The sequence below is a fragment of the Micromonospora sp. BRA006-A genome (assembly GCF_033433935.1).
Lineage (GTDB): Bacteria > Actinomycetota > Actinomycetes > Mycobacteriales > Micromonosporaceae > Micromonospora > Micromonospora aurantiaca.
Window position 1 is genome coordinate 5079322 of record NZ_JANCLW010000001.1, and the last position, 55184, is coordinate 5134505.

Annotated in this window: 58 protein-coding genes and 1 riboswitch (2 of these 59 only partly in view); of the genes, 35 read left to right on the forward strand and 23 right to left on the reverse strand. The window is 73.5% G+C overall.

The genetic code is table 11. From position 1 onward, the window contains the following. A protein-coding gene (locus tag NMK34_RS22940) for an alkaline phosphatase D family protein (protein WP_318335149.1) crosses the window boundary here: on the forward strand, positions 1–841 show its 3' portion. Its footprint begins 803 nt before the window's first position; 841 of the gene's 1644 nt are visible here — the last part of the coding sequence; its start codon lies off the left edge, out of view; it ends in the stop codon at positions 839–841. Positions 842–882: 41 nt separating this feature from the next. On the opposite strand, the gene NMK34_RS22945 is transcribed toward NMK34_RS22940, so the two are convergent. Beyond that, on the reverse strand, positions 883–1287 hold the full coding sequence (locus NMK34_RS22945) for a secondary thiamine-phosphate synthase enzyme YjbQ (RefSeq protein WP_269697422.1): 405 nt from the start codon (positions 1285–1287) through the stop codon (positions 883–885). Positions 1288–1476: 189 nt separating this feature from the next. Here NMK34_RS22945 and aceE point away from each other — a divergent pair, with 189 nt between their 5' ends. Continuing rightward, positions 1477–4221, forward strand: coding sequence for a pyruvate dehydrogenase (acetyl-transferring), homodimeric type (gene aceE / locus NMK34_RS22950; RefSeq protein WP_318335150.1), 2745 nt, complete (start codon positions 1477–1479; stop codon positions 4219–4221). A 140-nt stretch (positions 4222–4361) separates the two neighbouring features. Here the strand turns inward: aceE and NMK34_RS22955 are convergent, their stop codons facing one another. Continuing rightward, positions 4362–4808 carry an SRPBCC family protein gene (locus NMK34_RS22955; protein ID WP_013287829.1) on the reverse strand — a complete coding sequence of 149 codons (447 nt, stop codon included), beginning with the start codon at positions 4806–4808 and terminating at the stop codon, positions 4362–4364. A gap of 201 nt (positions 4809–5009) precedes the next feature. Between NMK34_RS22955 and NMK34_RS22960 the strand changes: the two genes are divergently transcribed. From NMK34_RS22960 to gltX, 3 genes are read left to right on the forward strand one after another with little or no spacing between them, the layout of a single operon-like run. Next, the gene (locus NMK34_RS22960) at positions 5010–6323 is read left to right on the forward strand and encodes a GH1 family beta-glucosidase (protein ID WP_318336406.1); all 1314 of its coding nucleotides are present in this window, start codon (positions 5010–5012) and stop codon (positions 6321–6323) included. Next, on the forward strand, positions 6320–7597 hold the full coding sequence (locus NMK34_RS22965) for an MFS transporter (RefSeq protein ID WP_318335151.1): 1278 nt from the start codon (positions 6320–6322) through the stop codon (positions 7595–7597). The genes NMK34_RS22960 and NMK34_RS22965 overlap by 4 nt, the downstream gene beginning before the upstream one ends. Before the next feature lie 49 nt (positions 7598–7646). After that, on the forward strand, positions 7647–9056 hold the full coding sequence (gene gltX, locus NMK34_RS22970; protein ID WP_318335152.1) for a glutamate--tRNA ligase: 1410 nt from the start codon (positions 7647–7649) through the stop codon (positions 9054–9056). Between the two features lie 171 nt (positions 9057–9227). Here the strand turns inward: gltX and NMK34_RS22975 are convergent, their stop codons facing one another. After that, positions 9228–9809 carry a copper resistance protein CopC gene (locus NMK34_RS22975; RefSeq protein ID WP_318335153.1) on the reverse strand — a complete coding sequence of 194 codons (582 nt, stop codon included), beginning with the start codon at positions 9807–9809 and terminating at the stop codon, positions 9228–9230. Between the two features lie 213 nt (positions 9810–10022). Between NMK34_RS22975 and NMK34_RS22980 the strand changes: the two genes are divergently transcribed. Further along, positions 10023–10685, forward strand: a complete 663-nt coding sequence (locus tag NMK34_RS22980; RefSeq protein ID WP_318335154.1) for a hypothetical protein — start codon at positions 10023–10025, stop codon at positions 10683–10685. A 43-nt stretch (positions 10686–10728) separates the two neighbouring features. On the opposite strand, the gene NMK34_RS22985 is transcribed toward NMK34_RS22980, so the two are convergent. Next, positions 10729–11058 (reverse strand): hypothetical protein, encoded by a 330-nt coding sequence (locus tag NMK34_RS22985; RefSeq protein WP_318335155.1) that lies wholly within the window; start codon positions 11056–11058, stop codon positions 10729–10731. 104 nt (positions 11059–11162) lie between these two features. Here NMK34_RS22985 and NMK34_RS22990 point away from each other — a divergent pair, with 104 nt between their 5' ends. From NMK34_RS22990 to fabF, 5 genes are all read left to right on the forward strand, one after another. Continuing rightward, entirely contained in the window at positions 11163–12437 is a 1275-nt protein-coding gene (locus tag NMK34_RS22990) for a PucR family transcriptional regulator (RefSeq protein WP_318335156.1), read from the forward strand. Positions 12438–12534: 97 nt separating this feature from the next. Beyond that, positions 12535–13704 (forward strand): acyltransferase domain-containing protein, encoded by a 1170-nt coding sequence (locus tag NMK34_RS22995; protein WP_318335157.1) that lies wholly within the window; start codon positions 12535–12537, stop codon positions 13702–13704. Continuing rightward, positions 13705–14649 carry a beta-ketoacyl-ACP synthase III gene (locus NMK34_RS23000; protein ID WP_318335158.1) on the forward strand — a complete coding sequence of 315 codons (945 nt, stop codon included), beginning with the start codon at positions 13705–13707 and terminating at the stop codon, positions 14647–14649. It begins immediately after the preceding gene. A gap of 82 nt (positions 14650–14731) precedes the next feature. After that, the gene (locus tag NMK34_RS23005) at positions 14732–14971 is read left to right on the forward strand and encodes an acyl carrier protein (protein ID WP_007072348.1); all 240 of its coding nucleotides are present in this window, start codon (positions 14732–14734) and stop codon (positions 14969–14971) included. A 2-nt stretch (positions 14972–14973) separates the two neighbouring features. Further along, a complete protein-coding gene (gene fabF, locus NMK34_RS23010) occupies positions 14974–16200 on the forward strand; it encodes a beta-ketoacyl-ACP synthase II (RefSeq protein WP_318335159.1) in 1227 nt (408 codons plus the stop codon). A gap of 93 nt (positions 16201–16293) precedes the next feature. Here fabF and NMK34_RS23015 read toward each other — a convergent pair whose 3' ends face one another. Genes NMK34_RS23015 through NMK34_RS23025 form a run of 3 tightly spaced genes read right to left on the reverse strand, consistent with a single transcriptional unit; the run spans position 16294 to position 18819 of the window. Next, the gene (locus NMK34_RS23015; RefSeq protein ID WP_318335160.1) at positions 16294–16515 is read right to left on the reverse strand and encodes a hypothetical protein; all 222 of its coding nucleotides are present in this window, start codon (positions 16513–16515) and stop codon (positions 16294–16296) included. 54 nt (positions 16516–16569) lie between these two features. Beyond that, positions 16570–18294 (reverse strand): glycoside hydrolase family 3 protein, encoded by a 1725-nt coding sequence (locus tag NMK34_RS23020; protein WP_318335161.1) that lies wholly within the window; start codon positions 18292–18294, stop codon positions 16570–16572. 33 nt (positions 18295–18327) lie between these two features. Beyond that, positions 18328–18819, reverse strand: a complete 492-nt coding sequence (locus NMK34_RS23025) for a DUF3145 domain-containing protein (RefSeq protein ID WP_318335162.1) — start codon at positions 18817–18819, stop codon at positions 18328–18330. A 328-nt stretch (positions 18820–19147) separates the two neighbouring features. Here NMK34_RS23025 and NMK34_RS23030 point away from each other — a divergent pair, with 328 nt between their 5' ends. Next, complete coding sequence (locus NMK34_RS23030) at positions 19148–19477, forward strand: hypothetical protein (RefSeq protein WP_013287842.1); 330 nt, start codon at positions 19148–19150, stop codon at positions 19475–19477. A 37-nt stretch (positions 19478–19514) separates the two neighbouring features. On the opposite strand, the gene NMK34_RS23035 is transcribed toward NMK34_RS23030, so the two are convergent. Further along, positions 19515–20138, reverse strand: coding sequence for a carbonic anhydrase (locus tag NMK34_RS23035; RefSeq protein ID WP_318335163.1), 624 nt, complete (start codon positions 20136–20138; stop codon positions 19515–19517). Positions 20139–20286: 148 nt separating this feature from the next. Between NMK34_RS23035 and NMK34_RS23040 the strand changes: the two genes are divergently transcribed. The 4 genes from NMK34_RS23040 to NMK34_RS23055 all read left to right on the forward strand — a co-directional run bounded on the left by NMK34_RS23040 (position 20287) and on the right by NMK34_RS23055 (position 25815). Beyond that, entirely contained in the window at positions 20287–21201 is a 915-nt protein-coding gene (locus tag NMK34_RS23040; protein ID WP_318335164.1) for an alpha/beta hydrolase, read from the forward strand. A 124-nt stretch (positions 21202–21325) separates the two neighbouring features. Next, positions 21326–23440, forward strand: a complete 2115-nt coding sequence (locus NMK34_RS23045; RefSeq protein ID WP_318335165.1) for a HelD family protein — start codon at positions 21326–21328, stop codon at positions 23438–23440. 104 nt (positions 23441–23544) lie between these two features. Continuing rightward, positions 23545–24459, forward strand: a complete 915-nt coding sequence (locus NMK34_RS23050; protein WP_318335166.1) for a cation diffusion facilitator family transporter — start codon at positions 23545–23547, stop codon at positions 24457–24459. 144 nt (positions 24460–24603) lie between these two features. Further along, positions 24604–24734, forward strand: a riboswitch (cyclic di-AMP (ydaO/yuaA leader). 4 nt (positions 24735–24738) lie between these two features. Then, positions 24739–25815, forward strand: a complete 1077-nt coding sequence (locus NMK34_RS23055) for a hypothetical protein (RefSeq protein ID WP_318335167.1) — start codon at positions 24739–24741, stop codon at positions 25813–25815. A 25-nt stretch (positions 25816–25840) separates the two neighbouring features. On the opposite strand, the gene NMK34_RS23060 is transcribed toward NMK34_RS23055, so the two are convergent. Together NMK34_RS23060 and NMK34_RS23065 are read right to left on the reverse strand one after the other, a co-directional pair. Then, on the reverse strand, positions 25841–26293 hold the full coding sequence (locus NMK34_RS23060) for an SRPBCC family protein (protein WP_318335168.1): 453 nt from the start codon (positions 26291–26293) through the stop codon (positions 25841–25843). Positions 26294–26394: 101 nt separating this feature from the next. Beyond that, positions 26395–26754, reverse strand: a complete 360-nt coding sequence (locus tag NMK34_RS23065) for an STAS domain-containing protein (RefSeq protein ID WP_013287849.1) — start codon at positions 26752–26754, stop codon at positions 26395–26397. A 418-nt stretch (positions 26755–27172) separates the two neighbouring features. On the opposite strand from NMK34_RS23065, the gene NMK34_RS23070 reads away from it, so the two are divergent. The 4 genes from NMK34_RS23070 to NMK34_RS23085 all read left to right on the forward strand — a co-directional run bounded on the left by NMK34_RS23070 (position 27173) and on the right by NMK34_RS23085 (position 29521). Further along, on the forward strand, positions 27173–27577 hold the full coding sequence (locus NMK34_RS23070) for a hypothetical protein (protein ID WP_194802242.1): 405 nt from the start codon (positions 27173–27175) through the stop codon (positions 27575–27577). 160 nt (positions 27578–27737) lie between these two features. Further along, complete coding sequence (locus NMK34_RS23075) at positions 27738–28412, forward strand: BON domain-containing protein (RefSeq protein ID WP_135241477.1); 675 nt, start codon at positions 27738–27740, stop codon at positions 28410–28412. A 60-nt stretch (positions 28413–28472) separates the two neighbouring features. After that, on the forward strand, positions 28473–28970 hold the full coding sequence (locus NMK34_RS23080; protein WP_318335169.1) for a redoxin domain-containing protein: 498 nt from the start codon (positions 28473–28475) through the stop codon (positions 28968–28970). Next, positions 28967–29521 carry a DsbA family protein gene (locus tag NMK34_RS23085; RefSeq protein ID WP_318335170.1) on the forward strand — a complete coding sequence of 185 codons (555 nt, stop codon included), beginning with the start codon at positions 28967–28969 and terminating at the stop codon, positions 29519–29521. Before NMK34_RS23080 ends, NMK34_RS23085 begins: the two co-directional genes overlap by 4 nt. 3 nt (positions 29522–29524) lie before the next feature. On the opposite strand, the gene NMK34_RS23090 is transcribed toward NMK34_RS23085, so the two are convergent. Next, complete coding sequence (locus NMK34_RS23090) at positions 29525–32299, reverse strand: LuxR C-terminal-related transcriptional regulator (protein ID WP_318335171.1); 2775 nt, start codon at positions 32297–32299, stop codon at positions 29525–29527. A 151-nt stretch (positions 32300–32450) separates the two neighbouring features. On the opposite strand from NMK34_RS23090, the gene NMK34_RS23095 reads away from it, so the two are divergent. The 5 genes from NMK34_RS23095 to serS all read left to right on the forward strand — a co-directional run bounded on the left by NMK34_RS23095 (position 32451) and on the right by serS (position 38072). Further along, complete coding sequence (locus NMK34_RS23095; protein ID WP_318335172.1) at positions 32451–32894, forward strand: hypothetical protein; 444 nt, start codon at positions 32451–32453, stop codon at positions 32892–32894. Further along, positions 32891–34027 carry an alcohol dehydrogenase catalytic domain-containing protein gene (locus NMK34_RS23100; protein WP_318335173.1) on the forward strand — a complete coding sequence of 379 codons (1137 nt, stop codon included), beginning with the start codon at positions 32891–32893 and terminating at the stop codon, positions 34025–34027. The genes NMK34_RS23095 and NMK34_RS23100 overlap by 4 nt, the downstream gene beginning before the upstream one ends. Positions 34028–34058: 31 nt before the next feature. Next, positions 34059–35234 (forward strand): saccharopine dehydrogenase family protein, encoded by a 1176-nt coding sequence (locus NMK34_RS23105; RefSeq protein ID WP_318335174.1) that lies wholly within the window; start codon positions 34059–34061, stop codon positions 35232–35234. Positions 35235–35265: 31 nt separating this feature from the next. Beyond that, entirely contained in the window at positions 35266–36360 is a 1095-nt protein-coding gene (locus NMK34_RS23110; protein ID WP_318335175.1) for a MerR family transcriptional regulator, read from the forward strand. A 428-nt stretch (positions 36361–36788) separates the two neighbouring features. Further along, complete coding sequence (gene serS, locus NMK34_RS23115; RefSeq protein WP_318335176.1) at positions 36789–38072, forward strand: serine--tRNA ligase; 1284 nt, start codon at positions 36789–36791, stop codon at positions 38070–38072. On the opposite strand, the gene NMK34_RS23120 is transcribed toward serS, so the two are convergent. From NMK34_RS23120 to NMK34_RS23135, 4 genes are read right to left on the reverse strand one after another with little or no spacing between them, the layout of a single operon-like run. Then, positions 38059–39027 carry a cytochrome c biogenesis CcdA family protein gene (locus tag NMK34_RS23120; protein WP_318335177.1) on the reverse strand — a complete coding sequence of 323 codons (969 nt, stop codon included), beginning with the start codon at positions 39025–39027 and terminating at the stop codon, positions 38059–38061. The genes serS and NMK34_RS23120 overlap by 14 nt on opposite strands. After that, entirely contained in the window at positions 39024–39611 is a 588-nt protein-coding gene (locus NMK34_RS23125) for a redoxin family protein (protein WP_318335178.1), read from the reverse strand. Before NMK34_RS23125 ends, NMK34_RS23120 begins: the two co-directional genes overlap by 4 nt. A gap of 15 nt (positions 39612–39626) precedes the next feature. Further along, positions 39627–41093, reverse strand: coding sequence for an NADH-ubiquinone oxidoreductase-F iron-sulfur binding region domain-containing protein (locus NMK34_RS23130; protein WP_318335179.1), 1467 nt, complete (start codon positions 41091–41093; stop codon positions 39627–39629). After that, on the reverse strand, positions 41090–42844 hold the full coding sequence (locus NMK34_RS23135; RefSeq protein ID WP_318335180.1) for a hypothetical protein: 1755 nt from the start codon (positions 42842–42844) through the stop codon (positions 41090–41092). The genes NMK34_RS23130 and NMK34_RS23135 overlap by 4 nt, the downstream gene beginning before the upstream one ends. A gap of 235 nt (positions 42845–43079) precedes the next feature. On the opposite strand from NMK34_RS23135, the gene NMK34_RS23140 reads away from it, so the two are divergent. Continuing rightward, entirely contained in the window at positions 43080–44525 is a 1446-nt protein-coding gene (locus tag NMK34_RS23140) for an alpha-amylase (RefSeq protein ID WP_318335181.1), read from the forward strand. A 73-nt stretch (positions 44526–44598) separates the two neighbouring features. Continuing rightward, positions 44599–45489, forward strand: coding sequence for a L,D-transpeptidase (locus NMK34_RS23145; RefSeq protein WP_318335182.1), 891 nt, complete (start codon positions 44599–44601; stop codon positions 45487–45489). Between the two features lie 40 nt (positions 45490–45529). Here NMK34_RS23145 and NMK34_RS23150 read toward each other — a convergent pair whose 3' ends face one another. Further along, positions 45530–46273, reverse strand: coding sequence for a 3-oxoacyl-ACP reductase family protein (locus NMK34_RS23150; protein ID WP_318335183.1), 744 nt, complete (start codon positions 46271–46273; stop codon positions 45530–45532). A gap of 139 nt (positions 46274–46412) precedes the next feature. On the opposite strand from NMK34_RS23150, the gene NMK34_RS23155 reads away from it, so the two are divergent. The 3 genes from NMK34_RS23155 (at position 46413) to NMK34_RS23165 (ending at position 47978) form a co-directional block, all read left to right on the forward strand. After that, entirely contained in the window at positions 46413–47264 is an 852-nt protein-coding gene (locus NMK34_RS23155) for an alpha/beta hydrolase (RefSeq protein ID WP_318335184.1), read from the forward strand. A gap of 88 nt (positions 47265–47352) precedes the next feature. Continuing rightward, positions 47353–47562, forward strand: a complete 210-nt coding sequence (locus NMK34_RS23160; protein ID WP_013475596.1) for a type II toxin-antitoxin system VapB family antitoxin — start codon at positions 47353–47355, stop codon at positions 47560–47562. Further along, on the forward strand, positions 47559–47978 hold the full coding sequence (locus NMK34_RS23165) for a PIN domain nuclease (protein ID WP_318335185.1): 420 nt from the start codon (positions 47559–47561) through the stop codon (positions 47976–47978). The genes NMK34_RS23160 and NMK34_RS23165 overlap by 4 nt, the downstream gene beginning before the upstream one ends. Positions 47979–47991: 13 nt before the next feature. Here NMK34_RS23165 and NMK34_RS23170 read toward each other — a convergent pair whose 3' ends face one another. From NMK34_RS23170 to NMK34_RS23180, 3 genes are all read right to left on the reverse strand, one after another. Beyond that, positions 47992–48117, reverse strand: coding sequence for a hypothetical protein (locus NMK34_RS23170; protein WP_318335186.1), 126 nt, complete (start codon positions 48115–48117; stop codon positions 47992–47994). A 62-nt stretch (positions 48118–48179) separates the two neighbouring features. After that, on the reverse strand, positions 48180–48434 hold the full coding sequence (locus tag NMK34_RS23175; RefSeq protein WP_013287870.1) for a hypothetical protein: 255 nt from the start codon (positions 48432–48434) through the stop codon (positions 48180–48182). Then, entirely contained in the window at positions 48431–48745 is a 315-nt protein-coding gene (locus NMK34_RS23180) for a DivIVA domain-containing protein (protein WP_318335187.1), read from the reverse strand. Before NMK34_RS23180 ends, NMK34_RS23175 begins: the two co-directional genes overlap by 4 nt. A 271-nt stretch (positions 48746–49016) precedes the next feature. On the opposite strand from NMK34_RS23180, the gene NMK34_RS23185 reads away from it, so the two are divergent. Next, positions 49017–49853 (forward strand): helix-turn-helix transcriptional regulator, encoded by an 837-nt coding sequence (locus NMK34_RS23185; RefSeq protein WP_318335188.1) that lies wholly within the window; start codon positions 49017–49019, stop codon positions 49851–49853. A gap of 13 nt (positions 49854–49866) precedes the next feature. Further along, complete coding sequence (locus tag NMK34_RS23190) at positions 49867–50073, forward strand: DUF397 domain-containing protein (protein WP_318335189.1); 207 nt, start codon at positions 49867–49869, stop codon at positions 50071–50073. Between the two features lie 31 nt (positions 50074–50104). On the opposite strand, the gene NMK34_RS23195 is transcribed toward NMK34_RS23190, so the two are convergent. Then, positions 50105–50719 carry a DUF6082 family protein gene (locus NMK34_RS23195; protein ID WP_318335190.1) on the reverse strand — a complete coding sequence of 205 codons (615 nt, stop codon included), beginning with the start codon at positions 50717–50719 and terminating at the stop codon, positions 50105–50107. Positions 50720–50751: 32 nt separating this feature from the next. Next, positions 50752–50895: a hypothetical protein gene (locus tag NMK34_RS23200; protein WP_318335191.1), complete on the reverse strand. Its 144-nt coding sequence runs from the start codon at positions 50893–50895 to the stop codon at positions 50752–50754. Between NMK34_RS23200 and NMK34_RS23205 the strand changes: the two genes are divergently transcribed. Beyond that, complete coding sequence (locus NMK34_RS23205) at positions 50894–52033, forward strand: site-2 protease family protein (RefSeq protein ID WP_318335192.1); 1140 nt, start codon at positions 50894–50896, stop codon at positions 52031–52033. The genes NMK34_RS23200 and NMK34_RS23205 overlap by 2 nt on opposite strands. A 22-nt stretch (positions 52034–52055) precedes the next feature. On the opposite strand, the gene NMK34_RS23210 is transcribed toward NMK34_RS23205, so the two are convergent. Continuing rightward, on the reverse strand, positions 52056–53282 hold the full coding sequence (locus NMK34_RS23210) for an FAD-binding protein (protein WP_318335193.1): 1227 nt from the start codon (positions 53280–53282) through the stop codon (positions 52056–52058). 67 nt (positions 53283–53349) lie between these two features. Between NMK34_RS23210 and NMK34_RS23215 the strand changes: the two genes are divergently transcribed. Further along, the gene (locus NMK34_RS23215) at positions 53350–53772 is read left to right on the forward strand and encodes a hypothetical protein (protein ID WP_318335194.1); all 423 of its coding nucleotides are present in this window, start codon (positions 53350–53352) and stop codon (positions 53770–53772) included. A gap of 108 nt (positions 53773–53880) precedes the next feature. Here NMK34_RS23215 and NMK34_RS23220 read toward each other — a convergent pair whose 3' ends face one another. Next, positions 53881–54810, reverse strand: coding sequence for an LLM class F420-dependent oxidoreductase (locus tag NMK34_RS23220; protein ID WP_318335195.1), 930 nt, complete (start codon positions 54808–54810; stop codon positions 53881–53883). Positions 54811–54897: 87 nt separating this feature from the next. On the opposite strand from NMK34_RS23220, the gene NMK34_RS23225 reads away from it, so the two are divergent. After that, positions 54898–55184: the 5' portion of a metalloregulator ArsR/SmtB family transcription factor gene (locus NMK34_RS23225; protein WP_318335196.1), read on the forward strand. The gene runs 22 nt beyond the window's last position; 287 of the gene's 309 nt are visible here — the first part of the coding sequence; its start codon is at positions 54898–54900; its stop codon lies off the right edge, out of view.

Here is a 55184-nt window from a genome sequence, read left to right on the forward strand (position 1 = left end):
CGCGGCGTTCCAGGCGTACTACGAGAACATGCCGCTGCGCCGCACCTCGATCCCGCGCGGCATCGACATGCGGCTCTACCGGCGGGTGCGCTGGGGCCGGCTGGCCACCTTCCACATGCTCGACACCCGGCAGTACCGGGACGACCAGGCGTGCGGCGACGGCTACAAGAGCTGCGCCGAGGCGTCCGATCCGGCCCGTTCGATCACCGGCGCCGCCCAGGAGGCGTGGCTGCTGGACGGCTTCCGCCGCTCCGAGGCCCGCTGGGACCTGCTCGGCCAGCAGGTCTTCTTCGCCCAGCGGGACAACGACTCCGGGCCGCTCACGGTGACGAGCATGGACGCCTGGGACGGGTACGCGGCCTCCCGGGACCGGATCACCCGGGGCTGGACGGCCGCCGGGGTGCGCAACCCGGTGGTGCTCACCGGCGACGTGCACGCGCACTGGGCCAGCGACCTGAAGCTGGACTACGCCGACCCGACCTCGCGCACCGTCGGCAGCGAGCTGGTCTGCTCGTCGATCACCTCGACCGGCGACGGCGCCGACTCGCCGACCGGCTCGCACCCGTGGCTGGCGTTCAACCCGCACCTGCGCTTCCAGAACAACCTTCGGGGGTACGTCCGCACCACGATCACCCCGACCGAGCTGACCGCCGACTTCGACGTGCTGCCGTACGTGAGCCGGCCGGACGCGCCCGCGTACACCCGGGCCCGGTTCGTGATCGAGGACCGCGTACCCGGGTTGAACCTGACGTACGACCGGCCGCCGGCCGCGGCGCGCACCGCCGCCCCCGGCGCCGACCAGGGCCGGCAGACGGTGGAGGCGGAGACGGTCCGCCCGTGACGGCGCGGCCGGGCCGGGCGCGCGGCGCCCGGTCCGGCCGGTCAGCCGGCCAGGAACGAGAAGCGCACCTGGCGGTCGGGGTTGTCGCCGTTGGTGTCGACGAGGCAGATCGACTGCCAGGTGCCGAGCTGGAGCCGCCCGCCGAGCACCGGCAGCGTCGCGTACGGCGGCACGAACGCCGGCAGCACGTGGTCGCGGCCGTGCCCGGCTGAGCCGTGCCGGTGCCGCCACCTGTCGTCGGTGGGGAGCAGGTCGTCGAGCGCCCGCAGCAGGTCGTCGTCGGACCCGGCGCCGGTCTCGATGATCGCCAGTCCGGCCGTGGCGTGCGGGACGAAGACGTGCAGCAGCCCGTCCCCGGCGCCGGACACGAACCGTTCGGCCTCGCTCGTGATGTCCCGGACGGTCGGACGGGAGCCGGTCCGGACGGTGATCACCTCACTGCGCATACGGCGCATTCTGCCGCAGTGCCCGGTTCATCGCCCCGCCCGCCGATAGCGCACCCGGTGATCGCGCAAAGTTACTGATGGGTACCTGTGTTCAGCGTCGCGTCTGGGGGTGGGAGAGGTGACGACACGCGCCACCAGGGGGCAGGATGGCGCTAGAGACCTATCCCACACGAAACCGAGGGAACGCCTGTGGCTACGGAACGCAAGCGCCCGGTGATCACCGCTGGTCTGCCGAGCCAGCTTCCGGACATCGACCCTGAAGAGACCAGCGAATGGGTCGAGTCACTCGACGGTGTCATCGACGAGCGCGGGACAAAGCGAGCCCGGTACGTCATGCTGCGCCTGCTGGAGCGGGCCCGCGAGCGGCAGGTCGGGGTGCCGTCCCTGACCACCACCGACTACATCAACACGATCCCGCCGGAGCGCGAACCGTGGTTCCCGGGTGACGAGCACGTCGAGCGGCGGCTGCGGGCGTACATCAGGTGGAACGCCGCGATGCTGGTGCACCGGGCGCAGCGCCCGGAGATCGGCGTCGGCGGCCACATCTCGACGTTCGCCAGCTCGGCGTCCCTCTACGAGGTGGGCTTCAACCACTTCTTCCGGGGCAAGAACCACCCCGGCGGCGGCGACCAGATCTTCTACCAGGGTCACGCCTCCCCCGGCATGTACGCGCGGGCGTTCCTGGAGGGCCGGCTCAGCGAGAACCAGCTCGACGGGTTCCGGCAGGAGCTGTCGCACCCCGGTGGCGGGCTGCCGTCGTACCCGCACCCGCGGCTGATGCCGGACTTCTGGGAGTTCCCCACCGTCTCGATGGGCCTCGGCCCGCTGAACGCCATCTACCAGGCGCGGTTCAACCGCTACCTGCAGCACCGTGGCATCAAGGACACCTCCCAGCAGCACGTCTGGGCGTTCCTGGGCGACGGTGAGATGGACGAGGTCGAGTCGCTCGGCGCGATCGGCGTGGCCGCCCGCGAGGAGCTGGACAACCTCACCTTCGTGATCAACTGCAACCTCCAGCGCCTGGACGGACCGGTCCGCGGCAACGGCAAGGTCATGCAGGAGCTGGAGGCGTTCTTCCGGGGCGCCGGCTGGAACGTCATCAAGGTCGTCTGGGGCCGCGAGTGGGATCCGCTGCTCGCCGCGGACACCGACGGCGCGCTGGTCAACCTCATGAACACCACGCCCGACGGTGACTACCAGACCTACAAGGCGGAGTCCGGGTCGTACGTGCGGGAGCACTTCTTCGGCCGCGACCCGCGGACCCGCAAGATGGTCGAGCACCTGTCCGACGACGAGATCTGGAACCTCAAGCGGGGTGGCCACGACTACCGCAAGCTCTACGCGGCCTACAAGGCGGCGATGGAGCACACCGGCCAGCCGACGGTGATCCTCGCCAAGACGATCAAGGGCTGGACGCTCGGCTCGCACTTCGAGGGCCGTAACGCCACGCACCAGATGAAGAAGCTGACGCTGGAGGACCTGAAGCTCTTCCGCGACCGCCTCTACCTGGACATCCCGGACAAGTCTCTGGAGGAGAACCCGTACCTCCCGCCGTACTACACCCCGGGCGAGAAGTCGGACGAGATCGCGTACCTGAAGGACCGGCGTCAGCAGCTCGGCGGCTACCTGCCCACCCGCAGCACCGCGCGCAAGACGCTGGCCATCCCGGGCACCGAGCGGTTCTCCGACGTCAAGCGCGGGTCGGGCAAGCAGAAGGTCGCCACCACGATGGCGTTCGTCCGCCTGCTCAAGGACATCATGAAGGACAAGGAGTTCGGCAAGCGCTGGGTGCCGATCATCCCGGACGAGGCCCGTACCTTCGGTATGGACTCGCTGTTCCCGACCCAGAAGATCTACTCGCCGCACGGCCAGCGCTACACCTCGGTGGACCGGGAGCTGTTCCTGTCCTACAAGGAGTCGACGACCGGCCAGATCCTGCACGAGGGGATCAACGAGGCCGGGTCGGTGGCCTCCTTCACCGCCGCGGGCACGGCGTACGCCACCCACGGCGAGCCGATGATCCCGCTGTACATCTTCTACTCGATGTTCGGCTTCCAGCGCACCGGCGACGGGTTCTGGGCGGCGGCGGACCAGATGGCGCGGGGCTTCGTGCTCGGCGCGACCGCCGGCCGGACCACGCTCAACGGTGAGGGCCTCCAGCACGAGGACGGTCACTCGCTGCTGCTCGCCGCCACCAACCCGGCGGTGGTCTCCTACGACGCGGCGTTCGCCTTCGAGCTGGCGCACATCGTGGAGAACGGCCTGCACCGGATGTACGGCGAGGCGCAGGAGAACATCTTCTACTACCTCACCGTCTACAACGAGCCGATCTTCCAGCCGGCCGAGCCGGAGGGTGTGGACGTCGAGGGCATCGTCAAGGGCATCCACCGCTACTCCCCCGCGCCGCAGGTCGGCGACGACGCGCCGAAGGCGAACATCCTCGCCTCCGGCACCGGCATGCAGTGGGCGCTCAAGGCCCAGCAGCTGCTCGCCGAGGACTGGGGCGTGTCCGCCGACGTGTGGTCGGTGACGTCCTGGACCGAGCTGCGCCGCGACGCGGTCCAGTGCGAGGAGCACAACCTGCTCAACCCGGGCGAGGAGCCGCGGGTGCCGTACATCGCGCGGAAGCTGGCCGACGCCGACGGGCCGAAGGTCGCGGTGAGCGACTGGATGCGCGCGGTACCGGACCTGATCGCCCGCTGGGTACCCGGGGACTACACCTCGCTCGGCACCGACGGGTTCGGCATGTCGGACACGCGGCACGCGCTGCGCCGTCACTTCCACGTGGACGCCGAGTCGGTGGCGGTGGCCACGCTGCGCCAGCTCGCGCTGCGCGGCGTGGTGCCGGCGCACGTGCCGGCCGACGCGGCCCGCAAGTACGCGCTGGACGACGTCAACGCCGCCCCGGTCGGCGAGACCGGCGGCGACAGCTGAAAGGAAGGGCCCCTTCTTAACGCGCCTCCGGTAGAGGAGGGGCCCCTTCTTAACACCTCGGGCACAGACGACGACGGCCCGGCGTCCCTGGCGGGAACGCCGGGCCGTCACCATCGCGGGCGACGCCGGGACGGGCTCGGTCAGCCGACGGCGGCCAGGTCGGTCAGCCGGGCCAGCGAGTCCTCCAGGTCGGCGCCGACCCGGCGCAGGCCGAGCCGGAGCAGGGCCGCCTTGACGGGTCCGGCGGGCCACCGCACGACGATCAGGCGTACGACGGTGCCGCCGCCCTCCTCGTCCGGGGTCAGCTGGACGTAGATCTCGGTGCGCGCCTCGGCCCGGGCGCCGGCACCCTTCGCGCGTTCGCGCCAGCCGATCAGGGTCGGCTCCTGGAAGGCGATCACCTCGGCCTCGTGCGCGGCGCCGCGTCCGGCCTGGACGAGTTGCCGCCGCCCGAATCCCTCCCCGGACAGGACCTCGGCCGCGCGGACTCCCGCCAGCCAGGCCGGCAGCTGCTCGGCGCGCTGCACGACGTCCCAGACCACATCCACCGGCGCCGCCACGTGCGCGCTTCGTTCCACGAGGATCATGAGTATCTTTCCCCCACTTAAATCACATCCGCGATATTTGGCACTCTATGTGTAAATCGGACTTAAGCGGACGGGTTCGGAAAAGACACGCCGAACTCCCTTGCGCCACCCAGTCATCTCGGCCTATGGCGCGTCGGTCCGCGGAGCCCTAGAGTCGCGAGCACGCTTCACGTTCTGGAGGGTGACTTGACGACCGCGCAGATGCCCGAGTTCCCCGCCGGCTTCCGCTGGGGGGTCTCCACCTCCGCGTACCAGATCGAGGGCGCGACCTCGGTCGACGGACGCGGTCCGTCCATCTGGGACACGTTCGCCCACGACCCGGGCCGAATCGCCGACGGCAGCACCGGCGACCAGGCGTGCGACCACTACCACAGGTACGCCGAGGACACCGCGCTGCTGGCCGGGCTGGGGGTCTCCGCGTACCGCTTCTCGATCGCCTGGCCCCGGATCCAGCCGGCGGGCACCGGCCCGGCGAACGCCGCCGGGCTGGACTTCTACGACCGGCTGGTGGACGGACTGCTCGCCGCCGGTGTGGACCCGGTCGCCACGCTGTTCCACTGGGACCTGCCGCAGGCACTGGAGGACGCCGGCGGCTGGCTCAACCGGGACACCGCAGCCCGCTTCGCCGAGTACGCCGACCTCACCGCGGCCCGCCTCGGCGACCGGGTGAAGCTCTGGATCACGCTCAACGAGCCGTTCATCCACATGAGCCTCGGCCACGGCATGGGCGAACACGCGCCCGGCCGGACGCTGCTGTTCGACGCCTTCCCGGTGGCCCACCACCAGCTCCTCGGACACGGCCTCGCGGTCGCCGCGCTGCGCGCCCGCAGCACGTCCCCGGTGGCGATCGCCAACAACTACTCCCCGGTCCGCCTGGCCGGCGACACCGACGCGGACCGGGCCGCCGCCGCGGCGTACGACGCGCTGCACAACCGGCTGTTCACCGATCCGCTGCTCGGACTCGGCTACCCGGACGCGCTCGGCCCCGACCCGGGCGTGGTGCGCGACGGCGACCTGGACGTCATCGCCGCCCCGATCGACGTGCTCGGCGTCAACTACTACAACCCGACCGGCATCCGGGCGCCGGAGGCGGACTCGCCGCTGCCGTTCGAGATCGTGCCGCTGGAGGGCTACCCGCGTACCGCGTTCGACTGGCCGGTGGCCCCGGACGGCCTGCGCGAGCTGCTGCTCCTGCTGCACGAGCGGTACGGCGACGCACTGCCGCCGATCCAGGTCACCGAGAGCGGCTGCGCGTACGACGACGCGCCGGACGCCGAGGGCCGGGTGCACGACCCGGAGCGGATCGCGTACCTGGACGGGCACATCCGCGCGGTGCGCGAGGCGATGGCCGGGGGCGTGCCGGTGACCGGGTACTTCGTCTGGTCCCTGCTGGACAACTGGGAGTGGGCCGAGGGCTTCACCAAGCGGTTCGGTCTGGTGCACGTCGACTTCGACACGCAGCGGCGGACGCCGAAGTCGTCGTACACCTGGTTCCGGGATCTGGTCCGGCGGTGACCACCGTCAACCCGACGCCGGCCTCGCTGCCGGCGGCGCTCGCGGAGCCGACCGTCCCGGTACGGCGGGGCTGGATCGCGCTGATCTTCGCGGCCAACCTGGGCGTCTGGATGGCGTTCTTCACCCCGATCCAGGTGCTGCTGCCGCAGCAGGTGGAACGGATCGCCCCGGCCGACAAGGAGGCCATGCTGGCGGTGGTCACCGGCATCGGCGCGCTCGCCGCGGTGCTGGCGAACCCGCTCGCCGGGGCGCTGTCCGACCGCACCTCGCTGCGGCTGGCCAACCGCCACTTCGGCCGCCGGCACGTCTGGACCGCGCTCGGCGCGGTGATCGGCGCGCTCGCCCTGGTGCTGCTGGCCCGGCAGAACACGATCGCCGGGGTGGCGGTGGCCTGGGTGGCAGCGCAGGTCTGCTTCAACGCGATGCTGGCGAGCCTCACCGCCGCGATCCCGGACCGGGTGCCGGTGGCGCAGCGCGGCGGCGTGTCCGGCTGGGTGGGCATCCCGCAGGCACTGGGCCTGGTCCTCGGCGCGGTGCTGGTCACCGCCGTGGTCACCGGCAACGCCGCCGGGTACGCGGCGATCGCGCTCGCCGTACTGCTGCTGTCGCTGCCGTTCGCGCTGCTGACCCAGGACGACCACCTGCCCAGGGAGCACCGCCCGCCGCTGCGGCTGCGGTCGCTGTTCGCCTCGATGTGGATCAGCCCGCGCCGCCATCCCGACTTCGCCTGGGCCTGGTTCACCCGGTTCCTGGTGCAGACCGGAAACGCGCTGGGCACGCTCTACCTGCTCTACTTCCTCACCGACGGGGTACGGGTGGCCGACCCCGAGGGTTCGCTGCTGGTGCTGATCCTGCTCTACACGCTGGGCATGATGCTCACCGCGGTGGTCGCCGGGCGCATGTCCGACCGCTCCGGCCGGCGCAAGGTCTTCGTGATCGCCTCCGGGCTGATCATGGCGGTGGCGGCGACGCTGCTGGCGGCGGCGCCCACCTGGCCGATGGCGATCGTCGCGGCGCTGCTGCTCGGCGCCGGGTACGGCGTCTACCTGTCGGTGGACGCCGCGCTGATCACGCAGGTGCTGCCCGCCGCGACCGACCGGGCCAAGGACCTCGGCGTGATCAACATCGCCAACTCGGCGCCGCAGGTGCTCGGTCCGGCGCTGTCCGCGCCGATCGTCGTGCACCTCGGCGGCTACCCGACGCTGTACGCGGTCACCGCGGCGATCACCGTGCTGGGCAGCGCCCTGGTCGTGAAGATCAAGTCGGTACCCTGACCCGGCCCCCTGCCGGAAACCCGTCGCGGCCCGCCGTAGGCTGGGGGGCGTGACGGTACGTGTACGCTTCGCCCCCTCCCCGACCGGTATGTTCCACGTCGGCGGCGCCCGTTCGGCGCTGCAGAACTGGATCTTCGCCAAGCAGCAGGGCGGGGTGTTCGTGCTGCGCATCGAGGACACCGACGCGGCCCGCAACAAGCCCGAGTGGACCGAGGGCATCCTCTCCGCGCTCGACTGGATCGGCATCGCCCGGGGCAGCTACGAGGGCCCGTACTTCCAGTCCTCGTACGCGGGCGAGCACCGGGCCGCCGCGCAGCGGCTGTACGAGGGCGGCCGGGCCTACTACTGCGACTGCACCCGCGAGGACGTGCAGGCGCGTACCGGCCCGCAGCAGCGCGGCTACGACGGCTTCTGCCGCGACCGCGGCCTGGAGCCGGGCGAGGGCCGGGCACTGCGCTTCCGTACGCCCGACGAGGGCGAGACGGTGGTCGTCGACCTGGTCCGCGGCGAGCCCACGTTCGAGAACAAGCTGATCGAGGACTTCGTCATCGCCCGCGGCGACGGCTCCCCGGTGTTCCTGCTGGCGAACGTGGTCGACGACATGTCGATGGGCATCACCCACGTGATCCGGGCCGAGGAGCACCTGCCGAACACCCCGAAGCAGCAGCTCCTGTGGGACGCGCTCGGCGTCAAGCCGCCGATCTGGGCGCACGTGCCGGTGGTGGTGAACGAGAAGCGGCAGAAGCTGTCCAAGCGGCGGGACAAGGTCGCGCTGGAGGCGTACCGGGACGAGGGCTACCTCGCCGACGCGATGCGCAACTACCTGATGCTGCTGGGCTGGGCGCCCTCGGGCGACCGGGAGATCGTGCCCTGGTCGGTGATCGAGGAGGAGTTCCGGCTGGACGAGGTCAACCCGTCCCCGGCGTTCTTCGACGAGAAGAAGCTGCGCGCGTTCAACGGCGACTACATCCGGGCGCTGCCGGTGGAGGAGTTCGTCGCCGCCTGCCGGCCGTGGCTCACCGGCACCGAAACCATCGCCCCGCCGCCGTGGCAGCCGGACGAGTTCGACCCGGCCGCGTTCGCGGCGGTGGCCCCGCTGGCGCAGACCCGGATCGCGGTGCTCAGCGAGATCGTGCCGAACGTCGACTTCCTGTTCCTGGCCGACCCGCTGATCGACGAGGCCGCGTGGGCGAAGGCGATGAAGGAGGGCGCGGCCGACCTGCTGGACGCGGCGATCGTCGCGTTCGAGGCGCTGGAGTCCTGGGACGCCGAGTCGCTCAAGGCCACGCTGGAGGCGGTCGGCGCGGAGCGCGGGCTGAAGCTCGGCAAGGCGCAGGCGCCGGTACGGGTCGCGGTCACCGGCCGCACCGTCGGGCTGCCGCTGTTCGAGTCGCTGGAGGTGCTCGGCCGCGACCGCACGCTGACCCGGCTGCGCGCCGCCCGCGTACGCCTGGTCTGAGCCGCGGGCACGGCGCCCGTTCCCGACGGTCGGGCGTGTCGTGGCCGGAAAGCGGTACGTCGATTGAGCGGTATGCCTCTGAGTCATGATTATGACTCAGAGGCATATGCGTTTTCGGCGATCATTGCGCGGGCAGTGTCACGCAGAGTGGTCAAAGCGCGCTGGCCACGATCACCGGCGGTTGGCCCGGCGGCGCAGCAGCAGCCCGCCGCCCAGCGCCGCGAGCACCACCACCGCGCCGGCCACCCACAGCCAGCCCGTACCGCCGTCGTCGTCCGCTCCGGCGGCGGCCGGGGTCGGGCTCGCCGGGGACGGCACGGCGCTGGTGGGCGCGGCGGTCGGCGCGGCGCTGGTGGGCGACTCGCTCGCCGACGGCGACTCGGCCGGGGTGCCGGTGGTCAGGGTGAACCGGACCTCCCCCTTGATCGGGTGCCCGTCGTCGGAGGCCAGCCGGTAGGTCACGATGTAGAGGCCGGCCGCGCCCGGCCGGAACGGCACGATCACGCGCTTGCCGGAGAAGGTCGGCGCGCCGCCGGTAGCGGCCACGTTGTCCGGGCCGGTGACGGTGACCTCGGTGGTCGCCTCCTTCGGCGTGGCGAGGAACCGCAGCTCGATCCGCTCCGGCGCGGCGGCCAGCCGGGCCCCGTCGCGCGGATCGCTGCCGGTCAGCGAGTTGTGCGCGGCGGCCGGCGCGGCCGGCAGCAGCGCGAACGCCGCCACCACCCCGAGCACGACCATCCAGGTACGTGTCACACGGGCGACCCTGCCCCCCATGGTTCCCTCCGTCCGGGTAGGATCCGGCCGATGATCATCGACCGCTCATCGGTCGGTCTCAGCTCGCAGATAGTTCCAAATACTCTTCCACCAGCTGCAACCGAGCGCCGTTCTGCGGAGTCTTTGTGGTGGACACCGGTCCAGTGTGACCTGCAGCGGAAGCCAGCCATCGAACGGGGCGAGGAGGCGGCGATGGTCCGAAGGGTGAGACGGTTGCTCGTCACCGTGACCGGGAGTGTGGCGGCCCTGGCGTGCACGCTGGCCCTGGCCGGCACGGCAGCGGTTCAGGCCGCGCCGAAGCCCAAGCCGGCCCCGACCGGCGTCGACATCACCGGCGAGCGGCTCGACGCGCCGTTGCAGCTGCGCGCCGACGTCAGCCCGAACGAGGTCAACCTGGTGGTCGACCAGGTCAAGTGGCTCGGCACGACCGGTCAGCTGCGCGGCCCGGCCGCCAAGGATCTCGGTCCGAAGTACACGGTGGTGGTGCTCGCCGCCGCCGGCCCGCAGCGCACCTACGACCTGTTCCCGCTGGCCAAGGGCGGCCCTCGGATCTACCGGCCGGGCAAGCAGCCGGACCTGAGCAGCACCCGCGCCGGCTGGTTCTTCGGCCGGCTCAACATGCCCGAGACGCTGCGCTCGGTGGGCGTACCGATGCCGGCGCAGTTCGACACGCTCGCCGGCGGCATCGGCGGCGGCGAGCGGGTGCTTCCGGAGGAGGCGCTCGACCCGGTGCAGAACATCGACACCGCGCTCGGCGAACTCCAGCGGCTGCTGCTGCTCAACGTGGGCATCGTGCTCGTCATCACCGCCGGGCTGGCCGGCATCGCGCTGCTGGTCCGCCGCCGCACGCGCTGAGCCCGGCCCGGCGGTCAGGTCCGTCAGCCCGGCAGGCGGCGCGTCAGCACCAGCGGCGCGGCGGGCGCTCCCGGCGGGTGGTGCGGTTGCGCGGGCGTACCGCGCCGTGCCGATGGGCGCCCGCCCAGCCCGCGAGATCGCTGCGGCAGTTCCGGTCGGACGGTTCGTCGTCGGCCGGGTGCGCCGGCTCCGCCGCCCGCTGCCGGGGCACGCCCGGCTCGTCCTCGGCGCGCTCCGGCACCCGGCCGGCCGGCTGCTCGCCCTGATGGTTCAGGCACGGCCGGCGCGGGTGCGTGGCAGTCACCGGCTGGTCGTGGCCCCGCCGGCAGGCCTCACCCTGGGCGCAACCGTGCTCGGCCTCCCCCTGCGCCATCCCGGCCCCCCTCACACGTCGCCCTCGCCCGCCCGGCCGGAGTCTGGCCCGGCGTGCCCTGACACCGTACTGGCCCGGCCGGACGAGATCGTCAGCGCGTACCGGTGGAGATCGTCACGCCACCGCGGGCCCGCCGCCTCGAAGTGGATCCGCTGGTCACGCCGTGTCAGGCTGGTGCGGTGAGCGAACCGGGCGGAACGGAGACGTCGGCGACGCTGCGGCGCATCGAACGGGCCGCGGGCGGCCTGGCGACCGCCAGCGTGGCCCGGATGGACGAGACGCTGCCGTGGTTCCGCGAACTGCCCGCCGACCAGCGCTCCTGGGTCATGCTCGTCGCCCAGGCCGGCGTGCGCTCCCTGGTGCAGTGGCTGCGTCAGGGCGGCGGCGCCACCGACCGCACCCAGGAGGTGTCGGACGAGGTCTTCGCCGCCGCGCCGCAGGCACTGGCCCGCTCGATCAGCCTCCAGCAGACCGTGGCGCTGATCAAGGTGACCATCGACGTGGTCGAGGAGCAGGTGTCGGACCTGGCCGTACCGGGCGAGGAGCAGTCGCTGCGGGAGGCGGTGCTGCGCTTCTCCCGGGAGATCGCGTTCGCCGCCGCGCGGGTGTACGCCCGGGCCGCCGAGAGCCGCGGCTCCTGGGACGCCCGGTTGCAGGCGCTGCTTGTCGACGCGCTGCTGCGCGGCGACTCCCCGGACGTGCTGGCCAGCCGCGCCGCCGCGCTGGGCTGGACCGACGCGCCGCCGGTGGCGGTGGCGGTGGGCCGCTCCCCCGGCGGCGAGGTGGCGGCCGTGCTGCACACCGTCTACCGGCAGGCCCGCCGGATCGGCGTCGAGGTGATCGGCGGCGTGCACGGCGACCGCCTGGTCATCGTGCTGGGCGGGGCCGCCGACCCGGTGGCGGCCACGGAGAAGCTACGTACCGCCTTCGGCGAGGGGCCGGTGGTGGTCGGCCCGGCGGTGCCCAGCCTGGACGAGGCCACCGAGTCGGCGCGGGCCGCGCTGGCCGGGTTCCGGGCCGCGCCGGCCTGGCCGACCGCGCCGTGCCCGGTCGCCGCCGACGAACTGCTCCCGGAACGCGCGCTGGCCGGGGACACCGAGGCCCGCCGCCGGCTGCGCCACGACGTGTACGCGGCACTGGCCCGCTCCGGCGGTGAGCTGCTGGAGACGCTCGACGCGTTCTTCGCCGCCGGCGGCACGCTGGAGAGCGCCGCCCGGGCGCTGTTCGTGCACCCGAACACCGTGCGCTACCGGCTGAAGCGGATCGCCGAGGTGACCGGTTTCTCCCCACTGGCTCCGCGCGACGCGTTCGCGCTGCAGGTCGCGCTCACAGTGGGACGCCTCGACCCGGTGGTGCCGGCGGTCTCCGACAGGCGATGACCTCCGACGATCTTTGTAGGTTTCCTCTAAAGGTTCTAGTGTGGTTTGGTGCCGTACGTTACAGCGCGGCACGCCGGGATCCGTCAGAGTCGTACACGTGCTCGCCGTACTCTCTCCCGGCCAGGGTTCGCAGAAGCCCGGCTTCCTCGCGCCGTGGCTCGACCTCCCCGGCACCGAGGCGCGTCTGCGCTGGTGGTCGGCGCTCGCCGGGGTGGATCTGATCCACCTGGGCACCCGGGCGGACGCGGACGAGATCAAGGACACCGCCCGTACCCAGCCGCTGCTGGTCGCCGCCGCGCTGCTCGCCGCCGAGCACCTGCCGATGCACGACGTCGGCCTGGTCACCGGGCACAGCGTCGGTGAGCTGGGCGCCGCCGCGCTGGCCGGGGTGCTGCCGGCCGAGGCCGCCGTGACGCTCGCCGGCGTACGCGGACGGGAGATGGCCGCCGCCTGCGCGCTGGAGCCGACCGGGATGGCCGCCGTGCTCGGCGGCGACCCGGACGAGGTGCTCGCCGCGCTCCGGTCACACGGGCTGCACCCGGCCAACCGCAACGGCGCCGGTCAGATCGTCGCCGCCGGCGCGGTCGACGCGCTGGACAAGCTGGCCGCCGAGCCGCCGGCCCGCACCCGGGTCATCCGGCTCCAGGTAGCGGGCGCGTTCCACACGCCGTACATGGCGCCGGCCGAGACCGCGCTCGCCGCGGTCGCCGCCGGTGTCCCGGCCTCCGCCCCGGCCCGGATCCTGCTGTCCAACCTCGACGGCGCGCCGGTCGGGCACGGCCCCGAGACGGTACGCCGGCTGGTCCGGCAGGTGACCGCCCCGGTCCGCTGGGACCTGTGCATGCGTACGCTGGCCGACCTCGGCGTCACCGGCGTGATCGAGCTGCCGCCCGCCGGCACGCTGGCCGGACTGGTCAAGCGGGAGCTCAAGGGCGAGGGCGCACCCGAGATCGTCACCCTGAACACCCCGGCCGACCTGCCCGCCGCGCGCCGCCTGATCGCCCGGCACGCCGGCCCCGCCGCGGGCCCGACCGCGCCGTCGTTCCGGGTGGTCGTCTCCCCCGCCGCCGGCCGCCTCGACCTGTCGGCCGGACCGGCCGAGGGCGCCGAGGTACGCGCCGGTGAGGTCCTCGGCCACGTCACCACCGGCCGGGGCCCGGTCGAGGTGACCGCACACGACAACGGGCCGCTCGTCGAGTGGCTCGCACACCACGACGACCCGGTCGCACCGGGCCAGCCCCTCGTCCGTATCGGAGGAACGCACTAAATGGCCGGCAGCCGGATCGTCGCGATGGGGCACTACCAGCCCTCCCGCGTCGTCACGAACGACGAGATCGCCCAGATGGTCGACACCAACGACGAGTGGATCCGGGACCGGGTCGGCATCGTCACCCGGCGGATCGCGGGCGACGAGACGGTGGCCGACATGGCAACCGCCGCCGCCGGCAAGGCACTCGCCAACGCCGGGCTGACCGCCGCCGACATCGACCTGGTCGTGGTGGCGACCTGCACGTCCGTGGACCGCAGCCCCAACGTGGCCTGCCGGGTCGCGGCCAAGCTGGGCATCGACGCGCCCGGGGCGTACGACCTCAACACCGCCTGCTCCGGTTTCGCGTACGCGCTGGGCACGGTCGATCACGCGATCCGGGCCGGTGCGGCGCGCAACGCGATCGTCATCGGCGCGGAGAAGCTCTCCGAGTTCACCGACTGGACCGACCGCTCGACCTGCATCATCTTCGGTGACGGCGCCGGGGCGGCGGTGGTCAGCGCGACTGCCGACGACGAGCCGGCCGGGATCGGGCCGGTGGTCTGGGGTTCCGCGCCGGAGAAGAGCGACGCGGTCCGGATCGAGGGCTGGCAGCCGTACATCACCCAGGAGGGTCAGTCGGTGTTCCGCTGGGCCACCACTGCGCTGGCCCCGCTCGCGCTGCAGGCGTGCGAGCGCGCCGGGGTGGACCCGTCGGAGCTGGCCGCGTTCGTGCCGCACCAGGCCAACGCCCGGATCATCGACGGCATCGCCAAGCGGCTGAACATCCCGGACGCGATCATCGCCAAGGACATCGTCGAGTCCGGCAACACGTCGGCGGCGAGCATCCCGCTGGCCCTGTCGAAGCTGGTGGAGCGCCGCGAGGTGCCCTCTGGCGCCCCGGTGCTGCTGTTCGGCTTCGGCGGCGGCCTGACCTACGCCGGTCAGGTCGTGCGCTGCCCCTGAGACCCCCTCGGGCGCGAACGCGCCGAGGTGCGTGACCGGCGACGCCGGTCACCGGAACCCCCGATGAGAGGAACCAACCGCAATGACCCGTGACGAGATCACCGCCGGCCTCGCCGAGATCCTCGAAGAGGTTGCCGGGGTGAACCCGGACGACGTGGCCGAGGGGAAGTCCTTCACCGACGACCTCGACGTCGACTCGCTCTCCATGGTCGAGGTCGTGGTGGCGGCCGAGGAAAAGTTCGGCGTCAAGATCCCGGACAACGAGGTGCAGAACCTCAAGACCGTCGGGGACGCGGTCAGCTACATCGAGGCGCAGTCCTGATCATGAGTCGTCCCGACGTCGTCGTCACCGGGCTCGGCGCGACGACCCCGCTCGGCGGGGACGTCGCGTCGACCTGGGACGCCATGCTCGCCGGCCGCTCCGGGGTGAGTGCGCTCACCCAGGAGTGGGCCGCGCAACTGCCCGTCCGGATCGCCGCCGAACTGGCGGTCGACCCGTCCGAGGTGCTGGACCGGGTGAAGCTGCGCCGGCTCGACCGCTCGGAGGCGATCGCCATCATCGCCGCCAAGCAGGCGTGGGTCGACGCCGGTCTGGACGAGGCCGCGCCGGACCCGGAGCGCCTGGCGGTCAGCGTGGGCTCGGGCATCGGCGGCGCCACCACCCTGCTCGCCCAGGACGACATCCTGGAGGCGTCCGGACCGCGGCGGGTCTCCCCGCACACCATCCCGATGCTGATGCCGAACGGCCCGGCCGCCTGGGTCGGTCTGGAGCTGGGCGCCAAGGCCGGCGTCCACACCGTGGCCAGCGCCTGCGCGACCGGCGCGGAGGCGATCGCGTTGGGCCTGGACATCATCCGCGCCGGCCGGGCCGACGTGGTGGTGGCCGGCGGCACCGAGGCGGTCATCCACCCGCTGCCGATCGCCGGCTTCAGCTCGATGCGGGCCATGTCGACCCGCAACGACGAGCCGGAGCGGGCCTCCCGGCCGTGGGACTCCGGTCGCGACGGCTTCGTCCTCGGTGAGGGCGCGGGCGTGGTGATCCTGGAGCGCGCCGACCACGCCGCCGCCCGGGGCGCCCGGGTGTACGCGCGCCTGGCCGGCGCGGGGATCACCTCGGACGCGTACGACATCGTGCAGCCGCACGCCGAGGGTGAGGGCGCCATCCGCGCCATCGCCCGGGCGGTCGCCGACGCGGACGTGGCCCGTACCGACATCGTGCACGTCAACGCGCACGCCACCTCCACCCCGGTCGGGGACATGCTGGAGATCGGCGCGCTGCGTCAGGCGGTCGGCGACCACCCGGTGCTCACCGCCACGAAGTCGATGACCGGGCACCTGCTCGGCGCGGCCGGCGCGCTGGAGTCGATCGCCACCATCCTGGCCATCCGGGACGGCGTGATCCCGCCGACGATCAACCTGGACGACCCGGACGAGGGCCTGACCCTGGACGTCGCCGCGCACAAGGCGCGTCACATGGAGATCCCGGCGGCGCTGAACAACGCGTTCGGCTTCGGCGGGCACAACGTGGCGCTGGTCTTCACCCGCCCCTGATCGGATGTAAGGGAGGGCCCCTTCTTAACAGTGACTGTTAAGAAGGGGCCCTTCCTCTACCGCAGGCGTTAAAAGGGGGCCCTTCCTTACACCTCAGCTGCGGTTGCGGGGGTGCTGCCGGGCGGTGCGCTCGTTACCGCGCCGGTAGTTGCCGGTCCACCGGGCCATGACCAGCTGCGGGTCGTCGCCGACCTCGGCCAGGAACTGCGCCGCCCGGCCACCGCGCAACGTGCCGGCGACCCGGCCGTGATGCGTGATGATGACCGTGCCGTCGCCGCGTTCGACGTACCGGAATCCCTGTGCCGCCTCTCCCATGGGCGCCACCCTGCCAGCCGGCCGCCCCGGGCCGCACCCGAGTTACGGCGGTGGTCAGGTACGGCAGGTGGTGGCGGGCAGGCCGGAGACCGGCACCGGGGAGCGGCCGGCCGGGCGGGCCTTGCCGGCGAGCACCGCGGCCAGCCCGGTCATCGAGGCCCGGGTGGACGAGTAGGTCGCCATCAGCGTCGGGGACTTCGCCCCGGACAGCACGTACGGCGTGTCCATCGCCACCGTCACGGCGGCGCCGGCGCTCAGGTCCTTCGCGCCGTCGCCGTACCCGACCAGGTGCACCACGGTGCCGCCGGAGGGCACGACCTTGACCCCGGCCGCGGTGAGCGCCTCGGTCAGCAGCTTGCGGGTGCGCTCCCGGCCGCCGGAGGAGGTCACGCTCACCGGGCCCGTCACCGCGCCGCCGCACTTGCCGCGCAGCACCGTCACCGCGGCGGTGGCCAGGTCGTCGGCGGCCTTGCGGTGGGCGGCGCCGTCGAGCGTGGACAGCGCGGGGGTGTCCCGCCCGGCCAGCCGGAACTTCATGGTCAGCACCCGGGTGACCGCCTCGACCAGGCGGGCGCGGGGCAGCGAGCCGTCCTTGAGCGCGGCGCGCAGCCCGTCGTACGCCTGGGTGACGTTCGGGGTCATCAGGATGAGGTCGTTGCCGGCGTTGAGCGCGCGTACGGCGGCCTCGCCCGGCGACCACTTCTTCGCCGGGGCCATGTTCATCCCGTCGGTGATCACCACGCCCTGGAAGCCGAGCTGGCCGCGCAGCACGTCGGTGAGCAGCTTGCGGGAGAACGTCGCGGGGGTGCCCGGGTCGACCGCCTTGACGTCCAGGTGGGCCGACATCACCGCCATGGCCCCGGCGCCGATGCCGGACCGGAACGGCGGGAACGCGAGGCGGTCCAGCTCGGCACGGGACTGCTTGATCACCGGTAGTTCGGTGTGCGAGTCCTCGGCGCTCAGGCCGTGCCCGGGGAAGTGCTTGACGGCGGCGCCGACGCCCTCGGCCTGCAGGCCGCGTACCGCGCCCGCCACCTGCGGGGACGCGGTCGCCGGATCGGCGCCGAAGGAGCGGGAGCCGATCACCGCGCTGCGGGTCGCCAGCACGTCGGCGACCGGCGCGAAGTCGAGGTTGATGCCCATCGCGGCCAGCTCGGCCCCGGCGGCCCGCCAGGCGGCCTCGGTGAGTGCCGGGTTCCCGGCGGCGCCGGCGGCGAGCGGACTGGGCAGCAGCGTCACCCCGTCGGTGATCCGGGTGACCACGCCGTACTCCTGGTCGGTGCCGATCAGGAACGGCGCGGCGCCGGCGGGCAGCTTGCCGGCGGCGGCGCGCAGCCCGTCGGTGAGCGCCCGGACCTGCTTGGGGTTGTCCACGTTCGTGGTGGCCTGGTTGCCCGAGGTGGGGTCGTCGGCGCTGAAGCCGACCAGGATCACGCCGCCGAGGCGGTACTTCGCCACCATCTCGGCGGGGGTGTCGACGCCGGCGAGCGCCCGGTTCCCGGCCGCCGAGCCGGCCGACACCTGGGTGGCGGAGCTGCCGTAGGCGTACGGCATCAGCACCTGCCCGACCAGGTCCTCGTCGCTGAGCGTGCCGACGAGCGCGGCCGCGCGGGCGGCCGGATCGGCGGCCGGCGGGTCACTCGGCGCGGGCGCTGCGGACGACGGCGCCGGGCTCGTCGGGGCGGGCCGGGGACGATCCGGCCCGTCCGAGCATCCGGAGACGAGCAGCGCGGTCAGTGCGGCGAGCGCGACGGCGGAGCGCCGCGGGGAAATCGACACGCGGCCCACCGTATCGGGGCAACTCGGCCGCCGTCACCCGACCCGGGTGAGCAGCGTCACCGGCGCGCCGTCGCCGGCGTACCGGTAGGGCTCCAGCTCGGCGTCCCAGGCGGTGCCGAGTGCCTTGTCCAGGGCGTGGGCCAGCGCCTCCGGGCCGCGCGCGGCGGCCATCAGGCTGCGGAGGCGGTCCTCGCCGAGCTGGATGTCGCCGGCCGCGCCGACAGCGGCCCGGAACAGGCCCCGGCCCGGTACGTACATGAAGCGCTCGCCGTCGACGCCGGGACTGGGTTCCTCGGTGACCTCGAAACGGATCATGGGCCACTGCCGGAGGGCAGCGGCCAGCTCCGCGCCGGTCCCCGGGCTGCCGGTCCAGCCGCACTCGGCGCGACGGGCGGCCGGATCGACGGGCTGCGCCGTCCAGTGCAGGTTGACCGGCGCGGCGAGGACGCGCGCGATCGCCCACTCGACGTGCGAGCACACGGCGAGCGGGGTCGAGTGGACGTATACGACGCCACGCGTTGGCACGGTGACCTCCCGGTGAGCCGAGGTGCGTCTTCCCCTACGACCTCGTCCTACCGAGTGGTACCTGGCACACATGATGACCCGTGTGACTGGTGGTGCGCCAGCGAATCGGAAAATTCGCCGGGCCCCGGAGCGGGAAATACCCGGGTGGCCGACCCGGTTATGCCCTCTGACGCCGCGACGACCAGCCAGGTGTCGTGGTCGTGTACAGTTCTCTGGGCGGTTCTCTGTGCCGCCGTACATCTTCGCGGGCCGGCGCCCACCCGGGCGTCACTCGCACAGCCCCCGGACGGCCTTCCGTCCCCACCGTACGTCTGCAAGGAGTACCTCCGTGGCGAGCAACACCTCTAAGACCGCGCGCGCGTCCGTCCGGGCCGGCCAGGCTGGCCAGGGTGGCGCCCTCAGCGTGCTGGGCGAGTTCAAGTACCTGATCCCGCTCAACGGCGGCAAGCACGCCTACGTGCGCAACCTGACCAACGGCAAGACCGCGCACCTGCGCACCGACTCCGACGCGTTCGTCGAGGAGATCCGGGTGCTGGCCGCAGCCGGCCACGCCGCCAAGATCCGCGCCGAGATCAACGGCCTGGCCGCGTCCTACCCGGACCACGGCTGGGACGCCACCGAGAAGCGCCTGGTCGAGGCCGGCGTCTTCGAGGGCTGAGCGCCCTCACCCGCACCACCGCGACCGCCCGCCGGGATCACCCCGGCGGGCGGTTTCGCGTCCGCTCCCGCGGCAGCAGCGTGACCTCGCCCGTGGCCAGGTCGTAGAGCGCGCCCTCCACCGCCAGCTCACCGGCGTCCACCGGGCCGGCCAGCCGGTCGTCGCGGCGCAACGCGGCCACCGTGCGCCGGACGTGGCGGCGGATCGCCAGCGGATGCGCGTCCGGGTCGTCCACGCCGACGTCGGTCACCGCCGGGGCGATCCGGTCCACCACGTACGCCAGGTCGCCGGCGGGCCGCCGCCCGGTGCGCAGCGCCTCGACGGTCGAGCCGACCGCGCCGCAGCGCTCGTGCCCCAGCACCATCACCAGGCGTACGCCGAGCTGCTCCACCACGTACTCGATCGAGCCCCGGACGGCCCGGTCCAGCACGTGCCCGCCGGTACGGATCACGCAGATCGAACCGAACGTCTGGTCGAAGATCGCCTCCAACGGCACCCGAGAGTCGATACAGCCCAGCACCACCGCGTACGGCTGCTGGTCGCCGGAGGCCACCGCCGCGGCGGCGGTGACGTCGTGCCCGTGCACCGGCCGGCCGCTGACGAAGCGGCGGTTGCCGGCGAGCAGCTCGGCCAGCGCGGCGCGCGGACTGGTGGACGGCATGCCTCCCAGCCTGGTCACCGATCCGACGCCGTGGGGCCGGACGGGAATCTTCTCTCCGGGCCGGTTGCCGTGGTCTCATGGCGGGTAACGCCGGTGTCACCGCCGGGTCATCCGGTGGACACACATCGGCGGGCCCGGGAGGTGGACGATGCCGGACCTGGAACTGCGGCTCCCCGACGACGTACGCCTGCACGTCAGCGTCACCGGGCCGGTCGACGCCGAGGTCACCGCCGTCCTGCTGCACGGCTGGACGCTGGACGGGCGCAGCTGGCACCGTCAGGTCGCCGAGCTGCGGGAACGCTTCGGCGGCCGGGTCCGCCTGGTCACCTACGACGCGCGCGGCCACGGCCGGTCGAGCTGCCTGGCGCTGCGCGACGCCACCCTCGCCCAGCTCGGTGACGACCTGGCGGCGGTGGTCGACGAGATCGTCCCGTCCGGTCCGATCGTCCTGGTCGGGCACTCGATGGGCGGGATGACGGTGATGGAGTACGCCCACCGCCACCCCGGCCGGTTCGCCGCGCGTACCGCCGGTCTGGTCTTCGTCTCCACCACCGCCGAGGGGCACACGCACACCGCGTACGGCCTGTCCCCGCGGATCACCCGGCTGATCCGGCTGGCCGAGACGACGGGCGCCGGGGTGCTGGCGCGCTGCGGCGGCTGGCGGCCCCCGCACGCGCTGCTGCGCGCCCTGCGCCCGAGCATCCGCTGGATGCTGTTCGGCGACCGCTGCGACCCGGCGGACATCCGGCTGGTCACCTCCGCGGTGGCCCTGGCCACGCTGCGCTCGATCGGCGGTTTCCGCGCCTCGATCGGCGCCCAGCACCGGCTGGAGACGCTCGCCGCGCTCGGCGGGCTGCCGGCCGCCGCGCTGGTCGGGGACCGGGACCGGCTCACCCCGCCGCCCTGCGCCGAGTCGATCGCGGCGGCGCTGCCCACCACGGAGCTGACGGTCTGCCCCGGTGCCGGGCACATGCTGATGATGGAGCGCCCCGACGAGGTGAACGCGGCCCTCGCCGGCGTGCTGGACCGGGTGCTGGCCGGGCGCCCGGCGACCCGCCTCTGAGCGTCTCCGGCTCGCGAGCGGCACTGACGTACGCCACGTGCGCGGCATGCCCCGGCGTGCCGGTTGCCGGCGGCCCGTACCCTCATTCAGCCCGTCGTGCCCTCCGAACACAGGAGCATCCGCGTTGACCGACCAGACCACGCTGGACCGGGAGATCGCCGCCGAGCAGCGCCACCTCGACCGGGTGTACGCCCGGCTGGCCGAACTGCGCCGGTCGGCGGCCGACGCCGAGCGGGAGGGCTACCGGCTGGCCCGGGTCGGCAACTTCGGCGCGCTGGTCGAGCGGGACGCGATGGTCTTCCACGCCGCCCAGCGCCGGCACGTGCTGGACGCCGAGCACGAGGGGCTGGTGTTCGGGCGGCTGGACCTGCGTACCGGGCAGGTGCTGCACGTCGGCCGTCTCGGTGTGCGGGGCGTGGACGCGGAGACGCTGGTGGTGGACTGGCGGGCACCCGCCGCCGCCGCGTTCTACCAGGCCACTCCCGCCGAGCCGCGCGGCGTGGTGCGCCGGCGCACGATCCAGTCGGCCTCGGAGAAGGTCACCCGGATCGAGGACGACCTGCTGGACCCGGAGGCCGCGCCGCCGGACATGGCGGTGGTCGGTGACGGGGCGCTGCTGGCCACGCTGTCCCGGGCCACCGGCCGGGGCATGCGCGACATCGTCGCCACCATCCAGCGGGAGCAGGACGAGGCGATCCGTTCCCCCGGCAACGGCGTCACGATCGTCTCCGGCGGCCCGGGCACCGGGAAGACGGCGGTGGCGCTGCACCGGGCCGCGTACCTGCTCTACTCCGACCGGGGCCGGTACGCCGGCGGCGGCATCCTGGTGGTCGGCCCGTCCGGCGTGTTCGTCGAGTACATCGCCTCGGTGCTGCCGTCGCTGGGCGAGGAGACCGCCACGCTGCACTCGCTGGGCTCGCTGTTCCCCGGCCTGTCCGCGTCCCGGACCGACCCGCCGGACGTGGCGGCGGTGAAGGGGTCGCTGCGGATGCGCCGGGTGCTGGAACGCGCGGTACGCGACGCGGTGCCGGACTCCCCCGCCGAGCTGCGCCTGCTCTACCGGGGCGAGCTGCTGCGCCTGGAACGTCCCGCGCTGGACGCGATCCGGGACCGGACGCTGGCCCGTGGCGCGCGCCGCAACGAGGTACGCCGGGCGGCGTTCGACGCGGTGCTCGCCGCGCTCTACGCGCAGGCCCGCACGCTGCGGGTGGGCCGGCTGCCGGAGCAGCCCGCGTTCGAGGACGAGATCATCGAGCGGCCGGAGTTCCGGGAGTTCCTCAAGGCGTGGTGGCCCCGGCTGCACCCGCGGCACGTGCTGGACTGGCTGGCCCGCCCGGACCGGCTGCGCCGCTACGCCGGGGGCATCCTGTCCTCGGCGGAGATCCGGCTGCTCGGAGACGCGTACCGGACGCTGGCGACCGAGGGCCTGACGGTGGCCGACATCGCGCTGCTGGACGAGCTGGACGCGCTGCTCGGCAAACCGGTGCAGCGGGCCCGCCCCAAGCGAGACCCGTATCAGCTCGCCGGTGGCGTGCGCGAGCTGAGCACGTACGCCGACAGGCAGCGCGCCGCCCGCGCGGCGGCGCGGGAGCGTCCGGACGACTACCGCGACTACGCCCACGTGGTGGTGGACGAGTCGCAGGACGTCTCGCCGATGCAGTGGCGGATGGTCGGCCGGCGCGGGCGGCTGGCGTCCTGGACGGTGGTCGGTGACCCGGCGCAGACCGCCTGGACCGGCGACCCGCAGGAGCTGGACCGGGCCCGTGACCAGGCGCTGGGCCGGCGCAAGCGGCACCGCTACGAGCTGACCACCAACTACCGCAACTCGGCGGAGATCTTCGCGGTGGCGGCGGCGGAGATCCGCCGCCTCTACCCGGACCTGCCGCTGCCCGACGCGGTGCGGTCCACCGGCGTGCCGCCGGTCGAGCGCACGGTGCCCGCCGCCGACCTGCCGGCGGCCACCGTCGAGGCGGCCGAGGCGCTGCTCGCGCAGGTGGAGGGCACCGTCGGCGTGATCACGCCGGTGCCGCGCCGGGACGAGGTGGCCGGCTGGCTGGGCGGGCGCGGCGCGGGCCGCCTCCAGGTGGTGACAAGCCTGCAGGCCAAGGGCATGGAGTACGACGGCGTGGTGCTGGTGGCGCCGAGCGAGATCCGGGCCGACCCCGGCTCGGGTGTCCGCACGCTCTACGTGGCATTGTCGCGGGCCACCCAGCGTCTCACCACGCTGGATCCCTCCTGACGGACACCCGGCAGTGACCCGGCCTTCACCCACAGTTCAGTTGCATACATAGCGATGTGAACATACATTGGGCCTGGCCGGTACGGGGCAGGAAGGGTGTTGGCGTGGGCGCAGGTCATGACCACAGCGGCGCGGTGACCAACGCGGCGCACCGCCACCGGGGCCGCCTCTGGGCCGCCTTCGCGCTGCTCGCCGCCCTGATGGTGGTCGAGGCGGTGGCCGCGTTCACGACCGGCTCGCTGGCGCTGCTCTCCGACGCCGGGCACATGTTCACCGACGTCCTCGGCATCGGCATGGCGCTGGCCGCGATCACCGCCACCCGCCGCGCCGGCACCGACCCGCAGCGCACGTTCGGGCTCTACCGGCTGGAGGTGCTCGCCGCCCTCGCCAACGCCGTCCTGCTCGGCGCCGTGGCGATCTACGTCCTGGTCGAGGCGGTACGCCGGTTCGGCGAGCCGCCGGAGGTGCTGGCCGGCCCGATGCTCGTGGTGGCGGTGCTCGGCCTGCTCGCCAACATCGTCGCGTTCGCACTGCTGCGCGCCGGGTCGAAGGAGAGCATCAACCTGCGCGGGGCGTACCTGGAGGTGCTCGGCGACCTGCTCGGCTCGCTCGGCGTGATCGCCGCGGCGCTGGTCATCGCGGTGACCGACTGGTGGTGGGCGGACCCGCTGGTCGCCGTCGGGATCGGCCTGTTCATCCTGCCGCGCACCTGGCGGCTCGGCCGGGCCGCGCTGCGCATCCTGGTGCAGGCCGCGCCGGAGCATCTCCAGGTCACCGCCGTGCACGACCGGCTGGCCGCCGTGCCCGGCGTGGCCGAGGTACACGACCTGCACGTCTGGACGCTCACCTCGGGCATGGAGGTGGCCTCGGCGCACCTCACCACCGACCCGGGCGCGGACCCGGCCGGGGTGCTGGCCGCCGCGCGGGCCGCCCTGCACGAGGACTTCTCCATCGATCACGCCACGTTGCAGGTCGAACCCGGAGCGTCGGCCGGAGTGTGCGGAAAGACCGAGTGGTGATTAGGGCAGACTTAAATCACTGCGACTGTTGTAGTCTTATGCCGGTTTTGCCCCGCCTAGTGGCGTTGCTCGACGGAGCCGCGCCCGGGCAGCGCCGGTAGTCTCGGTCGCGGCCGCACCCGCGGACGCCACCCGGCCCCGGTGGGGCGGCCGTCGCCTAATCGTCCGCAGGGACGAGCCGGGGAACCACGTACGTGGGGTGCATCCGCGTCAGCGGTAGGGATCTTCCGTCCCGAACCCGTCAGCTAACCCGGTCGGCGTTGACGGAAGGACGTGTGAATGCCCCCAGTGGCACCTGTACGACGGACGGCCGCCCGGTTGGCGGCCCTGCTCGTCGCGACGCTGGCCCTCGGCGTCGCGACCGTTCCGGTCTCCCCCGCCTCCGCGGCGCCGGCGACCGGCCTGCTCGCCGCCGCGCCCGGCGGCGACGACGAGGGCGGCACGCCGGAACTGCGCGCCCAGCTCGACGCGGCCAGCAAGGGCTGGCTGGAGGCGAAGGCCGCGCTGAACCGGTCGGTGACCCGCCAGAAACAGCTCAACGACCAGCTCAAGACAGTCGGCGCCGAGCTTGCCGTCCGCGACGCCAAAGTCGGCGAGATCGCCGTCGTGGCGTACCGCAACGGCCGCCTGGGCACCGCCGGGGCGCTGCTGGGCAGCAGCAGCCCGGAGGGCTTCATGGACCGGGCCGCCGCGCTGGAACAGGTCGCCGCGCACGAGGACCGTACGCTGCGCGACCTGATCGCCACCCGCGACGAGGCCACCCGCACCCGCGCCCAGCTCGACGGGGAGATCCTCGAGCAGCGCAAGCAGGTGACGGTGATGGCCAAGCGCAAGGACCAGGCCGAGCGCGCCCTGGAGGTGGCGAACGACCGCGCGTCGCGCAGCAGCAGCGGCGGCGGCAGCGTCCAGGGCACCTCCAGCAAGAACGCCAAACCGGCGCCGCGCAACTCGGACGGCTCCTGGCCGTCGGAGTCGTGCAGCGTCAACGACCCGACCCCGGCGAACGGCTGCATCACGCCGCGCACGCTGCACGCGCTGCAACAGGCCAAGGCGGCGGGCTTCACCAGGTACGTCTCGTGCCACCGGCCGAGCGGCTCGGGTGAGCACCCGAAGGGGCGGGCCTGCGACTTCGCCGCGCAGAAGAACGGCTTCGGCGGCGTCGCCACCGGCGGTGACCGGACGTACGGCAACAACCTGGCCGCGTACTTCGTGCGCAACGCCGACCCGCTCGCCGTGCTCTACGTGATCTGGTTCAAGCAGATCTGGCTGCCCAGCAGCGGGTGGAAGTCGTACAGCGGCGGCAACGGCGACCCGTCCAGCGACCACACCAACCACGTGCACCTGTCGGTGTACTGAGCACACCCGGAGAGGGTCGGCCGGATCAGGCCGGCCGGCCCTCCAGGGTCGCCCCGAGACGAGCCGCCAGGCCCAGGTGAGCCGCCCGGGCCTGGCGGAACGCGTACCCGAACAGCGGCGCCGGCGCGGTCAGCGTGATCTCCACGTCGATGCGTACCGTGCCGTCCGGCTCGTCCCGCAGGCGGGTGTGGTTGCGGACGGTCGTCGCGGGTTGCTGCCGCGCCACGGTGACGACCTCGTCCTCGCTCGCGACGAGCACGTCCGCCTGGTACGTGACCGGGAAGTGCAGCGGGCCGAGTTGCAGCCGGTCGGTGATCGCGTAGCTGGCCAGCGCGCCCGGCCGGGCCGGTAGCTTCCGGACCCGGACGATCAGCGGATGCAGCTCGCCCTGGCGACTCAGGTCACCCAGCAGGGCCACCGCGTCGGCCCGGGTGCACCGGGCCTGCACGGTGTAGCTGAAGCTGTCGCTGCTCTGCAAGCGGGCCCCCTCGCCGTCGTGCGTCGCGACGATCGTCCCGTACCGACGCCGGACTGGCAACGGGTAGAAGGTCCCCTGGCCGCAGGGGGTGTGAACGGCGCTCAGGCGCCGGGCAGCACCTCGGGGGTGTCGTCGGCGAACCACGGCTCGGGCGCGCCGAACAGGCCGAGCAGGCCGGTCACCCAGAGCTGCCGGTGCACGAACCGGCTCGGCTCGGTGACCACGAGCTTGACGCCGCTGACCTCGCAGGTCTGGAAGCCCGCGACCATGGCGCTGATGCCGACCGAGTCGATGAACGTGACGAGCCGCATGTTCAGCTCGATCCGCGAGGGACGGCCCTTCGCGAGCACCTCGGCGATCGCTTCCCGCACCTCGTACGCGGTGTCGACGTCGATCTCCCCACGGGGCGCGATCTGGACGACACCACCCGGCCGCACCGACTTCACGATCGACAGGCTCACGCGAGCACCTCCACTCGCCCATGACGGGCGCCTCATCAGTACGCGGGCCGCGACCGAGAGTATTCCTCCAACGGCCCGGTCGCCACCCCCCGGGATGAGCAATTCGCGAACTGGGCACACCTGGGCGTACTCAATCCGGACCTCCGGGTTCCAGTTTCCCCTGTACGGCGGGCCGCGGCCAACCGTGCGACCGGGCGGGCCCGCCGATCCGCCGACCAGGGTAGCTGGCGCACGCACGTCCCGTCGGCACCGGTCCCGGCGCGTTCGGGTGGTTCGTCCGGTTCGCTGCTCACGGCCGGGCACCACCGCGTGGTTTGCCGCGTGCGCCGGTGGGGCACTGCCCGAGACAGTGAACCCGCCGGATGGACACCGGAGTCCGAAGTGGCCGCCGGCCTTCGGCACCCGAGGAGGTAGAACGATGTTCGGATCCAACCTGCTGGACCGCCGGGGCAAGGCCGAGCGGGTCGCCGACCAGGCGTGGCAGAACCTGCTCTCCGCCGTCGGTTCCGCCGGTGACAGCGTGCGCGACGCCACCCGGACCGCCCGCCGCAGCTCCTCCGGCCTGGCCGACGACGCCACCGACCTGGTCGGCTCCGCCGCCGACGAGGCCCGCCGCCGGGCGTCCCTCGCCTTCGACGCGCTCGCCGGCCGCCGGCCCGCCCTGCCGTGGACGCTGCTGATCGCTGCGGCGCTCACCGGTGCGGCGATCGGCTGGGCCGCCGGCACCGCGGCGCGCGCCGCCGGCAGCCGGGACCGGGCCGCCGAGGAGATCGAGTTCGTGGACGTGGACCGGCCGAACTCGCCGGCCGGCCTGGACGGCTGACCCGCCCGTACGACACCACGACGGCCGCTCCCGGGAGTCCCGGGGGCGGCCGTCGTGCTGCCTCACCCACAGCGGGTGAGGGCGGTTCACCCGGGGCGCGCGCACGATCGCGGGTGCGGGACCACGTGCCCGTGCCGCGATCGACGGGAGGGAGAGCCGGATGACCACCGACACGATCACCCGTACCGACCGGGACATCCAGTCCGCCGTGCTCGACGAGCTGACCTGGGAACCGCGGGTCGGCGCGGACGAGATCGGGGTGACCGTCACCGAGGGCGTGGTGACACTCACCGGCCGGGTCGACAGCTACGCCAAGAAGTGGGCCGCCGAGCGGGCCGCGCACCGGGTCGCCCGGGTCCGCGCGGTCGCCAACGACCTCGCCGTCCGGATCGACACCGCAGCCGGACGGGAGGACCCGGAGATCGCCGTCGCGGCCGTACGGGCGCTGGAGTGGGACGCGTTCGTGCCGATCGAGGCGTTGCAGGTGACTGTGGCCGACGGCTGGGTCACGCTGCACGGCGAGGTCGAGTGGGAGTACCAGCGGCGGGCCGCCGAACGCTCGGTCGCCCGGCTCACCGGCGTGTGCGGGGTGAGCAACGGCATCGCGGTACGCCCAGCGGTGCGCGCCGACGGCGGTGACCTGGCCGAGCGGATCGTCGACGCGCTGGCCCGCAACCGCGCCACCGAGGCCGAGGAGGTCGACGTGCGGGTGCACGGCGACACGGTGCTGCTGGACGGGCGGGTCCACTCGCCCGGCGAACGCGAGGAGATCGAGCGGGTGGTGTGGAACGCGCCGGGCATCCGGGAGGTGCGCAACCACCTCGCCGTGCGATGACGGAGAACCACCCCGCCCGGGTGAGCCCGCCTCACCCGGGCCGCGGGCATCGTGGGCGGCATGAGTGATCCGAACGGGCTGATCACACCGGGCACGGACGCGCCCGGGTTCACGCTGCCGGCGGCGCCGGACGGGCGCGAGGTGGGCCCCGGGCAGTTCCGGGGCCGTCCCGTGGTGCTGGCGTTCTACCCGGCGGACTGGTCACCTGTGTGCGGCGAGCAGATGACCCTGTACCAGGCCGCCCTGCCTGAGCTGGAGCGGTACGGCGCGGTGCTGCTGGGCGTCTCGGTGGACGGCGTCGACTCGCACCGGGCGTTCGCCGAGAGCCGGGGCATCCGGTTCCCGCTGCTCGCCGACTTCGAGCCCAAGGGTGAGGTGTCGCGCCGGTACGGCGCGTACGCGCCCCACGGGCAGTCGGACCGGGCGCTCGTGGTGATCGGCCCGGACGGCCGGGTGGTCTGGACCCATCTGTCCCCGCCCGAGGTGAACCCGGGTGTGGACGGCATCCTCGACGCGCTGGAACGGCTGGACGCGGATCGGCGGGTGAGTGCCCGATGACCACGCCACTTCAGGTCACCACCGCGCGGCTGCGGATCCCGGTGACCGACCGCGACCATGTCCGCGGGCCGGTGGACGCGCCGGTCACCATCGTCGAGTACGGCGACTTCCAGTGCCGGTTCTGCGGCGCCGCGTACCCGAACCTGGCCGAGGTGCTGCGCCAGCGGGCCGACGTGGTGCGCCTGGCGTACCGGCACTTCCCGATCACCAACGTCCACCCGTACGCGGAGAGCGCCGCGGAGACCGCCGAGGCCGCCGCTGCCCGGGGCCGGTTCTGGGAGATGTACGACTGGCTCTACCAGCACCAGGACCAGCTCGACCCGGTGCACCTGTCGCTGGGCGTCGAGCAGATCGGCCTGTCGCCGGAGGAGATCGCCGCGGAGGTCGGCCGGCAGGAGTACGCCGACCGGGTGCGGCAGGACTTCGTCGGCGGCATCCGCAGCGGCGTCAACGGCACGCCGACGTTGTTCGTCAACGACGTCCGGCACGACGGCGGCTACGACCTGGCCGAACTGCTGGCAGTGGTGGACGCCGCCACCGACGACGGCTGACGGTCAGATCAGCCGCAGCTCGCGCGCCCGCCGGACGGCGTCCCGCCGGCGGGTCGCGTCGAGCTTGCGGTAGATGTTGCGCACGTGCGTCTTCACCGTGTTGACCGACAGTGACAGCTCGGCGGCGATCTCCACGTTGGACAGGATGCTCTGCAGATAGCGCAGGATGGTCAGCTCCCGCTCGGTGAGCGGCTCGTCGAGCGTCCGGGCCGGATTGTCAGCGGTCGCGGCCACCGGGTGCGCGTCCACGCCCCGCACCAGCTCGCTGACCGTCGCCCAGTACGCGGTGCCGGAGTCGAGACGCGCGGCGAGCAGATCCCGTACCCCCGGTTCGGCGCGGGTGAAGACGCGCCGGAAGCCGTCCGGCTCGGCGAGCGCCAGCACCTCCTCCAGCAGCCGCCCGGCGCGCCGGGCGTCACCGGAGGCGTCGGCGAGCGCCGCGTCGAGCAACCCGGCGCCCAGCCGCACCGGGAGCGGCCAGTCCGCCGCGGCGGGCCCGGTCCAGTCGGGCAGTGCCCGCTCGGCCGCGCGGGCGTCACCGGCACGCAACCGCAGCCGCGCGTCCGCCAGCGCCGGCGCCGGCCCGTCGCCCGCCGCGTCGAGCAGCGCCCGGGCGCTGTCGACGTCACCGACGACGGCGCGTACCTGCGCCTCGTCGGCGGCGAGCCACGCACCCAGCTCCGGGCCGGGCGTGGCGGTCCGGGCCTGCGCGAGCGTGCGCAACGCGCCGCCCGGGTCGCCGCCGTCGGCAAGTAGCCCCGCGCGGCACAGCGCGGTGAGCGCCGCGCCGCCCGGCTCCGCGCCGGCCGGCCCGGCGAGCGCCAGGTGGGCCGTGGCCTCCGCCGGCCGGTCCCGCTGCCAGTCCACGAACGCCAGCGCCAGGTACGCGTAGCCGCAGTCGGACCGCGACGACCAGCCCTGACACGGCGGCATCGCCAGCGCCTCCCGGGCCAGTTCCTCGGCGGCCCGCAGCGCGCCCCGGGCCGCCTCCAGCAGCGCCGAGCGGCTGACGCAGAGCAGTTCGGTACGCGACCGCCCGGCCCGCCGCGCCGCCTCCCGCGCAGTGGCGAACCGGTCCCGGGCGGTGGACAGCTCCCCCTCGGCCAGCGCGACCAGCCCGTGCGCGGCGCCGGCCACCGCGCGCACGTCGTCCCGCTCGGCCGACCCGGCGCGGGGATCGCCGGCTCCGTCGTCCGGACCCGGGGACTCCTGCGCCGGGCCGGTGGCCAGCAGGCGGTCGGCGGCCCGGCGTACCTCCTCGTGGTCGCCGCCGAGCCGGGCGAGGTTCAGCTCCACGGCGGCGGCCAGCCGGCCGAACCGATCACGGCGCGGCGCGGGCAGGCCGGCGGCGTCGGCCAGGGCCCGCCGCAGCTGCGCGTCGGCGGCGGCCCGATCCCCGGCGTGGGCACGCTCGGCGGCGGCGGCCAGCGCCAGCTCCGGATCCCTGCGGACCGCCTCGGCGGGCGGCTCGGGTGGGGCGGGTACGGCGGCCGGTTCGTCCGGCGCCAACTCGGGCCAGCGGGTGACGAGCAGCTCGGTGGCGTCGGCCCACGCACCGGCGAGAAGCGCGTGCCGCAGCGCCTCGGCCGGACGGTCGTGGGTGCCGTACCACCCGGTGGCACGCCGGTGCAGCTCCCGCACCTCGTCGGCGGGCAGCCGGTCCAGCTCGTCGCGCAGCACGTCGGCCAGCAGAGGGTGCGGCCGGTACCACTGCGGGCTGACGCCGTCCCGGTGCAGGAAGCCGCCCTCGCGGGCCGCCTCGGCGAGCAGGTGCCCGGCGTCGGGCCGCCCGGTCAGCGCGGCGGCCAGGTCGGCGTGCACCGCGACGGCCACCGCCACCCGGCGCAGGACGTCGCGGGTCGCCGGTTCCAGCGGGGCCAGCACCTCGTCCCGCAGGTACGCGGCGACGTCCGGCTGGTCACCGGCGAACCGTTCCACCGCGCGCGCCGGGTCGGCGCCGTCGCCGAGTGCGAGCGCGGCGAAGCGCAGCCCGGCCGGCCAGCCGGTGGTGCGCTCGGCCAGCCGCGCCACGGCCGGGGCGGGTACTGCGACGCCGTGCGCGACGAGCAGGTCGGCCACCTCGTCGGCGGTGAACGCCAGGTCGTCGGCCCCGATCACGGTCAGCTCACCGGCCAGCCGCCAGCGGTGCAGCGCCAGCGGTGGTTCGCCGCGCGCGCCGGCCACCAGCCGCAAGCGGCCGTCGGAGTGCCGGAGCAGGAACTCCAGCCCGGTCAGGGCGGCCGGGTCGGTGACCCGATGCAGGTCGTCCAGGACCAGCAGCACGGGCCGCTCCCGGGCGGCGAGCGCGGCGGCGAGCGTTTCGAGCTGCTCGGGCCGGGGCGGTCCGTCCGGCACCGGCGGCGGCCCGTCGTCCGGGTCGTCGGCGGCGGCGGTACGCAGGGCCGCCGCGAGGTAGCCCCAGAGCCGCCGGGTGGTCTCCCCCTCGGCCACCGTCACCCAGGCCGGCGCCGGGCCGTCCCGCTCCCCCTGCGCCCACGTCGACAGCAGCGTCGTCTTGCCCCACCCGGCCGGCGCGCAGACGAGCGTCACCGGCCCGGACGCGCCCTGTTCCAGCCGGTCGAGCAGCCGGGGACGCAGCAGGACCGGCTCGGGTGGCGCGGGCGGCGTCAACCGGGACGCCAGCAGCGGCGGGGCGCCGGACGGCGCACCACCGGCGACATCGGGTGAGTCGAGGCCGGTGGTGAGCAGATCGGGCGTACCGGTGATGTCGCTGGTGCCGCTCGGTGCGGTGACGACCTGGTCTGCCTCCTCCGGCATGCGTCCCTCCCCCGTCGGTGCGGGCAGCGGTTACCCGCACCGCGCCGGTTCACCCCTTCCGGGCGAACCCCGCTCACCCGGGCGCCGCGCACCCTGTAGGCACGCGGGGCGGCGGCCGGGTGGCGGCCGCCCGGGGACGACGGGAGGTCAGGTGGCGCGGAGCGGACGGCTCGCGGCGGGCGCGCTGGCGCTGGCGGGGGTACGGGTGCTGGCTCCGGTGGGCGCGCGGGTGCTGGCCCGCCGCCGGGCGCGGCGGTCCGGCACCGACCCTCGGCCGGGCCGGTGGCAGGTGGTGACGATCGCCGGGGCGCCCGAGCAGGTGCTCCCGGCCGGGCGGTGGCCCGAGCCGCTGCGGCGTCTCGACGGCGCGGTCGAGCTGTGGGCCCGTCCGGCCCCGGGCGGGCGCGGCACGGAGCTGGCGGTCCGCCCGCTGGGCGGGGAGTGCACGCTCCCGGGGTTCGCCGCGCACCTGGTCGGCGACGACCCGGGCCGGTTCCTGCGCCACGTGCTGCGGCAGACCAAGCAACTCCTGGAGACCGGCGAGGTGCTGCGGCCGGACCGTTCGCCGCTGGACCGGGCGGGGACCGCGACGTGAGGGCGCTCTGCTGGGCCGGTGCCGGCCTCGTCGAGGTGCGCCGCGTCCCGGACCCGGAGCTGCGCAACGCCCAGGACATGATCGTCCGGGTCCGGCGCAGCACGACCTGCGGCGCCGACCTGCCGCTTCTCCGTGGGCAGGTGCCCGAGGCGTCCGCCGGGGAGGTGCTCGGACGCGAGTTCCTCGGCGACGTGGTCGAGGTCGGTCCGGAGGTACGCCGGCACCGGGTCGCCGACCGGGTGGTGGTGGGCGCGGCGGTGGCCTGCGGGGCTTGCTGGTTCTGCCGGAAAGGGCTGTCGGCGTGCTGCGACAACGGCACGAGCGGCGTGGCGGCCGAGCCGGAGTGGGGGCAGCCGCCCGCCGGCGGGTACGGCCGGCCCGCCCGGCTTGGCGGCTTCGCCGGTGGTCACGCCGAGTACGTGCGGGTGCCGTACGCCGACGTGGGCGCGTTCGCCGTGCCGGAGTCGGTGAGCGACGACCGGGCGGTGTTCGCCGCCGACGCCGCGCCGGCCGGCTGGTACGGCGCCGAGCTGGGCGAGGTCGCCCCCGGCGACGTGGTGGCGGTGTGGGGCGCGGGCGCGGTCGGCCAGCTCACCGCCGCCGCGGCGGTGGCCCGGGGCGCGGACCGGGTGGTGGTGGTCGACGACCGGGACGACCGGCTGCGGATGGTCACCGGGCACGACGGCGTGGAGGCGCTCAACCACAGGTACGTGGACGTGCTCGCCGAGCTGCGCGAACGCAGCGGCGGCCGGGGCCCGGACGTGTGCGTCGACGCCTCCGGGGTGCCGGCTGCGCCGGGCCGGTGGCCGGTGGCCGAGCCGGACGGCGGGGCGGCGCTGCGCGAGGCGGTGCACGCCTGCCGCAAGGGCGGCGTGGTGGTGGTGCTCGGCGCCCGGCCCGGATTCGTGGACCGGTTCCCGCTCGGCGCGTTCGCCGACAAGGGGCTCGCCGTCCGCGCCGCCCGGCGCCGGGGCGGTGCCGCGATCCCGGCTCTGCTGGAACGGATGGCCCGCGACGAGCTGGTCACCGAGCACCTGGCCACGCACCGGATGCCGCTGGAGCGCGGCGCCGAGGGGTACGCGTTGTTCCGGGATCGGGCCGACGGCTGCGTCCGGGTGGTCTTCACGCCGTGAAGGTGAGCGCCGTGGATGGCACACTCGGCGGATGCGCGCAGACCGTCCGTACGACCTCGTCCTGTTCGGCGCCACCGGCTTCACCGGCGGGCTGACCGCCGACTATTTGGCCCGGCACGCGCCGGACCGGCTGCGCTGGGCCCTCGCCGGCCGTAACCCGGACAAGCTCGCAGCGGTACGGGACCGGCTGGCCGCGATCGACCCGGCCCTGGCCGAGCTGCCGCTGCTCACCGCCGACGTGACCGACCCGCCGTCACTGCGCGCGGTGGCGGAGAGTGCCCGGGTGGTCGCCACGACCGTCGGCCCGTACGTGCACCACGGTGAGCCGCTGGTGGCCGCGTGCGCCGCGGCCGGCACCGACTACCTCGACATCACCGGTGAGCCGGAGTTCGTGGACCGGATGTACGTGCGGCACCACGCCGAGGCCGTGCGCACCGGGGCGCGGCTGGTGCACGCCTGCGGCTTCGACTCGATCCCGCACGACCTGGGCGTCTGGTACACGGTCAAGCAACTGCCCGCGGACGGGCCGATCGCCGTGGACGGCTACGTCCGGGCCGGTGGCCGGTTCTCCGCCGGGACGTACCATTCGGCGCTCACCGCGTTCTCCCGTACCGGTGAGATGAGCCGCGCGGCGCGGGCCCGCCGGGCGATGGAGCCCGGCCCGGACGGACGCCGGGTCCGCGCGGTGCCGGGCAAGGTCGGCCGGGTACGCGAGTTCGGCCAGTGGGCGGTGCCGCTGCCCACCATCGATCCGCAGGTGGTCCGCCGGTCCGCGGCGGCCCGCCCGGAGTACGGCCCGGACTTCCGCTACCGGCACTTCGCCGCGATGAAGCGGCTGCCCACGGTGCTCGTCGCCGGCGTCGGGCTGGCCGGTGTGGTGGGGCTGGTGAAGGTGGCGCCGACGCGGCGGTGGCTGCTCGGGCGGCTCGCCTCCGGGCAGGGCCCGACCGCCGAGCAGCGGGCCAGGTCGTGGTTCCGGGTCCGGTTCGTGGGCACCGGCGGCGGCCGGCGGGTGGTGACCGAGGTGGCCGGCGGCGACCCGGGGTACGACGAGACGGCCAAGATGCTCGCCGAGTCGGCGCTCTGCCTGGCCTTCGACGACCTGCCGGAGACCGCCGGGCAGGTCACGCCGGTCGCGGCGATGGGTGACGCGCTGCTGGACCGCCTGGTACGCGCGGGCATCACGTTCCGCACGCTGTCGGAGTGAGGTTGACCCTCGACCCGCTTGAGGTCACAGGATGACGGCCGTGGAGAGCGAGCTTCGCAGCATCGGTGAGCTGGCCCGGGCCAGCGGGTTGACGGTCAGCGCGCTGCGGTTCTACGACCGTTCCGGGGTGCTGGCCCCGGCCCGGGTGGACCCGGTGACCGGCTACCGCTGGTACACCGGGGAGCAGGTGGACCCGGCCCGGCTGGTGGCAGGGCTGCGCCGGGTCGGGATGCCGCTGGCCGGCATCGCCGAGGCGCTGCGGAACCGGCACCGGCCGGCCGAGGTGCACCGGCTGCTGGACGCGCACCTGCGCCGCCTGGAGGACGGCCTGGCCGACGCGCGTCGCGAACTCTCCCGGATCCGTAGCCTGATCGACCCGGAGGAGACCATCGTGACCACCCGCCTCGTATTGTCCCGCACCGGCCTCGCCGCCGCCGTGGACGCCGTACGCTTCGCCGTCGGCGCCGACCCCGGCCTGCCGGTGCTGTCCGGTGTGCTGGTGGAGGTCGAGCCGGACGGTGTCCGGCTGGTCGCCACCGACCGGCATCGGCTCGCCGTGGCCCGGGTCGGCGGCACCGTCGACGGCCCGCCGGTGGGCGCGCTGCTGCCGGTGGCCGCCGTCGACGAGTTGCGGGCGCTGCTGGACCTCGACGGCGCCGACTCCGCCGACGTCGTCGTCGCCACCGACCGGGTGACCGTCACGGTGGCGGGCCGGCCGCTGACCGCGGTGCCGCTGCCGTACGACTTCCCGGACTACCGGCGGTTGCTGCGGGCACAGCTCGGCGACGTACCCGCGTACCGGATCCCGTTCGACGGCGCGGCGCTGCGCGCGGCGCTCACCGCCGACGGCGTCCCGGTCTGTCACCGCGCGCACGAGGGCGTCGAGCACGAGGTGGTGGCGCTCGGCCTGGACGGCCGCGGCGAGCTGCGCCTGGTGGATCCGAACGGCGTGGTCGACGCTGCGGATGCGCTTCGCGTGGCGGTCAACCGGGAGTACCTGCTGGACGCCCTGGGGTCCGGCGACGGTCAGCTCGTGCTGGAGCTGGACGGCCCGATCGCCCCGCTGGCCGTGCGGCGGCCCGACGACGCGCACGCCTTCTCGGTCCTGATGCCGGTACGCCTCTGACGTTCGCGCTCACCGGTTTGCTGGCGCCACTTCGCGGCAGCCATCCGTGACCGTGCGTGACGCCGCAGCCCTCCTGGGTGCTTCACCCCTCACGCCCTTTGCTCTGCAGCCATCCGCGCGACGCTGACGCTCCGTCGAACGCCGCGTCGGTGGCTGCAGAGCAAAGTCGCCGGAGGGACACGTCCGCAGGAGAGCGGATCCGCGAGATTGACCAGTTCAGCGAACCGGCGAGCCGCGGCGAGGCGACGCGGACACCGGAGCACCATCACGCAACGTGAGCACTGCCTGCCAACGGCATCATCACCACGCACCGTCACCGGAAAGGGCCTCGCGGCGGCGGGCTGCGCGGGCCGGGCCGGGGCGGCAGGGGCGCGACGGTAGCATCTGGAGGTCCCACCTGACTGCCTGGACGGAGGCGTACGAGCAGCATGCTCGACATGGAGTTGATCCGGAAGGATCGCGAGGCGGTGGCGACCGCGCTGGCGAAGCGTCTGGATCCCGCCGAGGTCACCCGGGCGCTGGACGACATCCAGCGGCTCGACCAGGAACGACGCGCCCTGATCACGGAGATCGACGCCGAGCGGCAGCGCCGCAAGGCCGAGGCGCGCGCGTACGCGGAGGCGAAACGGTCCGGCGGCACGCCGCAGCCGGTCGCCCCGGAGGCCGAGCGCAAGCAGCTCGCGGAGCTGGAGTCCCAGCTCGACGAGGTGCAGTCCCGGCTCCGCTCGGCGATGAGCGAGCTGCCGAACCTGCCCGCCGACGACGTGGTCCCCGGCGGCAAGGAGGCCAACCGGGTGGTGCGCACGTTCGGCGAGGCGCCGGCCATCGAGAAGGTACGCGACCACGTGGAGCTGAGCCGCGCGCTCGGCCTGGTCGACCACGAGCGGGGCGTGAAGCTCGGCGGCTCGGGCTTCTGGATGTACACCGGTCTGGGCGCCCGGCTGGAGTGGGCGCTGGTGAACTGGCTGATCGAGCAGAACATCCAGGCCGGCTACGAGTTCCTGCTCCCGCCGCACCTGCTGCTGGACAGCGCCGGTTTCGCCGCCGGGCAGTTCCCGAAGTTCCACGACGACGTCTACCACATCGACAAGCAGTCGTCCTCGCGCGGCCAGTTCCTGCTGCCCACGGCGGAGACGGCGATCCTCGGCGCGTACCAGGACGAGATCCTGGAGACGCCGAAGCTGCCGTTGAAGGCGTTCGCGTACACGCCGTGCTACCGGCGGGAGGCGGCCGGTTCGCACTCCGACGAGCGCGGCACCGTACGTGGCCACCAGTTCAACAAGGTGGAGATCTTCCAGTTCACGCTGCCGGAGCAGGCGGGCGAGGCACTGGAGGCGATGGTCGGGCACGTCGAGGGCCTGGTCAGCAAGCTCGGTCTGCACTTCCAGACCAGCCTGCTCGCCGCCGGCGACGCGAGCGCCTCGATGAAGAAGACGCTCGACGTCGAGGTGTGGATGCCGAGCACCGGCAAGTACAAGGAGGTGTCGTCGGTCTCCTGGGCCGGCGACTACCAGGCGCGCCGGGCGGCGATCCGCTACCGCGAGCCGGGCGCGAAGCAGACCCGTTTCGTGCACACGCTCAACGGTTCGGCGCTGGCCACCAGCCGCCTGTTCCCGGCCATCCTGGAGCAGTGCCAGCAGCCCGACGGCTCGGTGGTGGTTCCCGAGGTCCTCCGCGACAAGCTCGGCACCGACCGCCTCACCCCGCGCTGACCCGCTCCCCCGCCGCCGCTCCCGCCTCGCCCGCCGCTCCCCCGCGATCTTGCACTTCCGGCCCGCCGGCAGTCCGCTTCACCCCTTCCGCCCGGGCACCAACTGCAAGATCGCGGGAGCGGGGGTGGGAGCGGGGGCGAGGGACGGCGAGGGGGGCTAGGAGCAGCGCGGCGAGGAGGGCTACGAGGACGGCGGGGCCCAGCGTGTCGACGGCGCTCACCACTGACTGCTGGATGCGGGCGGCGGTGCGGATGATCGGATCGGTGAAGGCGTCGTAGCGGCCCTGGGCGAGGCGTACCTCGTACCAGCCGTACCACGCGACGTAGCCGCCCGCGACCAGCAGCACCAGGCCGCTCAGCCGCGGCACCCACGCGCCCGCCCCGCGCAGCCGCGCCACGACCCGGCCGCGCAGCAGCGCCACGGCGAGCGCGGCCACGCCGACCACGAGCGCCATCCCCAGCGCGTACGCCCCGAACAGCGCCAGCCCGCGCAGCGGCGACCCGGCCCGCAGGCTGGTCACCACGATCGCCAGGAACGGCGCGATCGCGCAGGTCAGCGACGTGAGCGCGTACGCCGCACCGAACAGCACCATGGACGGCCAGGTCCGGGTGAGCCGGGGCGCGACCCGCAGCGGGCGCGGCGCGGGCAGCCGCCGACCGGCGAGCAGCCAGCATCCGGCCAGCGCCAGCAGCACGCCGAGCGTCACCGTCAGCCACGGCAGCCGGGGCCGCAGCCAGTCCGCCGCCGGTGCCAGGGCCAGCCCGAACGCGCCGAACACCAGCACGTACCCGAGGGTGAGCCCGGCCGTCGCGGTGAGCGCGCGGCCGACCGCACCGCGACCGCCGTCGGGGCCGGCCACCAGCAACGACAGGTACGCGGGCAGCATCGCGAAGCCGCACGGGTTGACCGCGCCGAGCATGCCCGCGGTCAGGGCGAGCAGCAGCGCGCCGGTCATCCCCGGGCCAGCGTCTCGACCTGCCGGGTCAGCGCCTCTCCGTCCAGGAATCCCTGGTGGACGACCCGGCCGGTGCGGTCCAGGACGACGAACGTGCTCTGCTCGGCCACCTTGAACCGGCGCCACAGCGCGCCCGCCCGGTCGTCGATCTGTGTCGTACCGCCCAGGTCGAACTCGGTGACGAACGACTTCATGGCCTTCTGCTCGCCGAGTCCGGCGACGCCGACGATGGGGACGGTGTCGCGGTAGGTGGGGGCGATCTCGGCCACCGTCCACGCCTGGCTGGCGCAGGTGGCGCACCAGGGCGCCCAGAACCAGAGCACGACCGGCCTTCCGGCCAGGGCGGCGGCGTCGAACGCCGTACCGTCGAGGGTCTTGCCGGTGAACGACAGCGCGGCCGGCACCACGGCCGATGACGCAGACGCCGGTGCGGATGCCGGCCCGGACGGGGACGCGGCGGCCGGGGGCGCCGGGGCGACCGCTGCGTCCCGGGCGCCGGGCTCAGGCCCGGCGGCACAGGCGGTCGCGGCGGCGAGCGTGGCGGCCAGTACGGCGGCGGCTGTCACACGAACGGCGGTACGCATCGGCGGCTCCTGGTTCTACTCGGCCCGGACGAGGCGGAGCGCGAGTTCGGGACAGACCTTTACCGCCTTGAGCGCGCCCTCGCGCAGCCACGTCGGCACCGGTGTGGGCGGGAACGCCGGGTAGCCGTTGCCGTCGAGCCGGATGAAGTCCGGCACCACGTGCGCGCAGAGTCCGTGGCCGTCGCAGCGCGACCAGTCCAGGGTGAGCTTCTGCGGGTTGGCGTCGGGCGCGCCGGGCAGGCCCATCATGCCCTTGACGCGTTTGCCGCAGCCCTCGCCGGTGGCGTGCAGCCGCAGGTCGTCGGCGAACACCTCCATGGCGGACAGCGCGAACCGGGCGGTGCCGTCCGGGTGGCTGCACGCGCCGCGTCCCTTGACGTCCCCGGCGGCGGCCCGGACCAGCTCGACGGGCGCGCTGCCGGAGACCGCGAGGTCGACCGAGCGGGCCAGGTCGGGCAGGCCCATCTTGCACGGTCCGCACTGCCCGGCGGACTCGCCCGCGAGGTAGCGCACCACCTGCGCGGCCTCGCCGAGCGGGCAGGTGTCGGCACCGAGCGGCACGATGATGCCGGCGCCGAGCGTGCCACCCACGGCGGTGAGCCCCCTGCGGGACACCTCGGCCCGCTCGGCGGCCGCCGCGGTGATCCACTTGCCGTGGTAGCCGCCCATCAGGATGCCCGGGCCGGGCGGCACCTCGCACAGGTCGAGGATCTCCCGCAGCGGGGTGCCGGCGGCGCACTCCACCACGGCGGGGCGCTTCGCCGATCCGGTGACGGTGAGCAGCACGGTGCCCGGCTCGTCGTCGGTGCCGAGCGCGGCGTACTCGTACGGGCCGATCCGGGCGGCGACGGCGAGCTGGGAGTACGTCTCGGCGTTGGAGAGCAGCGTGGGCAGCCCGCCGACGCCGGAGTCGCTGGAGCGCTTCTTCGTGCCGGGCGGGATGTGCGGCAGGCCGTTGATGCCGTTGACGAGCGCACCGCCCTCACCGGAGATGAACCGGTGCGGCACGGTGACGATCGTGGTGGGCACCGGCATCCGCCGTTCCTGCAACGCCTCGGTCAGCGAGGGCCGGCCCACGTCGTCGTCGGCCACCCCGATCACGATCTCCTCGGCGTCGAGCGCGAACGCGGCAAGCGCGGCACCGTCCAGGATGAGGTGCGGGGCGCGGGTGAGCAGCACCTTGTCCTTCCAGCTCGCCGGTTCCCCCTCGGTGGCGTTGACGACCACCACGGCGCCCAGGTCCTGCCGCTCGCAGGACTCCAGCACGGCGCGCAGCTTGCGGGCGAACGGGAAGCCCGCGCCGCCCTTGCCCTTGAGGTCGATGGCCTCGGCGAGCCGCAGCAGCGCCGCCGGTTCCATCGGGCCGATGGGGCCGTGCACCTCCTCGTGGGCCAGTAGGTCGAGCCGGCCGAACTCGGCGAACCCGGCGGTCAGGCGGGGCTCACCGACACAGGCGACCGGCGGGACGGTCGTACGCGTCACCGGGCCTCACCTCGCAGCCCGGCCCAGTACGCACCGTCGACGGCGTCCGCGTCGGCCCGCTTGCGGCGGCCGGACCGGCTCTCCTTGCCCGCGCGCATCGCCCGGCGGGAGGCGAGGTCGACGAGCGTCGGGGTGTCGTCCACGAACGCCTCGTCGGCGGCGTAACGGGCCGGCGGGCGCCAGTAGTCCGGCTCCTCCGGCACGTCCTCCTCGTCCCGGTAGCGGCGTCCGGACCCGCTGAGCGGCTCCGCCGAGAGCGGGGTGCCGGAGATCGGGCCGGCCGAGATCGGCTCACCGGAGACCGGGCGGCTCTCCCAGCGGCGCGGGCTGTCCCACGGCTCCTCCGCCTCGTCGGCCGCGCGCGGCGGCGCGGAGTAGCGGGCCACCTCGGCCGCGGTCGCGTACCGGCCGCTGTCCGGGGGCGCGGAGTGGCGACCGCCGGTGTCCGGGGGCGCCGAGTGCCGGCCGCCGCTCTCCGGCGGCGCGGAGTACCGGGCGACCAGGTCCTCGTCGTCGCGGGAGCGGCGGCTCACCCGCTCCTCGGTCCGCGAGCGGCGGGTCACGCGTTCCTCGTCGTCGCGGCGACGGCGGCGGGACCGTTCGCCGTCGGTCCGGCGGGCCGGCGCCGCCTCCTCGTCGCGGGCGCGGACGACGGGCTCGCGCTCCTCGTCGCGGCGGCGGGCGGGCGCCTCCTGGGTGCGGGCACGCCGGGCGGGTGCGTCCGGCTCGGCGTCGCGCCGCCGGGCGGCGGCTGCGCGGACCGGCTCACGCAGCGACCCGGGTTCCGGCACCACGGGTACGGCGAACCGCTCCGGGTCGCGCCGCCGGGCGGTGCCGGCCGGGGCGGTCCAGGTGGCGGTCGCCTCGGCCCAGCGGCCCCGGCCGGCGCCGCTGTCCTCCTTGTCGGCGGCCTTCTTCCGGGTGAGCGCGGCGAACACGCCGGTACGCTCCTCCCCCTTGCCGGCCATCGCCTTGTTGAGCGCCACGGCCTGGTGCTGCTCGCGGCTGCGCTTGCCGAGGTGGACCGAGAGGCGGACCAGCAGTGCCATCACCACGAGCACCACGCAGGCGAGGTAGCTCAGCACCACCCAGCCGGCGGCGGGCCGGCCGGCGTTGAGGCCGTGCACCAGCGCGAACGGCCAGGACACGTACGCCATCGAGTGCAGTCCGCGCCAGAACCACTTCGGACCGACGCCGGCGAACCGGACCCGGACCAGGCCGGTCCAGAGCACGCCCACCATCAGCAGCGCGGCGACGGTGCCCAGTCCGACGTAGAGGCCACTGCCGCTGAGGAACGGCACCACCGCGTCGGTCGGCCCGGCCCGGCCGATCGCGACCTTGGTGATGACGTGGAAGACCAGCCCGGCCACGCCGAGCACGCCGGTGGCGCGGTGCGCCGACTGGAGCAGCACGCGGTGCCGGATGAGCAGCACCAGGCGGTCGGTGGCGAGCAGGCCCAGCATCACGGTGATGCTGAGTGAGACCAGGGCGACCACCCCGGCGAAGAACTCGGTGAAGAAGAATCCGTACGAGTACATGACGCCGCCGGCGCCGGCCAGCTCCACACCGGCCCACGCGAGGCCGAGCGCGGAGGCGGTCAGCGCCACCATCGCGGACTTCGACATCGTCCGGGCACCACGGCTGGTGGTGGTGGTCCGGACGGTCGTCGCCTTCTCGTTCTGCTGTGCCCGGGCCATCTGCTCCTCGATCGTCTCGCGGCGGCGCCCCCACCGGCCGACCCTGCTCCCCACTCAGGTACGGAGGGACGGCGCGGACGGATCACCTCCGGTGGCGAATTTCTCGGCCGGATTCTCGAACCGTCCGGACCGGACGCGCGTGTAGCGCCTACCGCAACGACGGATGCCCATGCGTTGACAGACTTTGCAACATCCTCGTAACCTTGCCGCAAAATTTCAGGCTGGTTGCAAGAAGCCGGCCTGATCCAGGCTCCACTCCCCCGCATCCCCGCACCCCGCAGGAGTCCTGATGCATCGACGCCGATGCCGCGCCGCCGCGCTCGCCCTGGGTCTGGCCGCGAGCCTGCTCGTCCCCCTCACCGCGGCGGCACCCCCGGCCGCCGCCGCCACCCCCGGCGCCAAGAAGGTCATCGTCCAGCTCTTCGAGTGGAACTGGACCTCGGTGGCCGCCGAGTGCACCAGCACGCTGGGCCCGAAGGGCTACGGCTACGTGCAGGTGTCCCCACCCCAGGAGCACGTCAACAGCAGCCCGTGGTGGGTGTCGTACCAGCCGGTCAGCTACCGGATCGAGTCCCGCAAGGGCACTCGCGCGCAGTTCCAGTCCATGGTGAACACGTGTCACGCCGCGGGCGTCAAGGTGATCGTCGACGCCGTGGTCAACCACATGTCCGGGCAGGAGAACGGCGGCACCGGCTGGGCCGGCTCCTCGTACGGGCACTACAACTACCCGGGCACCTACTCCTCGGCGGACTTCCACTACTGCGGCCGCAACGGCAACAACGACATCGCCAACTACAACGACCGGTACGAGGTGCAGAACTGCGAGCTGGTCAACCTCGCCGACCTCAAGACCGAGTCGGAGTACGTGCGCAGCCGGCTGGCCGCGTACCTCAACGACCTGCTCTCGCTCGGCGTCGACGGCTTCCGGCTGGACGGCAGCAAGCACATGCCGGCCGCCGACATCGCCGCGATCAAGGCCAAGCTGTCCCGCAGCGCGTACCTGGTGCAGGAGGTCATCTACGGCGCCGGTGAGCCGATCCAGCCGACCGAGTACACCGGCAACGGCGACGTGCACGAGTTCCGGTACGGCAAGGACCTGGCCCGGATGTTCAACAACGAGCGGCTCGCGTACCTGAAGAACTTCGGCGAGTCCTGGGGCTACCTGTCGAGCGCGAAGGCGGTGGTCTTCACCGACAACCACGACACGCAGCGCGAGGGCGGCGTGCTCACCTACCGCAACCGCGGCACGTACGCGCTCGCCAACGCGTTCATGCTGGCCTGGCCGTACGGCACCCCGGCGGTGATGTCGAGCTTCACCTACAGCGGCCGGGACCAGGGCCCGCCCGCCGACGGCAGCAACCGGATCACCAACGTCACCTGCTACTCGGGCTGGGAGTGCGAGCACCGCTGGCCGGTCATCGCCAACATGGTCGGCTTCCGCAACGCCACCGAGGGCGCCGGGGTCTCCAACTGGTACGACAACGGCTACCAGCACATCGCGTTCAGCCGTACCGGCAAGGGCTACCTGACCATGAACGACGAGGACGGCGCGGTGAACGGCCGCTCGTACTACACCGGGCTGCCGGCGGGCCGCTACTGCGACGTCATCCACGGCACGTTCAGCAACGGCTCGTGCAGCGGCCCGGTGATCACGGTGGACTCGTCCGGCTGGTTCGCCGCCAACGTTCCCGCGCACGACGCGATCGCCATCCACATCGGCGCGAAGCTGAGCTGAGCCGCCCGGGCCGTGAAGCCCTCGTACCCGTAGTACCGGGTACGGGGGCTTCCGGTCGGTTACAGTCGGTTTCGTGCTGTTCGACCGGTTCGCCATGCGCCGGCCTCCCGGCTGGCTGATCGCCGCGCTCGCCGTACCGCTGCTGCTCGTCACCGCGCTGCTGGTCGGCCGCGCGCTCACCGTCACGCCCACGCGCCAGGCGGCGCCGCCCGCCGCCGCACCTTCGGCCACGACCGCCGCACCGAGTCCGTCGCCGCAGGAGTCGGTGCCGCCCGCCGCGCCGGCACCGGACGACCTGCCGGTGGTCACCTACGACCCGGCACCGCGCGGCTTCCCGCCCGACCCGGACCCGGCCGACACCCGCCCGCTGAGCGAGGGGCTGCGCCCGAACCGGAACGTCGCCGCCTACGACGCGCCGGGCGGCCGTCCGCTGGCGTTCCTCGCGCCGACCATCAGCGGCGTACGGCTCACCGTGCCGATCGTCGACCGCCGCTCCGGCTGGACGGCGGTGCTGCTGCCGTCGGCGAACCGCACCATCGCCTGGCTGCCGTCCGGCGGCTGGACCACTGTGGTGCTACGCGACCAGATCGTGGTGGAACGGCGCACCCACCGCCTCACCTGGAGCCGGGACGGGCGCGCGATGCGCACCTGGCCGGTCAGCCTCGGCATGTCCGGACAGCTCACCCCGCTGGGCCGTACGTTCGTGCTGGGCCGCACCCCGCCCCCGGAGGCCGTCTACGGCGGCGTCGACATCTTCGCCCTCGGCGCGATCCCCGACGACCCGGGCGCGGTGCCGACCGGGCTACGCGGGGCCCACATCGGCCTGCACAGCTGGTACAACGACGACACGCTCGGCAAGAACGTCACGAACGGCTGCATCCGGCTGACCCGCAGCGCCCAGCGCCTGCTGCTGACCGAGGTCGAGCCGGGCACCGCCTTCGTGGTGGTCGACCGCCTGCCCTGACCGGGCTCAGCCCAGCAGCCGGCCGTCGGTCCGGATCCGCTCAGGCCGTCGCGCCGCCGTCGACCGCGATCGACGCACCGGTGATGTGCCGTCCGCCGGCACCCACCAGGTGACTGACAGTCGCCGCCACGTCTTCCGGCTCCGCGTACCGGCCGAGGGCGATGTGCGACCGCTGCCCGTCCGCGCCCGCGCTGTCCGCCGGGTTCATGTCGGTGTCGGTCGAGCCGGGCAGGATCAGGTTGACGGTGATCCCGCGCGGACCGAGCTCCCGGGCGAGCGCCCGGGTCAGCCCGTTCACGGCGCTCTTGGTCATCGCGTACGCGCTCACCCCGGGAGCCGTGACACGACTGGCGAAGCTGCTGCCGATGTTGACGATCCGCCCACCCGCACCCATGTGGCGCACCGCCGCCTGGGTGACGAGGTAGACCCCGCGCACGTTCACCGCGATCGCCCGGTCCAGGGCCTCGAGGCTGACCGACTCGATCGGCCCACCCGCGAACACCCCGGCGTTGTTGACCAGGACGTCCAACCGCCCCAACTCGGCGACGGTCCGCTCCACGGCGCCGACCACGGCCGTCGCGTCGGTGCTGTCCGCGTTGATCGCCAGGCCGGTCCGCCCGTACGCCTCGATCTCGGCCACCACGGACTTCGCGCTGTCCTCCGCGGTGCGGTAGGTGAACGCGACGTGGATGCCGTCCTCGGCCAGCCGGCGCGCGACGGCGGCGCCGATTCCCCGGCTCCCGCCCGTCACCAGGGCAACCCTGTCGGCAAGTCTGACCGTCATGCCCGTCATCCTGACAGTCGACTCAGGACGCTGATCATCCGGGCCACCCGTCCGTTCCCTGTCCGTTCGATCAGACAGGATTGCCGGCATCCAGGCCGGGTACGCGCGGGCCGTCCAGCGGCGAAACGGGGAGGCGGACATGAGCGCACCGACGGGACGGGTCGACACGATCGTGCTCATCCACGGGCTCTGGATGACCTCGCGGAGCTGGGAGCACTGGGCGCAGCGGTACTCCGCGCGCGGCTTCCAGGTGCTCACGCCCGCCTGGCCCGGCATGGACCGCGAGGTGGAGGAGCTGCGGGCCGACCCGGCGCCGATCGCCGCGCAGCGCATCGCCGACATCGCCGACCACTACGAGGCGATCATCAGGGACCTGCCGCGCCCGCCGATCATCATGGGCCACTCGTTCGGCGGCCTGATCGCCCAGTTGCTGGCGGACCGCCACCTCGGCGCCGCGGTGGTCGCCGTGCACCCCGCGCCGGTACGGGGCGTGCTCAAGTTGCCGCCCAGCACGCTGCGCTCCGGGTACTCGATCCTGCACAACCCGGCGAACCGGCACCGGGCCGTGCCGTTCACCCCGGAAGACTTCCGGTACGCCTTCGGCAACACCATCAGCCAGGAGCAGTCCGACGCGGCCTGGGAGCGGTACGCCGTACCGGGCGCCGGGCACGTGCTGTTCGAGGCCGCGTTCGCCAACCTGGATCCGAACTCGGCCACCGAGATCGACAAGAAGCGCAGCGACCGCGCTCCGCTGCTCATCACCGCGGGCGGCGAGGACCACGTGGTGCCCGCGTCGCTGGCCACCAGCATCTCCAACCTCTATCGGAGTTCGACGGCGCTCACCGGCTACCGGGAGTTCCCCGGCCGGTCGCACTTCGTCGGCGGCAAACCGGGCTGGGAGGAGGAGGCGGACTTCGCGCTGGAGTGGGCGGTGGAGGCGGCGAACGAGTTCTCCCCGACGGTGGTCGCCGAGGCCCCTCGACGGCGCTGACCACGCCCGACACCGCCGCAGAGGTATATCAAGAAGCCGAGAAATTGATATCATCGCCTCGTTCGCCTGCTGGACGAGGAGGTACGCCATGTCCCGCACCATTCTCGATGTCGACGACGACCTCCTGGCCGAGGCCGCCGAGATCCTCGGCACGGGCACCAAGAAGGCCACTGTCAACGCCGCGCTGCAGGAAGTGGTCAACCGGGAGAAGCGCCGGGAGTTCGCCGACTGGCTCAAGAGCGGCGGCCTGCCGGACCTCACCGACCCGGGGCAGGCGTCGAAGCCCGAAGCGGCATGACGCGGGAGCGCTACCTCCTCGACAAGTCGGCGCTGGCCCGGTGGCCGAAGCCCGCCGTGGCGCCGGTCCTGGACGAGTTGTCCGAGCGCGGTCTCCTGGCGGTCTGCGGGGCGGTCGAGATCGAGGTGGTGCACAGCGCCCGCTCGGCCAAGGACGCGAAGCGCGCGCGATGGCTGCTCCGCGGTTTCGACTGGCTCGCCATGCCCGACGACATCTGGGATCGGGCGATCGACGTCCAGGTGCAGGCACTGCACAAGGGCAACCACCGCGCGCTCTCGATGGCCGATCTGCTGATCGCCGCCACCGCCGAACGGCATGGCGTGACAGTTCTGCACTACGACGGTGACTTCGACCTGATCACCGCGATCACCGGCCAGCCGACGACGTGGGTCGTCCCGGCCGGGAAGGCCGACTGACCGACTCCGGTCCTCACTCCCACGAGTCGCCTCCGAACTGGCGCAGCCACTCCATGTTCCGGTCGTGCTGCTCGTCGCTGATCGGCGGCTGTCGTGCCAGCCTCCGACGGGCCCGCGCGACGTCCTCGTTGGTCCCCACTCGTGCATACTCCGCTTCCGGTGCGGCACGCGGGTGTTGTCCGTCCCTGGTCCGGCCGGTGCTCATCGCGGCCGGAACCGCCGGGAGCACTCACCGTCGTGTCCGGGCCGGAGCAGACACCGCTGCCCGCCGGGCAGCAACCGGTCGCAGAACACCCAGTGCCGGACGTTCTGGTCGTCCTCCGCCGAGACAGTGGTGCCGCCGGGCTCGGTCTGTGGCAGGACGTGGGTCCAGTGCGCCACCACGCGGGCCAGCCGCTGAGCGGAGAGCAGGTCGTTGACGACGACCGGCAGGTGGATCACCCAGCGCTCGGTCACCTGTCGTATCCCCGTTCGTTGCGCGCCTGGGCCTGCTCCGACTGCCAGCGGCGCAGCGCGTTCTTGATCCGGTCGGTCTCGCGGCGGCTCTGCGCCAGTGCGTCGTAGACGGCGGCCAGGTCACCGGCGACCCGGTCGAGGAACTCCCGCACCTCCTGCGGGTCGAGCCCGCGACGTCCCAGCGGGGTCGGTCGGAAGCTCCGCTCACGCACCTGCCAGGGGCGCAACGGACGGTAGGCCGACGAGCGGTAGCAGGTCGATCCGAGGACCGACCGCCGGCGACGCCGGACACGCCGGAGGAAGACGCGCATGACAGGACCTGCCTCTCACCATCGAGATCGAACCGTGGAAGGGCGGGTCCGCCGGCCCGCCCCGCACCGGCGGACCCACCCCGGCACCTGCCACCGCAGCCTTCGACCAGCAGTACGTCAGCAGGGCACAGCGCGTGACCCAGATCGACAGCGCGGTAACCCAGCCGATCTGGCCACTCACTCATCGTGCAGTGAACTGCACCCTTTACGCAACTCCCGATTCGGGAGTGTGTCATTGCGAAGCTCGTCCGGTTCCGCCACACTGACCGGCATGACTGGAAGCCCGACCGTCCGACGTCGACGCCTGGCCGCTGCGCTGCGTCGCCTCCGTGAACAGACCGGCATGACCGCCGACCAGGCCGCCAAGGAGGTGGGCATCTCGAAGTCGGCGATCAGCCGCATCGAGAACGCCCAGGTGTCCGTCATGCCGCCGGTCGCCCGTGGACTTCTTGAGCTGTACGGGGTGGAGGGCGACGAGGTGGACGCGCTCGTCCAGGTCGCCCGCGACGCCCGCAAGCGGGGCTGGTGGCAGGCGTACGACGACGTGCTGCCGGACTGGTTCGAGGTCTACGTCGGGCTGGAGGCCGAGGCGTCCGAGATCCGCGCGTTCCAACCGCAACTGGTCCCGGGTCTGCTCCAGACCGCCGACTACGCCCGCGCGGTCATCCGCGCCGAGCACCCGGACGCCCCGAACGACGAGGTGGACCGGCGGGTGGAGTTGCGCATGCGCCGACAGGACACCGAGACTCCGCCGAAGCTCTGGGTGGTACTGGACGAAGCCGCACTACGGCGGCCTGTCGGCGGCGCGGAGCTGTTCGCGGCGCAGTTGCGGCGACTGGCCGAGGAGGCCGACCGGCCCGGCCGCACCATTCAGATCCTGACCTTCGGCGCGGGCGAGTACGGGTCGATGGGCAGCGCCTTCAGCGTGCTGACCTTCCCCGAGCCGGCCGATCCGGGGGTCGTCTACGTCGAGACCCGCGCGGGTAGCCTCTATCTCGAAGGCCAACAGGTCAGGGAGTACAGCCGCGTCTTCGAGCACCTGGTCGCCACGGCGGCCGGCGCCCGGGAGTCGCACGACCTCATCCTGGGGGCGATCGACAAGCTATGAGAGGACGGCGCGGGTGGAAAAGGCCAACCAGGCGACGGTGACCTGGCGCAAGAGCACCCGTAGCAACGGCTCCGGCGATTGTGTCGAGGTCGCCGACGGCCTGCCCGGCGTGGTCGGACTCCGCGACAGCAAGGACCCGCAGGGCCCTATCCTCACCTTCGACCCGGCAGCCTGGTCGACCTTCGTCGCGAGCGTCAAGTACGAGACGTTCCGGAGCTGAACGCGGCAGGCTTCGCCTGCGAACCCTGACCCTACGATCCGAAGCCCGAAGCGTACGTGCTTCGTAGCTTCGCCAGGGCGCGCAGGTACTCGTCCTCCACAATCCGGTCGAACGCTGCTGGCTGCGCCCCCGCGTGCACGACCTCCCGCGTAAGTCGCGCCTGTTCCCAGAACCTCAAGCCGATCTCGGTGGCGAAGATGTCAGCTGCCAGCAGTCCTCGCAACTGACTCTCAGGCATCCCGCCCAGCTGCCAGGTCGCGGCCCAGAAGTTGAGGATCAGGTTGATGTAGGCCCGCTGCCTCCGCCTTTCAGGGGCAGGGTCCTGGGTCAGCGACCCCCAGCACTCCATCAGCACGGCATCATCTATGGCCATCTTCAGCAACAAGGCATGCTGGTCACGTTGCGCGTATTCCAATGCGATGCGGATTTGCCTGTTCTGACTGATGGTGGTGGCGACCACACCCACGAGGGCCAGCGCGGAAAGAAGCATGGAGACCGAGCCGTAGGCTTGGCCGATATTCGCCAAGCGTTCCCAGTCGGTATTCGGATCGAAGGCGTAGTCGATCAGGGGCGGGGAAAGCAGCAGTACAAGCCCACCCAAGAAGACCAACAACACCCATACAACTACGCCCCGAACGCTCCTCATCTACGCAAGGTTAGTTCTCCCATCAAAGTTGATCAATAGCGCCCGTTCCCCCTGATGAAGGCGGTGAAGAACGGGGCGCAGTGCTTGAGCTCGGGCACGTGGAGACCACTGGGCGTGAGGATCAGCGCGTCGACCTCGTGGTGTGCGGGTGGGTGCGCCGGGTATGACGGGAACATGAGGGCGAGTTTCCGTCTGGGTCGAATCGCCGGCGTACCGGTCGGCGTCAACTGGAGTGTCCTGGTCATCTTCGTGCTGATCGCGTGGGCGCTGTCGGCGAGTCTGTTCCCTTCCTCGTACCCCGGTCACTCCCCCGTCGCCTACATCGCGGCCGGTCTGGCCGCGGCTGTGGTCTTCTTCCTCGGCCTGCTCGCCCACGAGGTGGCGCACGCGGTGGTCGCCAAGCGCAACGGCATCGAGGTCGAGGGCATCACGCTGTGGCTGTTCGGCGGCGTCGCCGAGCTGAAGGGCGAGGCGAAGGACCCGGGCGCCGAGCTGCGGATCGCTGGGGTCGGGCCGCTGGTCAGCCTGATCATCGGCGTGGTCTTCGCGGCGATCGCGGTAGCGGTCGCCGCGGCGGGCGGGCACGGGCTGCTGCTCGGCGCGCTGGCCTGGCTGGCAGGTATCAACGTGCTGCTGGCGATCTTCAACGTGCTGCCCGCCGCCCCGCTGGACGGCGGGCGGCTGCTGCGCGCGGCGGTCTGGAAGTTCACCGGCGACCGGACCAAGGCGTCGGTGGTGGCGGCCCGCGCGGGCTGGGTGCTCGGCGTGGTGCTGATCGGGCTGGGGCTGTGGCGGTTCTTCACCGGCGCCGGGTTCGGCGGGCTCTGGCTGGCGCTGATCGGCTGGTTCCTGCTCGGCGCCGCCGGCCAGGAGGAACGCGCCGCCCGGATGGGCGACGCACTGCGCGGCATCCGGGTGGGCGACGTGATGACGCCGCAGCCGCAGACCGCGTCCGGCGACCTCACCGTGGCCGACTTCGTCGACCACTACCTGTTCGCGTACCGGCACTCGGCGCTGCCGCTCACCGTCGACGGCAGGCCGGTCGGTCTGGTCACGCTCGATCGGGTACGCGGCATCGCGGCGGACCGCCGCGCGGCGACCACGCTGGCCGAGGTGTCCTGCCGGGCCGACGAACTGGTCCTGGCACGCCCGGACGAGCAGCTCACCGACCTGCTGCCCCGGCTCAACGAGTGCACCGACGGACGGGCGCTCGTGGTGGTCGACGACCAGCTCGTCGGCATCGTCTCGCCCAGCGACATCAGCCGGGCGGTGCAGCGTGGCAGCCTGCGCCGGCAGGTGCCGGCCGGACGCTGAGTCAGCCCCGGAGAAAGCTGGGTCAGTCCCGGGGGAAGTAGCGGTCCATCTCGGCGGTGCGGAACTTCCCCTTCGGGTCGAACTCGCGCAGCAGCGCGGCGAAGTCGGCGTGCCGGGGGTACGCGGCGGCGGGATCGCGCTCGAACAGCTTCCCCCAGTGCGGGCGCGGCGCGAACGGGGCGAGCCGCTCCTCCACCTCGGCCAGCACCGGAGCCACCGCCACCGGGTCGCCGACCCAGGTGAAGTGCAGCGCCAGCGAGTCGCGCCGGAAGTTCGGGCTCAGCCACAGCTCGTCGGCGGCCACCGTACGCAGCTCGCAGATCTGGAGCACGGCGGCGATCCGGTCGGCGACCGGGTCGAGCGCGGCGAGCGCCGCCGACGCGTCGGCCCGGGCCACGTGCCACTCGGACTGCAACTCGTCGCCGCTGCTCGGGGTGAAACCGAGCCGGAAGTGCGGCAACCGCTCGTGCCACGGCCCCGGCTCGCCGAGCTGCGCGGTGCAGTGCTCCGGCGACATGCCGGGCACCGGGTGCCGGGGCGAGTCGGCGGCCACCGTGTCCAGCCAGTCGGCGGGCGGCGGCGCCTGGTCGGCGTACTGCTTGACCCACACCTGGTCGAAGCGCTCCGAGCGCCACGAGGTGAAGACGCTGACGCTGTACGCGGCGTCCAGCGCCTCGTCCAGCGCCGCGCGGGGCAGGCCGAGACGGACGTACTGGCGGATCTCGTACGTGGGCACCACGTCGAGCGTGAGCCGGGTGACCACGCCCAGCGCGCCCAGGTTGACCACCAGCCCGGCGAACCGCGGGACACCCCGGTCGACGGTGATCAGGTCGCCGTCGGCGGTGACCAGTTCCAGCGCGGCGACGGCGGCGGCGAGGTTGCGGTTCCGCGCGCCTGAGCCGTGGGTGGCGGTGGCGACCGAGCCGGCCACCGAGATGTGCGGCAGCGAGGCGAGGTTCGCCAGCGCGTACCCCTGAGCCTGGAGCGCGATGGCCAGGTCGCCGTAGCGCAGGCCGGCCGCGACGGTGACCGCGCCGCGGTCGGGGTCGAGCGCGACGGTGGGCGGCAGGCCGTCCAGCGCGACCTGGACGCCGGTCGTGTCGCCGAGCCGGTTGAACGAGTGGCCGGTGCCGACGGCCCGGACCAGGTCGGCCTCCGCGACCAGCCGGCGCAGGTCGTCGGTCGAGGTCGGCCACGATCGGGTACGCGCCGACCAGCTGACGTTTCCGGCCCAGTTCGTGTCCGTCATGCGCTGCATCATGCGCCATCATGCGCTGGCAGGGTTGCCCCGGCCACTCGGCGGGAATCCTGGCGGGATGAGCAGCTACCGCGACCCGAGCCTCCGCGGCGACGTGTACCCGTCGGAGGAGGAGATCGACCCGACCGGCGTGGACCCCGACGCTGCGGAGATGCCGCCAGCCGCTGCGGGGCCTGTCGGCGTGGGGCCCGCCGGTGTGGGGGTGACGCCCGCCGCGACCGCGCCGGTGCCGGGGCCCACGCCGGAGCCCGAGCCGGACCCGGTGCCTCATCCGGGGCCGCCGCCCCGCCAGGCGTCGGGCCGGTCGATCGTGACCCGGCACCTGGACGGTTCCGTCGAGGTGGTGACCGACCTGGACGGCGACGGCGTGGCCGACGTGGTGCAGGTCGACCTGGACGGCGACGGTGTGCCGGACGTGACGTACCTGGACAGCGACCGCGACGGCCGCCTCGACACGGTCCGCCGCGCCACAACAAGCTGACCCGCCCGCCGCCCACCCTCACGCCCCGCCCCGCCCCGACCGGCTCGGCCCGCGACGGGGACGGCCGGGGCGGCGGGGCCGGGCCGCAAAGGGGCGGGCGCGCCCGGGTCAGAGCTGGGGCATCACCTCGGCGGCCACCAGCTCCAGGTGGTCCAGGTCGGTCAGGTCCAGCACCTGGAGGTAGGCGCGCGAGCTGCCCGCCTCGGCGTACCGGCCGAGCGTCTCGACCACCTCGGCGGGCGTGCCGGCGGCGCCGTTGGCGCGCAGCTCGGCCGGGTCACGCCCGATCGCCTCGGCGCGGCGCCTCACCTCGGCCTCGTTGTGGCCGCAGCAGAGCACGAGCGCGTTGGACCAGGTCATCGTGGACGGGTCGCGGTCGATCGCGACGCAGGCGTCGCGTACCCGCCCGAACTGCGCGACGGTGTCCTCGACCGAGGCGAACGGCAGGTTGAACTCGTCGGCGTACCGGGCGGCCAGGCGGGGCGTGCGCTTCGGGCCCATGCCGCCGAGCAGGATCGGCGGACGGGGGCGCTGCACCGGCTTGGGTAGCGCGGGCGAGTCGCTGACCGGGTAGTACGTGCCGGGGAAGTCGAACGTGGCGCCGTCCGGGGTGGACCAGAGCCCGGTGATGACGGCGAGTTGTTCCTCCAGCCGGTCGAACCGCTCTCCCAGGGACGGGAACGGGATGCCGTACGCGGTGTGCTCCTCGGCGTACCAGCCGGTGCCGATGCCCAGCTCGACCCGGCCGCCGCTCATCTGGTCGACCTGCGCCACGGTGATCGCCAGCGGGCCCGGCAGCCGGAACGTGGCGGCGGTCATGAGCGTGCCGAGCCGGATCCGGGTGGTGTCGCGGGCCAGGCCGGCGAGCGTGGTCCATGCGTCGGTCGGGCCGGGGTCGCCGCTCACCGAGCCCATCTTCAGGTAGTGGTCGGAGCGGAAGAACGCGGCGAAGCCGGTCTCCTCCGCGCGGCGGGCCACGGCGAGGAGCTGGTCGTATGTGGCCCCCTGCTGGGGCTCGGTGAAGATCCGCAGTTCCATCCCCCGAGCATATGGAGCCCGCCGCGCCGAGGCAGCGCGACTTGTTATTCCTTGCCAGGCATATAACCGATGAGGCATATTACAAGGGTGACCGTCGACGCCTTCACCGTGCTGGCCGAGCCCTCCCGCCGCCGCATCCTGGACCGGCTGCGCCGGGCGGAGAGCAGCGTGGGCGAGCTGGTGGACGCGCTGGGCATGAGCCAGCCGGCGGTCTCCAAGCACCTGCGGGTGCTCCGCGACGCCGGCCTGGTCACCTGCCGTACGGCGGCGCAGCGGCGGATCTACCGGGTCGACACCGCGCCGCTACGAGCAGTGGACGACTGGCTCGGGCCGTACCGGTCGATGTGGACCGCGCATCTCGACGCCCTCGAACG

What these genes read in the sequence shown, in the direction of transcription:
- NMK34_RS23140 (WP_318335181.1), top strand. Translation starts at nt 43,080, where the DNA reads ATGCATCGACGCCGATGCCGCGCCGCCGCGCTCGCCCTGGGTCTGGCC.
- fabF (WP_318335159.1), top strand. Translation starts at nt 14,974, where the DNA reads ATGAGTCGTCCCGACGTCGTCGTCACCGGGCTCGGCGCGACGACCCCG.
- NMK34_RS22945 (WP_269697422.1), bottom strand. Translation starts at nt 1,287, where the DNA reads ATGCGCAGTGAGGTGATCACCGTCCGGACCGGCTCCCGTCCGACCGTC.
- NMK34_RS23205 (WP_318335192.1), top strand. Translation starts at nt 50,894, where the DNA reads ATGAGGGCGAGTTTCCGTCTGGGTCGAATCGCCGGCGTACCGGTCGGC.
- NMK34_RS23040 (WP_318335164.1), top strand. Translation starts at nt 20,287, where the DNA reads ATGCCGGACCTGGAACTGCGGCTCCCCGACGACGTACGCCTGCACGTC.
- NMK34_RS23155 (WP_318335184.1), top strand. Translation starts at nt 46,413, where the DNA reads ATGAGCGCACCGACGGGACGGGTCGACACGATCGTGCTCATCCACGGG.
- NMK34_RS22955 (WP_013287829.1), bottom strand. Translation starts at nt 4,808, where the DNA reads ATGATCCTCGTGGAACGAAGCGCGCACGTGGCGGCGCCGGTGGATGTG.
- NMK34_RS23035 (WP_318335163.1), bottom strand. Translation starts at nt 20,138, where the DNA reads ATGCCGTCCACCAGTCCGCGCGCCGCGCTGGCCGAGCTGCTCGCCGGC.
- NMK34_RS23125 (WP_318335178.1), bottom strand. Translation starts at nt 39,611, where the DNA reads ATGCGTACCGCCGTTCGTGTGACAGCCGCCGCCGTACTGGCCGCCACG.
- NMK34_RS23085 (WP_318335170.1), top strand. Translation starts at nt 28,967, where the DNA reads ATGACCACGCCACTTCAGGTCACCACCGCGCGGCTGCGGATCCCGGTG.
- NMK34_RS23055 (WP_318335167.1), top strand. Translation starts at nt 24,739, where the DNA reads ATGCCCCCAGTGGCACCTGTACGACGGACGGCCGCCCGGTTGGCGGCC.
- NMK34_RS23000 (WP_318335158.1), top strand. Translation starts at nt 13,705, where the DNA reads ATGGCCGGCAGCCGGATCGTCGCGATGGGGCACTACCAGCCCTCCCGC.
- NMK34_RS23075 (WP_135241477.1), top strand. Translation starts at nt 27,738, where the DNA reads ATGACCACCGACACGATCACCCGTACCGACCGGGACATCCAGTCCGCC.
- NMK34_RS22985 (WP_318335155.1), bottom strand. Translation starts at nt 11,058, where the DNA reads ATGGCGCAGGGGGAGGCCGAGCACGGTTGCGCCCAGGGTGAGGCCTGC.
- NMK34_RS23220 (WP_318335195.1), bottom strand. Translation starts at nt 54,810, where the DNA reads ATGGAACTGCGGATCTTCACCGAGCCCCAGCAGGGGGCCACATACGAC.
- NMK34_RS23210 (WP_318335193.1), bottom strand. Translation starts at nt 53,282, where the DNA reads ATGACGGACACGAACTGGGCCGGAAACGTCAGCTGGTCGGCGCGTACC.
- NMK34_RS23195 (WP_318335190.1), bottom strand. Translation starts at nt 50,719, where the DNA reads ATGAGGAGCGTTCGGGGCGTAGTTGTATGGGTGTTGTTGGTCTTCTTG.
- NMK34_RS23120 (WP_318335177.1), bottom strand. Translation starts at nt 39,027, where the DNA reads ATGACCGGCGCGCTGCTGCTCGCCCTGACCGCGGGCATGCTCGGCGCG.
- NMK34_RS23070 (WP_194802242.1), top strand. Translation starts at nt 27,173, where the DNA reads ATGTTCGGATCCAACCTGCTGGACCGCCGGGGCAAGGCCGAGCGGGTC.
- NMK34_RS23165 (WP_318335185.1), top strand. Translation starts at nt 47,559, where the DNA reads ATGACGCGGGAGCGCTACCTCCTCGACAAGTCGGCGCTGGCCCGGTGG.
- NMK34_RS23185 (WP_318335188.1), top strand. Translation starts at nt 49,017, where the DNA reads ATGACTGGAAGCCCGACCGTCCGACGTCGACGCCTGGCCGCTGCGCTG.
- NMK34_RS23160 (WP_013475596.1), top strand. Translation starts at nt 47,353, where the DNA reads ATGTCCCGCACCATTCTCGATGTCGACGACGACCTCCTGGCCGAGGCC.
- NMK34_RS23005 (WP_007072348.1), top strand. Translation starts at nt 14,732, where the DNA reads ATGACCCGTGACGAGATCACCGCCGGCCTCGCCGAGATCCTCGAAGAG.
- NMK34_RS23110 (WP_318335175.1), top strand. Translation starts at nt 35,266, where the DNA reads ATGACGGCCGTGGAGAGCGAGCTTCGCAGCATCGGTGAGCTGGCCCGG.
- NMK34_RS23015 (WP_318335160.1), bottom strand. Translation starts at nt 16,515, where the DNA reads ATGGGAGAGGCGGCACAGGGATTCCGGTACGTCGAACGCGGCGACGGC.
- NMK34_RS23200 (WP_318335191.1), bottom strand. Translation starts at nt 50,895, where the DNA reads ATGTTCCCGTCATACCCGGCGCACCCACCCGCACACCACGAGGTCGAC.
- NMK34_RS23080 (WP_318335169.1), top strand. Translation starts at nt 28,473, where the DNA reads ATGAGTGATCCGAACGGGCTGATCACACCGGGCACGGACGCGCCCGGG.
- NMK34_RS23090 (WP_318335171.1), bottom strand. Translation starts at nt 32,299, where the DNA reads ATGCCGGAGGAGGCAGACCAGGTCGTCACCGCACCGAGCGGCACCAGC.
- NMK34_RS23180 (WP_318335187.1), bottom strand. Translation starts at nt 48,745, where the DNA reads ATGCGCGTCTTCCTCCGGCGTGTCCGGCGTCGCCGGCGGTCGGTCCTC.
- NMK34_RS22960 (WP_318336406.1), top strand. Translation starts at nt 5,010, where the DNA reads ATGCCCGAGTTCCCCGCCGGCTTCCGCTGGGGGGTCTCCACCTCCGCG.
- NMK34_RS23215 (WP_318335194.1), top strand. Translation starts at nt 53,350, where the DNA reads ATGAGCAGCTACCGCGACCCGAGCCTCCGCGGCGACGTGTACCCGTCG.
- NMK34_RS23150 (WP_318335183.1), bottom strand. Translation starts at nt 46,273, where the DNA reads ATGACGGTCAGACTTGCCGACAGGGTTGCCCTGGTGACGGGCGGGAGC.
- NMK34_RS22980 (WP_318335154.1), top strand. Translation starts at nt 10,023, where the DNA reads ATGGTCCGAAGGGTGAGACGGTTGCTCGTCACCGTGACCGGGAGTGTG.
- NMK34_RS23105 (WP_318335174.1), top strand. Translation starts at nt 34,059, where the DNA reads ATGCGCGCAGACCGTCCGTACGACCTCGTCCTGTTCGGCGCCACCGGC.
- serS (WP_318335176.1), top strand. Translation starts at nt 36,789, where the DNA reads ATGCTCGACATGGAGTTGATCCGGAAGGATCGCGAGGCGGTGGCGACC.